At 58.3% G+C, this 56166-nt stretch carries 57 protein-coding genes, 1 tRNA gene and 1 pseudogene (2 of these 59 only partly in view); 37 read left to right on the top strand and 22 right to left on the bottom strand.

The window, feature by feature from the left end; genetic code table 11:
* Positions 1-325 carry the start of a sodium/proline symporter PutP gene (gene putP, locus BHE81_RS21170; RefSeq protein WP_004147889.1) on the bottom strand. Its footprint begins 1184 nt before the window's first position, so 325 of the gene's 1509 nt are visible here — the first part of the coding sequence; its start codon is at positions 323-325; the stop codon falls past the left edge of the window.
* 421 nt (positions 326-746) lie between these two features.
* On the opposite strand from putP, the gene putA reads away from it, so the two are divergent.
* Both putA and BHE81_RS21160 read left to right on the top strand, forming a co-directional pair.
* Positions 747-4709, top strand: coding sequence for a trifunctional transcriptional regulator/proline dehydrogenase/L-glutamate gamma-semialdehyde dehydrogenase (gene putA, locus BHE81_RS21165; RefSeq protein WP_004183621.1), 3963 nt, complete (start codon positions 747-749; stop codon positions 4707-4709).
* A 185-nt stretch (positions 4710-4894) separates the two neighbouring features.
* Positions 4895-5290 (top strand): lysozyme inhibitor LprI family protein, encoded by a 396-nt coding sequence (locus BHE81_RS21160; RefSeq protein WP_002898886.1) that lies wholly within the window; start codon positions 4895-4897, stop codon positions 5288-5290.
* On the opposite strand, the gene rutR is transcribed toward BHE81_RS21160, so the two are convergent.
* Positions 5287-5925, bottom strand: coding sequence for an HTH-type transcriptional regulator RutR (gene rutR / locus BHE81_RS21155; protein ID WP_002898883.1), 639 nt, complete (start codon positions 5923-5925; stop codon positions 5287-5289). The genes BHE81_RS21160 and rutR overlap by 4 nt on opposite strands.
* 284 nt (positions 5926-6209) lie before the next feature.
* Between rutR and rutA the strand changes: the two genes are divergently transcribed.
* Genes rutA through rutG form a run of 7 tightly spaced genes read left to right on the top strand, consistent with a single transcriptional unit; the run spans position 6210 to position 11632 of the window.
* Positions 6210-7301, top strand: coding sequence for a pyrimidine utilization protein A (rutA, locus tag BHE81_RS21150; RefSeq protein WP_004179293.1), 1092 nt, complete (start codon positions 6210-6212; stop codon positions 7299-7301).
* Positions 7301-8011 (top strand): pyrimidine utilization protein B, encoded by a 711-nt coding sequence (gene rutB / locus BHE81_RS21145; protein WP_023302076.1) that lies wholly within the window; start codon positions 7301-7303, stop codon positions 8009-8011. Before rutA ends, rutB begins: the two co-directional genes overlap by 1 nt.
* Complete coding sequence (gene rutC, locus BHE81_RS21140) at positions 8004-8396, top strand: pyrimidine utilization protein C (protein ID WP_002898877.1); 393 nt, start codon at positions 8004-8006, stop codon at positions 8394-8396. The genes rutB and rutC overlap by 8 nt, the downstream gene beginning before the upstream one ends.
* A complete protein-coding gene (gene rutD, locus BHE81_RS21135; protein WP_004893054.1) occupies positions 8393-9196 on the top strand; it encodes a pyrimidine utilization protein D in 804 nt (267 codons plus the stop codon). Before rutC ends, rutD begins: the two co-directional genes overlap by 4 nt.
* Complete coding sequence (locus tag BHE81_RS21130) at positions 9193-9783, top strand: malonic semialdehyde reductase (protein ID WP_004179287.1); 591 nt, start codon at positions 9193-9195, stop codon at positions 9781-9783. Before rutD ends, BHE81_RS21130 begins: the two co-directional genes overlap by 4 nt.
* Positions 9784-9793: 10 nt before the next feature.
* On the top strand, positions 9794-10288 hold the full coding sequence (gene rutF / locus BHE81_RS21125; protein WP_002898812.1) for an NADH-dependent FMN reductase RutF: 495 nt from the start codon (positions 9794-9796) through the stop codon (positions 10286-10288).
* A gap of 21 nt (positions 10289-10309) precedes the next feature.
* Positions 10310-11632 (top strand): pyrimidine utilization transport protein G, encoded by a 1323-nt coding sequence (gene rutG / locus BHE81_RS21120; RefSeq protein WP_023302077.1) that lies wholly within the window; start codon positions 10310-10312, stop codon positions 11630-11632.
* Positions 11633-12037: 405 nt separating this feature from the next.
* Here the strand turns inward: rutG and BHE81_RS21115 are convergent, their stop codons facing one another.
* Positions 12038-12976, bottom strand: coding sequence for a DMT family transporter (locus BHE81_RS21115; RefSeq protein ID WP_004199515.1), 939 nt, complete (start codon positions 12974-12976; stop codon positions 12038-12040).
* Positions 12977-13138: 162 nt separating this feature from the next.
* Positions 13139-13312: a general stress protein gene (locus tag BHE81_RS21110; RefSeq protein WP_002898708.1), complete on the bottom strand. Its 174-nt coding sequence runs from the start codon at positions 13310-13312 to the stop codon at positions 13139-13141.
* Positions 13313-13399: 87 nt separating this feature from the next.
* Here BHE81_RS21110 and BHE81_RS28325 point away from each other — a divergent pair, with 87 nt between their 5' ends.
* From BHE81_RS28325 to BHE81_RS21100, 3 genes are all read left to right on the top strand, one after another.
* Positions 13400-13531 (top strand): hypothetical protein, encoded by a 132-nt coding sequence (locus BHE81_RS28325; RefSeq protein WP_032409988.1) that lies wholly within the window; start codon positions 13400-13402, stop codon positions 13529-13531.
* Positions 13532-13747: 216 nt separating this feature from the next.
* Positions 13748-14344, top strand: coding sequence for an NAD(P)H:quinone oxidoreductase (wrbA, locus tag BHE81_RS21105; protein ID WP_002898704.1), 597 nt, complete (start codon positions 13748-13750; stop codon positions 14342-14344).
* Positions 14345-14364: 20 nt separating this feature from the next.
* Positions 14365-14592, top strand: coding sequence for a YccJ family protein (locus BHE81_RS21100; protein WP_002898701.1), 228 nt, complete (start codon positions 14365-14367; stop codon positions 14590-14592).
* Positions 14593-14660: 68 nt separating this feature from the next.
* Here BHE81_RS21100 and agp read toward each other — a convergent pair whose 3' ends face one another.
* Positions 14661-15908: a bifunctional glucose-1-phosphatase/inositol phosphatase gene (agp, locus tag BHE81_RS21095; protein ID WP_004183618.1), complete on the bottom strand. Its 1248-nt coding sequence runs from the start codon at positions 15906-15908 to the stop codon at positions 14661-14663.
* A gap of 152 nt (positions 15909-16060) precedes the next feature.
* Here agp and BHE81_RS21090 point away from each other — a divergent pair, with 152 nt between their 5' ends.
* Both BHE81_RS21090 and BHE81_RS21085 read left to right on the top strand, forming a co-directional pair.
* On the top strand, positions 16061-16510 hold the full coding sequence (locus tag BHE81_RS21090; RefSeq protein WP_004141456.1) for a winged helix-turn-helix transcriptional regulator: 450 nt from the start codon (positions 16061-16063) through the stop codon (positions 16508-16510).
* Between the two features lie 115 nt (positions 16511-16625).
* A complete protein-coding gene (locus BHE81_RS21085) occupies positions 16626-17414 on the top strand; it encodes an SDR family NAD(P)-dependent oxidoreductase (RefSeq protein ID WP_004214503.1) in 789 nt (262 codons plus the stop codon).
* 20 nt (positions 17415-17434) lie between these two features.
* On the opposite strand, the gene BHE81_RS21080 is transcribed toward BHE81_RS21085, so the two are convergent.
* Entirely contained in the window at positions 17435-17656 is a 222-nt protein-coding gene (locus BHE81_RS21080) for a hypothetical protein (protein WP_002898602.1), read from the bottom strand.
* Between the two features lie 256 nt (positions 17657-17912).
* Between BHE81_RS21080 and BHE81_RS21075 the strand changes: the two genes are divergently transcribed.
* Positions 17913-18035, top strand: a complete 123-nt coding sequence (locus tag BHE81_RS21075; protein ID WP_002898600.1) for a small membrane protein — start codon at positions 17913-17915, stop codon at positions 18033-18035.
* A 118-nt stretch (positions 18036-18153) separates the two neighbouring features.
* Here the strand turns inward: BHE81_RS21075 and BHE81_RS21070 are convergent, their stop codons facing one another.
* A complete protein-coding gene (locus BHE81_RS21070; protein WP_004141463.1) occupies positions 18154-19545 on the bottom strand; it encodes an APC family permease in 1392 nt (463 codons plus the stop codon).
* 353 nt (positions 19546-19898) lie between these two features.
* A complete protein-coding gene (locus BHE81_RS21060) occupies positions 19899-21320 on the bottom strand; it encodes a glutamine synthetase family protein (RefSeq protein ID WP_002898595.1) in 1422 nt (473 codons plus the stop codon).
* A gap of 225 nt (positions 21321-21545) precedes the next feature.
* On the opposite strand from BHE81_RS21060, the gene puuD reads away from it, so the two are divergent.
* The 4 genes from puuD (at position 21546) to BHE81_RS21040 (ending at position 25972) form a co-directional block, all read left to right on the top strand.
* Positions 21546-22298, top strand: coding sequence for a gamma-glutamyl-gamma-aminobutyrate hydrolase (gene puuD / locus BHE81_RS21055; protein WP_020802183.1), 753 nt, complete (start codon positions 21546-21548; stop codon positions 22296-22298).
* A 25-nt stretch (positions 22299-22323) separates the two neighbouring features.
* The gene (gene puuR / locus BHE81_RS21050) at positions 22324-22881 is read left to right on the top strand and encodes an HTH-type transcriptional regulator PuuR (protein WP_002898590.1); all 558 of its coding nucleotides are present in this window, start codon (positions 22324-22326) and stop codon (positions 22879-22881) included.
* 320 nt (positions 22882-23201) lie between these two features.
* Positions 23202-24689, top strand: coding sequence for an aldehyde dehydrogenase PuuC (gene puuC / locus BHE81_RS21045; protein WP_023302080.1), 1488 nt, complete (start codon positions 23202-23204; stop codon positions 24687-24689).
* Between the two features lie 2 nt (positions 24690-24691).
* Complete coding sequence (locus BHE81_RS21040; RefSeq protein WP_002898585.1) at positions 24692-25972, top strand: NAD(P)/FAD-dependent oxidoreductase; 1281 nt, start codon at positions 24692-24694, stop codon at positions 25970-25972.
* Here BHE81_RS21040 and BHE81_RS21035 read toward each other — a convergent pair.
* Positions 25969-26931 carry a LysR substrate-binding domain-containing protein gene (locus tag BHE81_RS21035; RefSeq protein ID WP_014907871.1) on the bottom strand — a complete coding sequence of 321 codons (963 nt, stop codon included), beginning with the start codon at positions 26929-26931 and terminating at the stop codon, positions 25969-25971. The two genes, BHE81_RS21040 and BHE81_RS21035, sit on opposite strands and share 4 nt — an antisense overlap.
* Positions 26932-27013: 82 nt before the next feature.
* Between BHE81_RS21035 and BHE81_RS21030 the strand changes: the two genes are divergently transcribed.
* The 5 genes from BHE81_RS21030 to BHE81_RS21010 all read left to right on the top strand — a co-directional run bounded on the left by BHE81_RS21030 (position 27014) and on the right by BHE81_RS21010 (position 33812).
* Positions 27014-28099 (top strand): tartrate dehydrogenase, encoded by a 1086-nt coding sequence (locus tag BHE81_RS21030; RefSeq protein ID WP_012068535.1) that lies wholly within the window; start codon positions 27014-27016, stop codon positions 28097-28099.
* Between the two features lie 454 nt (positions 28100-28553).
* Positions 28554-30161 (top strand): BCCT family transporter, encoded by a 1608-nt coding sequence (locus BHE81_RS21025; protein WP_004183615.1) that lies wholly within the window; start codon positions 28554-28556, stop codon positions 30159-30161.
* 36 nt (positions 30162-30197) lie between these two features.
* Positions 30198-31322 carry a carnitine monooxygenase, oxygenase subunit YeaW gene (gene yeaW / locus BHE81_RS21020; RefSeq protein ID WP_002898571.1) on the top strand — a complete coding sequence of 375 codons (1125 nt, stop codon included), beginning with the start codon at positions 30198-30200 and terminating at the stop codon, positions 31320-31322.
* 18 nt (positions 31323-31340) lie between these two features.
* Positions 31341-32789, top strand: coding sequence for an NAD-dependent succinate-semialdehyde dehydrogenase (locus BHE81_RS21015; protein WP_021462870.1), 1449 nt, complete (start codon positions 31341-31343; stop codon positions 32787-32789).
* 57 nt (positions 32790-32846) lie between these two features.
* On the top strand, positions 32847-33812 hold the full coding sequence (locus BHE81_RS21010) for a PDR/VanB family oxidoreductase (RefSeq protein ID WP_023302082.1): 966 nt from the start codon (positions 32847-32849) through the stop codon (positions 33810-33812).
* Positions 33813-33981: 169 nt separating this feature from the next.
* Here the strand turns inward: BHE81_RS21010 and BHE81_RS21005 are convergent, their stop codons facing one another.
* Positions 33982-34170 (bottom strand): hypothetical protein, encoded by a 189-nt coding sequence (locus tag BHE81_RS21005; RefSeq protein ID WP_004176624.1) that lies wholly within the window; start codon positions 34168-34170, stop codon positions 33982-33984.
* 64 nt (positions 34171-34234) lie between these two features.
* On the opposite strand from BHE81_RS21005, the pseudogene BHE81_RS28840 reads away from it, so the two are divergent.
* Positions 34235-34453, top strand: a pseudogene (locus tag BHE81_RS28840) (hypothetical protein); the annotation flags it as partial.
* A 117-nt stretch (positions 34454-34570) separates the two neighbouring features.
* The gene (locus tag BHE81_RS21000; protein WP_072145355.1) at positions 34571-35380 is read left to right on the top strand and encodes a cyclic diguanylate phosphodiesterase; all 810 of its coding nucleotides are present in this window, start codon (positions 34571-34573) and stop codon (positions 35378-35380) included.
* A gap of 149 nt (positions 35381-35529) precedes the next feature.
* On the opposite strand, the gene BHE81_RS20995 is transcribed toward BHE81_RS21000, so the two are convergent.
* Positions 35530-35617: transfer RNA gene (locus BHE81_RS20995), tRNA-Ser, on the bottom strand.
* A gap of 119 nt (positions 35618-35736) precedes the next feature.
* On the bottom strand, positions 35737-37389 hold the full coding sequence (locus tag BHE81_RS20990) for an ABC transporter substrate-binding protein (RefSeq protein ID WP_023286208.1): 1653 nt from the start codon (positions 37387-37389) through the stop codon (positions 35737-35739).
* Positions 37390-37658: 269 nt separating this feature from the next.
* On the opposite strand from BHE81_RS20990, the gene yccA reads away from it, so the two are divergent.
* Both yccA and tusE read left to right on the top strand, forming a co-directional pair.
* Complete coding sequence (gene yccA / locus BHE81_RS20985; RefSeq protein WP_002898458.1) at positions 37659-38318, top strand: FtsH protease modulator YccA; 660 nt, start codon at positions 37659-37661, stop codon at positions 38316-38318.
* Positions 38319-38406: 88 nt separating this feature from the next.
* A complete protein-coding gene (gene tusE, locus BHE81_RS20980) occupies positions 38407-38736 on the top strand; it encodes a sulfurtransferase TusE (protein WP_002898457.1) in 330 nt (109 codons plus the stop codon).
* Here tusE and yccX read toward each other — a convergent pair.
* The 3 genes from yccX to BHE81_RS20965 are packed head-to-tail and all read right to left on the bottom strand — an operon-like array spanning position 38733 to position 40423.
* On the bottom strand, positions 38733-39014 hold the full coding sequence (gene yccX, locus BHE81_RS20975; protein WP_004150835.1) for an acylphosphatase: 282 nt from the start codon (positions 39012-39014) through the stop codon (positions 38733-38735). The genes tusE and yccX overlap by 4 nt on opposite strands.
* 48 nt (positions 39015-39062) lie before the next feature.
* Positions 39063-39851, bottom strand: a complete 789-nt coding sequence (locus BHE81_RS20970; protein WP_020802184.1) for an AraC family transcriptional regulator — start codon at positions 39849-39851, stop codon at positions 39063-39065.
* Between the two features lie 17 nt (positions 39852-39868).
* Positions 39869-40423: a YbhB/YbcL family Raf kinase inhibitor-like protein gene (locus tag BHE81_RS20965; protein WP_023302114.1), complete on the bottom strand. Its 555-nt coding sequence runs from the start codon at positions 40421-40423 to the stop codon at positions 39869-39871.
* A gap of 190 nt (positions 40424-40613) precedes the next feature.
* Here BHE81_RS20965 and rlmI point away from each other — a divergent pair, with 190 nt between their 5' ends.
* Together rlmI and hspQ are read left to right on the top strand one after the other, a co-directional pair.
* Positions 40614-41816 carry a 23S rRNA (cytosine(1962)-C(5))-methyltransferase RlmI gene (gene rlmI, locus BHE81_RS20960; protein WP_004141630.1) on the top strand — a complete coding sequence of 401 codons (1203 nt, stop codon included), beginning with the start codon at positions 40614-40616 and terminating at the stop codon, positions 41814-41816.
* 59 nt (positions 41817-41875) lie between these two features.
* Positions 41876-42193 (top strand): heat shock protein HspQ, encoded by a 318-nt coding sequence (gene hspQ / locus BHE81_RS20955; RefSeq protein WP_002898441.1) that lies wholly within the window; start codon positions 41876-41878, stop codon positions 42191-42193.
* A 30-nt stretch (positions 42194-42223) separates the two neighbouring features.
* On the opposite strand, the gene BHE81_RS20950 is transcribed toward hspQ, so the two are convergent.
* On the bottom strand, positions 42224-42637 hold the full coding sequence (locus tag BHE81_RS20950; protein WP_004144085.1) for a CoA-binding protein: 414 nt from the start codon (positions 42635-42637) through the stop codon (positions 42224-42226).
* 154 nt (positions 42638-42791) lie between these two features.
* Between BHE81_RS20950 and mgsA the strand changes: the two genes are divergently transcribed.
* Positions 42792-43250 carry a methylglyoxal synthase gene (mgsA, locus tag BHE81_RS20945; RefSeq protein ID WP_004224034.1) on the top strand — a complete coding sequence of 153 codons (459 nt, stop codon included), beginning with the start codon at positions 42792-42794 and terminating at the stop codon, positions 43248-43250.
* Positions 43251-43261: 11 nt separating this feature from the next.
* Here the strand turns inward: mgsA and helD are convergent, their stop codons facing one another.
* Positions 43262-45316, bottom strand: coding sequence for a DNA helicase IV (gene helD, locus BHE81_RS20940; RefSeq protein WP_023342915.1), 2055 nt, complete (start codon positions 45314-45316; stop codon positions 43262-43264).
* Positions 45317-45440: 124 nt separating this feature from the next.
* Between helD and BHE81_RS20935 the strand changes: the two genes are divergently transcribed.
* Positions 45441-45887, top strand: a complete 447-nt coding sequence (locus tag BHE81_RS20935; RefSeq protein ID WP_021312905.1) for a YccF domain-containing protein — start codon at positions 45441-45443, stop codon at positions 45885-45887.
* A gap of 17 nt (positions 45888-45904) precedes the next feature.
* Positions 45905-48040, top strand: a complete 2136-nt coding sequence (gene yccS / locus BHE81_RS20930; RefSeq protein WP_002898422.1) for a YccS family putative transporter — start codon at positions 45905-45907, stop codon at positions 48038-48040.
* Between the two features lie 13 nt (positions 48041-48053).
* Here yccS and BHE81_RS20925 read toward each other — a convergent pair whose 3' ends face one another.
* Positions 48054-48650 (bottom strand): TfoX/Sxy family DNA transformation protein, encoded by a 597-nt coding sequence (locus tag BHE81_RS20925; RefSeq protein ID WP_004179217.1) that lies wholly within the window; start codon positions 48648-48650, stop codon positions 48054-48056.
* A 348-nt stretch (positions 48651-48998) separates the two neighbouring features.
* Here BHE81_RS20925 and sulA point away from each other — a divergent pair, with 348 nt between their 5' ends.
* Both sulA and ompA read left to right on the top strand, forming a co-directional pair.
* Positions 48999-49508, top strand: coding sequence for an SOS-induced cell division inhibitor SulA (gene sulA, locus BHE81_RS20915; protein WP_110246628.1), 510 nt, complete (start codon positions 48999-49001; stop codon positions 49506-49508).
* A gap of 352 nt (positions 49509-49860) precedes the next feature.
* On the top strand, positions 49861-50931 hold the full coding sequence (gene ompA, locus BHE81_RS20910) for a porin OmpA (RefSeq protein ID WP_002898408.1): 1071 nt from the start codon (positions 49861-49863) through the stop codon (positions 50929-50931).
* 130 nt (positions 50932-51061) lie between these two features.
* Here ompA and matP read toward each other — a convergent pair whose 3' ends face one another.
* Positions 51062-51514 carry a macrodomain Ter protein MatP gene (gene matP, locus BHE81_RS20905; protein ID WP_002898404.1) on the bottom strand — a complete coding sequence of 151 codons (453 nt, stop codon included), beginning with the start codon at positions 51512-51514 and terminating at the stop codon, positions 51062-51064.
* Positions 51515-51699: 185 nt separating this feature from the next.
* Here matP and BHE81_RS20900 point away from each other — a divergent pair, with 185 nt between their 5' ends.
* Positions 51700-53457: an AAA family ATPase gene (locus BHE81_RS20900; RefSeq protein ID WP_004147851.1), complete on the top strand. Its 1758-nt coding sequence runs from the start codon at positions 51700-51702 to the stop codon at positions 53455-53457.
* A 69-nt stretch (positions 53458-53526) separates the two neighbouring features.
* Positions 53527-54045, top strand: coding sequence for a bifunctional 3-hydroxydecanoyl-ACP dehydratase/trans-2-decenoyl-ACP isomerase (gene fabA / locus BHE81_RS20895; RefSeq protein ID WP_002898398.1), 519 nt, complete (start codon positions 53527-53529; stop codon positions 54043-54045).
* 68 nt (positions 54046-54113) lie between these two features.
* Here the strand turns inward: fabA and rmf are convergent, their stop codons facing one another.
* The 3 genes from rmf to pqiB form a co-directional block, all read right to left on the bottom strand.
* A complete protein-coding gene (rmf, locus tag BHE81_RS20890) occupies positions 54114-54281 on the bottom strand; it encodes a ribosome modulation factor (RefSeq protein WP_002898396.1) in 168 nt (55 codons plus the stop codon).
* A 253-nt stretch (positions 54282-54534) separates the two neighbouring features.
* On the bottom strand, positions 54535-55098 hold the full coding sequence (pqiC, locus tag BHE81_RS20885; RefSeq protein WP_002898392.1) for a membrane integrity-associated transporter subunit PqiC: 564 nt from the start codon (positions 55096-55098) through the stop codon (positions 54535-54537).
* Positions 55098-56166 carry the 3' portion of an intermembrane transport protein PqiB gene (pqiB, locus tag BHE81_RS20880; protein ID WP_002898390.1) on the bottom strand. Its footprint extends 569 nt past the window's final position, so 1069 of the gene's 1638 nt are visible here — the last part of the coding sequence; the start codon falls outside the window, past its right edge; the stop codon is at positions 55098-55100. The genes pqiC and pqiB overlap by 1 nt, the downstream gene beginning before the upstream one ends.

Genomic DNA, 56166 nt, shown 5'->3' with positions numbered 1-56166 from the left:
TCAGGGCGTTATTATTCACCTCGGTATGCACGCGCAGGCGACCGGCCACCAGCTTCCAGTTAATCCACGCCCCCAGCGTTAAGCCAATGGCGATCCAGCTTTCGGAAATCCCGGAGAGAAAAATCGCCCCTGGCAGGCCCATCAGCAGCCAGCCGCTCATATCCGACGCCCCTGCGGAAAGCGCGGTCACAAATGGCCCCAGACTCCTTCCCCCGAGAATATAATCATCGAAGTTTTTGGTCGAACGCCAGGCAATAAACCCTATCAATACCATACCAAAAATATAAACAATAAATGTCACCAGCATCGGTGTGCTAATAGCCATGCAAAGTCTCCAGAATTTTTATCGACAGCGTCCAACTTCGTCGTTTTTTTCCACTACCGGAACGGGGTAATGGCGCATTGTTTAATTGGGCGACCGTATCCTGACGGAAGCTTCGGTTTTTCACAAACGATTTAACACAGCATTTACACGAAAAACCGACGGCGCAAAACGTCAATTTGTTAGAGGTTGCACTCTCTCACGTTTTTAAAGGTTGCACCAAACAAAAGTGTTAACTCACGCATACAAATACCCTATGAGCCCGGGGTTAAATTTCTGCTATTTTAGGGGTTATTTTTAACAAATTAGCCATTTCACGGCTTCCGTCACAAGCCACAATTAACAAGGTTGCACAAAGTTGCAACATAGTGGATATTTCCATGCAACCGCATAAGCCTAACGATAAATGACAGGAGTTTTGAGCATGGGCACCACCACCATGGGTGTTAAGCTTGACGACGCAACCCGCGAGCGCATTAAATCCGCCGCGAGCCGTATTGACCGCACGCCGCACTGGCTGATTAAGCAGGCCATCTTTAATTATCTGGAAAAACTGGAGAACGACGAGACGCTGCCTGAGCTGCCGGCCCTGCTCTCCGGGGCCGCCAACGAAAGCGATGACGCCAGCGAACCAACGGAAGAGCCCTATCAGCCGTTCCTCGAATTCGCCGAGCAGATCCTGCCGCAGTCGGTGAGCCGCGCGGCGATCACCGCCGCCTGGCGACGTCCGGAAACCGACGCGGTACCGATGCTGCTGGAGCAGGCCCGTCTGCCGCAGCCGCTGGGCGAACAGGCGCACAAGCTGGCGTATCAGCTGGCGGAAAAACTGCGCAACCAGAAAACCGCCAGCGGCCGCGCCGGCATGGTGCAGAGCCTGCTGCAGGAGTTCTCCCTCTCTTCACAGGAAGGGGTGGCGCTGATGTGCCTGGCGGAAGCCCTGCTGCGTATTCCGGATAAAGCCACCCGCGATGCGCTGATCCGCGACAAAATCAGCAACGGCAACTGGCAGTCGCACATCGGCCGCAGCCCGTCGCTGTTCGTCAACGCCGCCACCTGGGGGCTGCTGTTCACCGGAAAACTGGTGTCGACCCATAACGAGACCAGCCTCTCCCGCTCCCTGAACCGCATCATCGGCAAGAGCGGCGAACCGCTGATCCGCAAAGGCGTGGATATGGCGATGCGCCTGATGGGCGAGCAGTTCGTCACCGGGGAAACCATCGCCGAAGCGCTGGCCAACGCCCGCAAGCTGGAAGAAAAAGGGTTCCGCTACTCCTACGATATGCTCGGCGAAGCCGCCCTGACCGCCGCTGACGCCCAGGCCTATATGGTTTCTTATCAGCAGGCGATCCATGCCATCGGCAAAGCCTCCAACGGCCGCGGCATTTATGAAGGTCCGGGTATCTCCATTAAGCTCTCCGCGCTGCACCCGCGCTACAGCCGCGCGCAGTATGACCGGGTGATGGAAGAGCTTTACCCGCGGCTGAAATCGCTGACCCTGCTGGCGCGCCAGTATGACATCGGCATCAATATTGACGCCGAAGAGGCTGACCGTCTGGAGATCTCCCTCGACCTGCTGGAAAAACTGTGCTTCGAGCCGGAACTGGCCGGCTGGAACGGGATTGGCTTCGTGATTCAGGCCTACCAGAAGCGCTGTCCGTTTGTCATTGATTACCTGATTGACCTCGCCACCCGCAGCCGCCGTCGCCTGATGATCCGTCTGGTGAAAGGCGCCTACTGGGATAGCGAAATTAAACGCGCGCAGATGGAAGGTCTCGAAGGCTATCCGGTATACACCCGCAAGGTTTACACCGACGTCTCCTACCTCGCCTGCGCGAAGAAGCTGCTGGCGGTGCCGAACCTGATTTACCCGCAGTTCGCCACCCATAACGCCCATACTCTGGCGGCTATCTACCAGCTGGCGGGCCAGAACTACTACCCGGGCCAGTATGAGTTCCAGTGCCTGCACGGCATGGGCGAACCGCTGTACGAGCAGGTGGTGGGCAAGGTCGCCGACGGCAAACTGAACCGTCCGTGCCGGATCTACGCCCCGGTGGGCACCCACGAGACGCTGCTGGCGTATCTGGTGCGTCGTCTGCTGGAGAACGGCGCCAATACCTCTTTCGTCAACCGTATCGCGGACAATACCCTGCCGCTGGACGAGCTGGTGGCCGACCCGGTCAGCGCGGTAGAAAAACTGGCGCAGCAGGAAGGCCAGGCCGGCCTGCCGCATCCGAAAATCCCGCTGCCGCGCGATCTCTACGGCAGCGGCCGGAGCAATTCCGCCGGTCTCGATCTGGCGAACGAGCACCGTCTGGCCTCCCTCTCCTCTTCCCTGCTCAACAGCGCGCTGCATAAATGGCAGGCATTGCCGATGCTGGAGCAGCCGGTGGCCGAAGGCGAAATGCAGCCGGTGGTTAACCCGGCAGAGCCGAAAGATATCGTCGGCTACGTCCGCGAAGCCAGCGACGCTGAAGTGCAGCAGGCGCTGACCAGCGCTATCAACAATGCGCCGATCTGGTTCGCCACTCCGCCGCAGGAGCGCGCCGCCATTCTTGAGCGCGCCGCGGTGCTGATGGAAAGCCAAATGCCGACCCTGATGGGGATCCTGGTGCGCGAGGCGGGTAAAACCTTCAGCAACGCCATCGCTGAAGTGCGCGAAGCCGTTGACTTCCTGCACTATTACGCCGGCCAGGTGCGCGACGATTTCGATAATGAAACTCACCGCCCGCTGGGTCCGGTGGTCTGTATCAGCCCGTGGAACTTCCCGCTGGCGATCTTCACCGGCCAGATTGCCGCCGCGCTGGCGGCCGGCAACAGCGTGCTGGCGAAACCTGCCGAGCAGACGCCGCTTATCGCCGCCCAGGGCGTGGCGATTCTACTGGAAGCCGGCGTGCCGCCGGGCGTTATTCAACTGCTGCCGGGCCGCGGGGAGACCGTGGGCGCCGCGCTAACCTCCGATGAGCGCGTACGCGGCGTGATGTTCACCGGCTCCACCGAAGTGGCCACCCTGCTGCAGCGCAATATCGCCAGCCGCCTCGATCCCCAGGGCCGCCCGACGCCGCTGATCGCCGAAACCGGCGGGATGAACGCGATGATCGTCGATTCGTCGGCGCTCACCGAGCAGGTAGTGATCGACGTGCTGGCTTCCGCGTTCGACAGCGCTGGCCAGCGCTGCTCCGCCCTGCGCGTGCTATGCCTGCAGGAAGAGGTCGCCGATCACACCTTAACCATGCTGCGCGGCGCCATGAGCGAGTGCCGGATGGGCAATCCGGGGCGCCTGACCACCGATATCGGTCCGGTTATCGATGCGGAAGCGAAAGAGAATATCGAACGCCATATTCAGGCGATGCGCGCCAAAGGCCGCACCGTCTACCAGGCGGTGCGCGAGAATAGCGAAGACGCCCGCGAATGGCGTCACGGGACCTTCGTGCCGCCGACGCTTATCGAGCTCGACAGCTTCGACGAGCTGAAAAAAGAGGTCTTCGGCCCGGTACTGCACGTGGTGCGCTATAACCGTAACGAGCTGGACAAACTGGTCGAGCAGATTAACGCCTCTGGCTACGGCCTGACCCTCGGCGTGCATACCCGTATCGACGAAACCATCGCCCAGGTCACCGGCAGCGCCAAGGTGGGCAACCTGTACGTCAACCGCAATATGGTTGGCGCGGTGGTCGGCGTTCAGCCGTTCGGCGGCGAAGGGTTGTCCGGTACCGGTCCGAAAGCCGGCGGTCCGCTGTATCTGTACCGTCTGCTCTCCAGCCGTCCGCAGGACGCGGTTGGCGTGACCTTCGCCCGCCAGGATGCGGAGCGTCCGCTGGACGCCCAGCTGAAAACGCTGCTGGAAAAACCGCTGCAGGCGCTGCAGCAGTGGGCCGCGGGCCGTCCTGAGCTGCAGGCGCTGTGCCAGCAGTACAGCGAGCAGGCGCAAAGCGGCACTCAACGCCTGCTGCCGGGGCCAACCGGCGAGCGCAACACCCTGACGCTGATGCCGCGCGAGCGCGTGCTGTGCGTAGCGGATAACGAACAGGATGCGCTGATCCAGCTGGCGGCTGTGCTGGCGGTGGGTTGTGAAGTACTGTGGCCGGACAGCGCCCTGCAGCGCGATCTGGCGAAGAAACTGCCGCGGGAGGTCAGCGAGCGCATTCGCTTTGCCAAAGCGGAGCAGTTGCCTGGCCAGGCCTTCGACGCGGTTATCTACCACGGCGATTCCGACCAGCTGCGCGAGCTGTGCGAGCAGGTGGCGGCGCGCGACGGGGCGATTGTCTCCGTGCAGGGCTTCGCCCGCGGCGAAACCAATCTGCTGCTGGAGCGGCTGTATATCGAGCGTTCGCTGAGCGTTAACACCGCGGCGGCAGGCGGTAACGCCAGCCTGATGACCATCGGCTAAAACGGGCTCCCCGGTGGCGCTACGCTTACCGGGGCTACCTACCACCGCCAAAGGGTAGCCCGGATAAGGCGCTGTTCGCCGCCATCCGGGCAATCAGTCTGCGCTGCGATCAGCTAATGACAGCCGACGTCAGCTGTGTTTAATTAAGGCTCCCGGACGGGAGCCTTTTTTATGGGAGCAGAACAATGAAACGCACGTTATTTGCCGTGATGGCCCTGCTGGCCAGCGGCGCGGCGCTGGCGGACGAGTGCAGCAGCGCCAACACCCAAACCGAAATGAATCAGTGCGCGGCTGCGCAGTATCAGGCGGCCGATAAAAAACTGAACGACACCTGGCAGCAGGCCCTGCAGCGGGCGGTGGGTAAACAACAAACATTACTGAAGCAGGCGCAGCAGGCATGGATCGCCTTACGCGACGCCGACTGCGCCTTTCTCGCGTCCGGCGCCGAAGGCGGCAGCATGCAGCCAATGCTGGTCAGCCAGTGCATGACCGATAAGAGCGTGGAGCGGGAGTCTTTCCTCGCCTCGCTGCTACAGTGCGAGGATGGCGATCAAAGCTGCCCGCTGCCGCCCGCCAATTAACGGACGCGAATGCCTTCGATAATCATCCGCTGGACATTATCGACCGTTTGTTCAAAAAAGGCCGCATCCTGCAGCGTGGCGCCGGTGACCGCCTCCACCTGGGTGGCGAAGTCGGCGTAATGCTGGGTGGTAGCCCAGATCATAAAGATTAAATGCTGTGGATCGACCGGCGCCAGCTTGCCGCGGTCGATCCAGCCGGAGACTATCGCCGATTTTTCGTCGACCAGCGCTTTCAGATCCCCGGTCAGTTCGCCCATCAGCAGCGGCGCCCCCTGCAGCATCTCGAGGCAGAAGAGCTTCGAGGCCTGGGGGTGATCGCGGGACACCTCCAGCTTCAGGCGAATATATTCGCGGATCGCCACCAGCGGGCTGATATCCTCACGAAAGGCCTTCAGCGGCGCCAGCCAGATGGCGAGGATCTGCTGCAGGACAGCCACATACAGCGCCTCTTTCGAAGGGTAGTAATAGAGCAGATTGGTTTTCGATACCCCGGCGCGCTCAGCCACCTGCTCCAGCCGCGTACCGTGAATACCAAATTGCGAAAATGCCTCCAGCGCGGCGGCCAGGATGGCCTCCTTTTTGGCGCTGACCGCTTGTGAACGTTTGCCGCTTTTCTTCACCGCGCCCTGTGCCATACATCCTCTCCTTCAGTTGACGCCACCAGCATAGCAAAAGCCCTGCGCCGACACGACCCCATGCACCCTGATTGCGCATGACTGCCGTTTTTTCGTGCACTGATTTTGACCATCCAGTCCACTTTTTTATCGTCCTTTTTAGCAACTCAAAAGTAACACATTAATAACATTAGCATTTATAAAACTGGCATCGCCTTTGCTTTACCTTCTCTGCGAGGTGGTCCAGGGAGAGGCAGGATGCCGCACCATCGCAACCCATCTTCCATGACTGCAGAGAGGTAGGTATGAAAATTGGTGTTTTCGTTCCCATTGGCAACAACGGCTGGCTGATCTCCACCCATGCCCCGCAGTATATGCCGACCTTTGAACTGAATAAGGCCATCGTGCAGAAGGCCGAGCACTACCATTTCGACTTCGCGCTCTCCATGATCAAACTGCGCGGCTTCGGCGGGAAAACTGAATTCTGGGATCACAACCTGGAGTCCTTCACCCTGATGGCCGGCCTGGCCGCGGTGACCTCGAAGATCCAGATCTACGCCACCGCCGCCACCCTGACGCTGCCGCCGGCGATTGTCGCCCGGATGGCCTCCACTATCGACTCCATCTCCGGCGGCCGGTTTGGCGTCAATCTGGTGACCGGCTGGCAAAAACCGGAATATGACCAGATGGGCATGTGGCCGGGAGATGACTATTTCGCCAGCCGCTATGACTATCTCACCGAATACGTCCAGGTGCTCCGTGACCTGTGGGGCACCGGGCGCAGCGATTTCAAAGGTGACTACTTCACCATGAACGACTGCCGGGTCAGCCCGCGCCCGTCGCAGCCGATGAAGGTGATCTGCGCCGGGCAGAGCGATGCCGGGATGGCCTTCTCCGCCCAGCATGCGGACTACAACTTTTGCTTTGGCAAAGGGGTCAACACGCCAACGGCCTTTGCCCCGACCGCCGCACGCATGATGCAGGCGGCGGAAAAAACCGGCCGCGACGTGGGGTCCTATGTGCTGTTCATGGTGATCGCCGACGAAACCGACGAGGCGGCGCGCGCCAAATGGGAACATTACAAAGCGGGCGCCGATGAAGAAGCGCTGGCGTGGCTCACCGAGCAGAGTCAGAAAGATACCCGCTCCGGCAGTGATACCAACGTGCGCCAGATGGCCGACCCCACCTCGGCGGTCAACATTAACATGGGCACCCTGGTCGGATCGTATGCCAGCGTCGCCCGTATGCTTGATGAAGTAGCGAGCGTGCCCGGCACCGACGGCGTGCTGCTGACTTTTGATGATTTTCTTGCCGGCATTGACGCCTTTGGCGAACGCATTCAGCCGCTGATGCGCTGCCGGAACCACATTGCTTCTGTTACCCGTGAGGTGGCCTGATGATTACCCTTCCCGCTCGCCCGGAATCCCTGACCTTCGCGCCGCAGCAGAGCGCGCTGATTGTGGTCGATATGCAGAACGCCTACGCCAGCCAGGGCGGTTATCTGGATCTCGCCGGCTTTGACGTCTCCGCTACCCGGCCGGTTATCGACAATATTAATACCGCCGTCGCCGCCGCTCGCGCCGCGGGTATGTTGATTATCTGGTTCCAGAATGGCTGGGATGATCAGTATGTTGAAGCCGGCGGCCCGGGCTCGCCGAACTATCACAAATCCAACGCGCTGAAAACGATGCGTCAGCGTCCGGAGCTGCAGGGCAAGCTGCTGGCGAAAGGCGGCTGGGATTATCAGCTGGTGGACGAGCTGACGCCGCAGGAAGGCGATATCGTGTTGCCGAAACCGCGCTACAGCGGCTTCTTTAACACCCCGCTCGACAGCATTTTGCGCAGCCGCGGCATACGCCACCTGGTGTTCACCGGGATCGCCACCAACGTCTGCGTCGAATCGACGCTGCGCGATGGCTTCTTTCTCGAATACTTCGGCATCGTGCTGGAGGATGCCACCCATCAGGCCGGCCCGGCCTTCGCCCAGCAGGCGGCGCTGTTCAATATTGAAACCTTTTTCGGCTGGGTCAGCGACGTCGAGAGCTTCTGCCACGCGCTGTCCCCCGCCACCCCGCTGACTTTAGCCAAGGAGAAACGTTATGCCTAAACAGGTGATTATTCCGCCAGGCACCACCGCGCCGATTGCCCCCTTTGTTCCGGGGACGCTCGCCGATGGCGTGGTCTACGTCTCGGGCACCCTGCCGTTTGATAAGCAAAACAATGTGGTGCACATCGGCGACCCAAAGGCGCAAACCCGCCACGTGCTGGAGACCATCAGGAGCGTTATCGAAACGGCGGGCGGGAGTATGGCGGATGTGACTTTCAACAGCATCTTTATCACCGACTGGACAAATTACGCCGCGATTAACGAGGTCTATGCCGAGTTCTTCCCCGGCGATAAACCGGCGCGCTTCTGCATTCAGTGCGGACTGGTGAAGCCCGATGCGCTGGTGGAAATCGCCAGCGTCGCCCATATCGGTACCCCGACATGATGAGGCTCAATATTGCTCCTGCTCCGTGGCCCGGCGCGCCGGTGGTGGTCCTCAGCGCCGGTCTGGGCGGGGGCGGCGGCTACTGGCTGGCGCAGCGCGCGGCGCTGGAGGAACAGTATCAGCTGGTGAGTTATGACCATAACGGGACCGGGGAGAACGCCGGTCCGCTGCCCGCCGGCTACAGCCTGGCGACGATGGCCGGGGAGCTGTTCAGCGCTCTGCAGGCGGCGGGGATCGCCCGCTTCGCGCTGGTGGGCCACGCCCTGGGGGCGCTGATTGGCCTGCAGCTGGCGCTCGATCGCCCCGAGGCGGTGAGCGCCCTGGCGCTGGTCAACGGCTGGCTGTCGCTGTCGCCGCATACCCGCCGCTGCTTCCAGGTGCGCGAGCGTCTGCTGCATGCCGGCGGCGCGCAGGCGTGGGTCGAAGCGCAGCCGCTATTTCTCTACCCGGCGGAATGGATGGCCGCGCGCCTGCCGCGCCTCGAAGCGGAAGATGCGCTTGCCATCAGCCATTTTCAGGGCAAAGAGAATCTGCTGAAGCGGCTGCAGGCCCTGAAGCAGGCTGATTTTTCACGCCGTGCGTCGGCCATCGCCTGCCCGACGCTGATTATCAGCGCCGCTGACGACCTGCTGGTCCCCGCCTCCTGCTCCCGCGTGCTGCAGACGGCGATCCCCGGCAGCCAGCTCGTGGAAATGCCGTGGGGCGGCCATGCCTGTAACGTCACCGACGCCGATACCTTTAATACCATTTTACGCGACGGGCTGTCCGCTATGCTGCCGGTCGCCAGGGAGACCCGATGAACGACGCGATAAACCACACGGCCTGCGAGACGCTGTTTACCCAGGCCCGGACCCACAACGGCTGGCTGGATAAGCCGGTGAGCGATGCGCAGCTGCAGGCCGTCTGGGACCTGATGAAAATGGGGCCGACTTCCGCCAACTGTTCGCCAGCGCGCATCGTGTTCGTGCGCAGCGCGGAAGGCAAAGAGAAACTTCGCCCGACGCTCTCCAGCGGCAATCTGCAGAAAACCATGCAGGCGCCGGTGACCGCCATCGTGGCGTGGGATAGCGCCTTCTACGACCGGCTGCCGACCCTGTTTCCCCACGGTGACGCCCGCAGCTGGTTTACCTCCAGCCCGCAGCTGGCGGAAGAGACCGCGTTTCGCAACAGCTCCCTGCAGGCGGCGTATCTGATTTTTGCCTGCCGGGCGCTGGACCTCGACACCGGGCCAATGTCCGGTTTTGACCGGGAAAAAGTCGACGCGGCATTTTTTGCCGACAACGGCTGGAAAAGCAACCTGCTGGTGAACATCGGCTATGGCGACCCCGGCAAGCTGTACGGCCGCCTGCCGCGTCTGTCCTTTGATGAAGCCTGCCTGCTGGCATAAGGAGTTTACGATGGAGTTAACGGACAAAGCGAGTTTCCGTGACGCCATGGCCCACGTCGGCGCCGCGGTTAACATTATTACCACCGATGGCCCGGCGGGCCGGGCGGGGTTCACCGCCAGCGCGGTCTGCAGCGTTACCGACACGCCGCCGACCCTGCTGGTCTGCCTGAACCGCTCGGCTTCGGTGTGGCCGGTGTTCAGCGAACACCACACGCTATGCGTCAATACCCTGGCGGCCGGACAGGAGACCCTGTCGACGCTGTTTGGCGGTAAAACGGCAATGGACGAGCGTTTTGCCGCCGCCGACTGGCAGACCGGCGCCACCGGCTGTCCGCGGCTGGAGGCGGCTCTGGTCAGCTTTGACTGCCGCATCGACCAGCGCGTCAGCGTCGGGACGCACGACATTCTGTTTTGTCACGTCGTGGCCATTACCCGTCACCCGGAGCCCCGGGGACTGATGTGGTTTGACCGCGGCTATCACACGCTTATGCGACCCGCTTGTTAACCTTTAACCCGGGATATCATCATGGCACTCTTCGATTTTCCTCGCTGGAAGCTGACCTCTCCTGCCGCCGAATCCGGCGTTGTCGCCCCCGATGAACGCTTGTCGGCCGGGCAAACGCTGGTGATGGGCGTGCAGCACGCCGTTGCGATGTTCGGCGCGACGGTGCTGATGCCGTTGTTGATGGGGCTCGACCCGAACCTGTCTATTCTGATGTCGGGCGTCGGCACCCTGCTGTTCTTTGTCGTCACCGGCGGACGGGTGCCGAGCTATCTCGGCTCCAGCGCCGCTTTTGTCGGGGTGGTGATCGCCATTACCGGCTTTAACGGCCAGGGGCTGAACCCTCATCTGAGCGTCGCCCTTGGCGGGATCATCGCCTGCGGGCTGGTCTACACCCTGATTGGTCTGGTGGTGATGAAGATCGGCACCCGCTGGATCGAGCGCCTGATGCCGCCGGTGGTGACCGGCGCGGTGGTGATGGCTATCGGCCTGAACCTGGCGCCGATTGCCGTGCGCAGCGTCTCCGCCAGCGCCTTCGACAGCTGGATGGCAGTGTTAACTGTGCTCTGCATCGGCATAGTGGCGGTATTTACCCGCGGGATGCTGCAGCGACTGCTGATCCTGGTCGGCCTGATCGTCGCCTGCGCGCTGTACGCCCTGCTGGCTAACGGCCTGGGCCTTGGCAAACCGCTGGACTTCTCCCCCCTCGCCCAGGCGACGTGGTTCGGGCTGCCGCACTTTACCACCCCATCCTTTAACGGCCAGGCGATGATGTTGATTGCGCCGGTCGCGGTGATCCTGGTGGCCGAGAACCTCGGGCACCTGAAGGCCGTCGCCGGGATGACCGGGCGCAATATGGACCCGTACATGGGGCGCGCCTTCGTCGGCGACGGGCTGGCGACCATGCTCTCCGGTTCGGTGGGCGGCAGCGGGGTCACCACCTATGCGGAGAACATCGGCGTCATGGCGGTGACCAAGGTCTACTCAACGCTGGTGTTTGTCGCCGCGGCGCTGATTGCCATGCTGTTGGGTTTCTCGCCGAAGTTCGGCGCATTAATCCACACCATTCCCGCGCCGGTAATCGGCGGCGCCTCGATCGTGGTCTTTGGCTTAATTGCCGTCGCCGGGGCGCGGATCTGGGTGCAAAACCGGGTGGATCTGAGTCAAAACAGCAATTTGATCATGGTGTCGGTGACCCTGGTGCTGGGCGCCGGCGATTTCGCGCTGTCGCTGGGCGGCTTTACGCTGGGCGGGATTGGCACGGCCACCTTCGGGGCGATCCTGCTGCACGCGCTGCTTCATCGCGGGACGCGCGAGGCGAAGGAGGCCAGGGTAACGCCGGTGTAAGCCACATTAGCGCGGCGTTGGCGCAGGGAGCGGTGTGGGCCTGGGTGGTGTGATCCTGTAGGCCGGATAAGGCATTTATGCCGCCATCCGGCACCACCACGGGCACGGAACCTGACCGCCCGGCGGCGCTGCGCTTGCCGGGCCTGGAGACTGCCACGGCCTTCCGGGAATGTTTCAGCGATTTTGAGGCCGTCAGCACCGGCAGTTTCAGCAACAATGGTGAATAAATTAACGACAGGTCGTACGAACGCAGGCCGGGTAAGGCGCAGCCGCCACCCGGCATAAAAGCGACGCCGTGCCTGATGCCATCGCCCGGCGGCGCTGCGCTGGCACGGGCCTGGAGACAATCAGAGCCGGACGAGTACCAGCCAGGATAAGCGCCGCTGTCGGGTCAGAAGGAAAATATTATGGCTCGCGGCGATCGGCCAGGTCAGCGAGCGGCTGCGCATCGTCGTTTGTGGAAACCTGCGGCGGCGACTTGCGCTTCCACTTCAGCTCGCTCACCAGCACTCCCGCGAGGATCAAAACGCAGCCGAGCAGGGCCAGCAGCGGCAGACGCTCACCGGCCAGCCGGCCAAAAATACCGGCCCATACCGGTTCACCGGTATAAATAAGGGTGGCCCGCGTCGGCGAGACGCTGCGCTGCGCCCAGTTCATGGTCACCTGAATGATCGCGCTGAAAATCCCCAGCCCCAGCGCGACGCCGAGCAGGGCCGGCGTCAACGACGGCACCGATTCACCTGCCGGCTTCATGGCGGCGAAAGCCACCAGCGACGCGGTCGCCAGCTGCACCACCGTCACCCGGCGGACATCGACTTTTCCGGCCCAGGCGCTGATAAGGATAATCTCCGCCGCGATCGCCACCGCGCTTGCCAGAGTGATCATCTCCCCCACGCCAAGCGCCAGCAGATTATTTTCCGGCCCGGCCAGCAGAATTAAACCAATAAAGGCCAGCACAATCCCCACGCAGGACATCACCCCCGGCATACGTCCCAGGCACAGCCACTGCAGCAGCGGCACCAGCGGCACATACATCGCGGTGATAAAGGCAGATTTACTGCTGGAGATGGTCTGTAGTCCCCAGGTCTGCAGGCCATACCCCAGCGCAATCGCCACGCCAATCGCTACCCCGGCCTTCACCTCCAGCCACGTCAGACCGCGCAGAGTGCGCAGCGAAAGCAGGCCCACCGCCAGCGCGGCGGTCGCGAAACGCAAACCGACAAAAAACAGCGGCCCGCTGAGGCTCACCGCGTACTGTACGGCAAGGAACGTCCCTCCCCAGAACATGGTGATCATGATAAGGAGCGCTTCCTGGCGGCTAACGGAGAATTTTAACGAAGACATAAGACAGCCATGACGATTAACGGGCGACCAGTGTGCAATCCGCCCGGCGGGAGCGCAACCACCGACAGATAAAAAAACCGCCGGCAGATGCCGGCGGCGAGGGCGATGCGGTTGGGTCGGGGAGATTAACACCGCATCAAAGAGAACAGTGCGAGTCGCGCGTTAACTTTCACGACTACCATGACTGTTTTTACCCCCTTTTTTGCCAGCCTCTGAGGCGCGCTGAGGGTCATTTTTAAAATTCCCCCCGCTATGCTGGCCACCTTTACGTCCTGCTTCTGATGCTCTTTCACGGTCTTCAGCAAAGTTGCCGGAACCGCCACGATGGTTTGCCATTACTGACCTCCATTAGGTTAGACATCATAGTGCATTACGCGGGAGCGGCGACGCCGCTGTCCTGCCGCGTATCTATAAGGTTAGTGAATGACTGCGGCTGACGGCGGCGAATGTAATATCCAGAAACAAAGCCAGGCGAAAAAAGCTTCCTCGCGCCGCGAACAGCTTCTAACCGACTCTGCTGGCGAAGAAAAAATAGTCAGCAAAAATGTATCCTGATGCTACATCCTCGCCGCAGCGGCCAAAATAGCAGGCGCAACGCTTCCTCCTTCACTTCCTTTCAGGCCGCGCGGTGCAAGGAAAAGTAAATAACGCTTTGTCATTTTGTTATAAATCAAACAAATGCCCGTTGGATTTGCACTCTCCGGCGGAGGCTTTATCTTTAAAGGTACCAGCTATTTTGCTGGCTTATAATGCAACCGAGGAGTGATGGAAATGGCTAAAATTCTGGTGCTTTATTATTCCATGTATGGACACATTGAAACCATGGCTCACGCCGTCGCCGATGGGGCGAACCGGGTGGACGGCGTTGAGGTGGTTGTGAAGCGCGTGCCGGAAACCATGCAGGCTGAAGCATTCGCCAAAGCAGGCGGGAAAACGCAAAACGCGCCCGTCGCCACGCCGCAGGAGCTGGCAGAGTATGACGCCATCATCTTTGGTACCCCGACGCGCTTCGGCAACATGTCCGGTCAGATGCGTACTTTCCTCGATCAAACCGGCGGTCTGTGGGCGTCCGGCGCTCTGTATGGCAAAATCGCCAGCGTATTTAGCTCAACCGGTACCGGCGGCGGCCAGGAACAAACCATTACCTCGACCTGGACGACGCTGGCCCACCACGGCATGATCATCGTCCCGATCGGCTATGGCGCCCAGGAGCTATTCGATATCTCCCAGGTACGCGGCGGTACCCCTTATGGCGCAACCACCATCGCCGGCGGCGACGGCTCGCGGCAGCCGAGCGAGGAAGAGTTAGCCATCGCCCGCTATCAGGGTGAACATGTCGCCAAACTGGCCGTTAAACTGCACGGCTAATCTTCTGCAGGAGGAGCACTATGCCAACTCAAGAAGCAAAAGCACATCGCGTCGGCGAATGGGCAAGTTTACGTAACACCTCACCGGAAATTGCCGAGGCGATTTTCGAAGTCGCCCACTACGATGAGAAACTGGCGGAGCAAATCTGGGAGGAAGGCAGCGACGAAGTGCTGGCGCTGGCCTTTGCCAAAACCGATAAAGACAGCCTGTTCTGGGGCGAACAGACGATTGAGCGTAAAAACGTCTAGGAGGTTTATCCCCACCTGGGCTCATCCTAACCTGCTAAAAAAACCCGGAGTGCTCCGGGTTTTTTTCGTTATTTCGCCGCCTCGTTGATCACCTTTTTAAAGGTCTCCAGCGGGCAGAATCCCTGGTCATCAACCGGACAGCCGTTAAGCGCCAGAGTGACCCGCTGCGGCGGGGCCTGCAGGGTTAACGCGTCGGCGTTACGCAGTTGCTCGGTACTTTGATAGACATACTCAATCTTCATCAGATCGCGATTGCCGGCGCTGTCATGCCAGCGCTGAAACAGCAGTTTGCCGCCGATAGGAGTGCGCTCATACTGGCCGGGCAGTTGATAGGGCTTAAAGTCCAGGGCGGTGAGCAGCGAAGCGATATTCGAGTCGTGTCCCACCAGCAGCGTGACTTTCGCCTTGCTGGCTCCCTCGCCCACCAGCGCGTTATCGATATATTTAACCAGCGGTTTGGCGACGTTTTGCGCCACCGCCACCGAGGTAAACAGACTATCCTGATAGCCATTTTTCAGCTTCGACAGCACTTGCCACTGCTTATCGCTGGCGATCTCCCCCCACGCCACCTGATCTTTCGGGAAGCCTTCATAATATTGCAGGGTGAAGGCGTCTACCAGCGAGTTGCCAACCTTCAACGGTCCGGACACTCCCGGCTCCTGCTGATAACCGGCGCTAAAGGTATCTTTACCCTCGCTCAGGGAACAGACCTTCTTCTCTTTGCAGGAGGGTGAGTTGCGGTAATCGATCATCGTCTCCAGCAGCTTGTAGCTCTCGGTCAACTGCATTCCCTGGCGCTCTTTTTCCATCGCCTGCAGCGCTTTCTCGCGAAACGCCGGGGAGTCGTCGGTAATAACCGGGTTGAAGGTCGGGTCCATGGTGCCCATCTGAGGCTGGTGATGCACCGGGATGCCGCAGCCCGGGAACGCGCCGGTGATAAAGAACTGCGCGGTGGCGACGGTGCGCTGCAGGCTGTTAGCGTAGGCATAAACCGCGTTTTCCGGCGGGCACTCGCCGCTGGTCACCAGCTTCTGCTGCGCCAGCCATTCGCGCATATAGTGGCCCATATACACCTCCAGCACACCGCCTTTGGTGGTCAGCTGGCCGCCCGGCACATCCCACTGCGGCCAGGCCTTGGCGGTGGACTGCTCCAGCACGCTGCCGTTATTGGCCAACGGCGCACGCAGGTTGTGACGACTCATGATCAGCACCTGCTGCAGCTGATACCCCTCCGGGGCGGCCGTGTCCTGCGCCTGAGCGCCAGCGGATAACATCACCGCGCCGGCAACGGCGGCGGCAAGTAGACGTTTTTTCATCCCTTCATCCTTAGTCATTTATTATCATCGCGTTAATTGTGCCGGATTTATGACATTTTTCCTGGTAATCGCTCGCAAACTTAGACCGTAGCCGAAAATTTCCCCTGCCAGGCAAAGAGTTTTATAATGAAACAATTAACCTGGAGGCTTTCGTGAAACGTACCCGTCTGGAAAACAGCTGTTGCCCTATCGCCCGCTCCCTCGACGTTATCGGCGACTGGTGGTCGCTGCTGATCGTCCGCGATGCTCTGCGCGGGGTGCGCCGTTTTAGCGAATTCCAGAAAAACCTCGGTATCGCCAAAAACATGCTCGCCGGGCGGCTGAAAATGCTGGTGGATGAAGGCATCCTGCGCCTGCAGCCGGCCTCCGACGGCAGCGCCTGGCAGGAGTATGTCCTGACCGATAAGGGCCGTGCCCTGCAAACGGTGCTGGTCGCCCTCTCCCAGTGGGCAGACGACTATCTGTTCGATCCTGACGAACCGGCGACCCGGCTCATTGACCGCCAGCAGCGCCAGCCCCTGCGTAAGCTGGTCCTGCAGGCGGCAGATGGCCGTGAGCTGGCCCCGGCGGACATCACCATCGCTATCCCGCTGAACGACTAAACGCTGCCCGCGACAGGCAAAAATGAAAAAGTCCTGGCAAAATGGTTGCATTATTAAACCTAATATCTCATGCTGAATTTGGTTTAATAATGCAACCTTTTACGAGGCATTTCTCATGACCCAACCATCGCACACAGCTTTTATCACCGGCGCGTCCTCAGGTATCGGCGCGATCTATGCCGAACGACTCGCCGCCCGCGGCTACAACCTGATCCTCGCCGCCCGTCGTGAAGACCGTCTGCAGGCGCTCGCCGACCAGCTGCAGGCGCGCTACGCCATCCAGGCAAGCATCCTCAAAGCCGATCTTAGCGAAGAGCACGGGATTGCCGCCGTAGAGCAGCGTCTGCAGCAGGATCCCGCCATCGACCTGTTCATTAACAACGCCGGCACCGCGAAATTGGCGGGTTTTCTCGCCAGTACGCCACGCGAGCACCAGGCGATTCATACGCTCAACACCACCGCGCTGCTGCGTCTGAGCTATGCCGCGCTGGCCGCTTTCACCCCACGACGCCGGGGGACGCTGATCAATATTGCCTCTATCCTCGCGCTGCATACGCTGCCGGGCAGCGCAGTCTACAGCGCCAGCAAAGCCTGGGTGTTGAGCTTCACCCGCGGCCTGCAGGAGGAGTTTGCCGACAGCGGCGTGCGTATTCAGGCGGTATTGCCGGCGGCGACCGCTACCGATCTGTGGCCGACCTCCGGCGTGGCGCTGGACGCTCTGCCCAGCGGCACGGTAATGACCACCGAGGATCTGGTTGACGCCGCTCTCAGGGGGCTGGAGATGGGGGAACAGGTCACCTTACCACCGGTTCATGACCTGGGACTGTGGGAGACTTTTGAGCAGTCCAGAGTGGCGCTGTTTACCAGCGCGCGAACCGGACAGCCTGCGCCGCGGTATCGATAAGCGGCACCGTGCGGCAGGCGCTACTCCGGTAGCGGAACCGCCGTCAGGGTACAGATCGCCTCGTGCTCGCCGCCGCGGCGATCGGTAATCACCACCTTATCGCCCGCCTTTTTGCCTTCACACGGCTTGAGGACCTGCTCCACGATCCGCTCGCGGCTCGCCTGACGTTCACTTTCAGCCTGACTGGCGAAGGCAGACAGCGCCAACGCTACGCCCAGCAGGCTGAGGGTTTTCTTATACATGACTGACTCTCAGATCGTTCTTATTCGCGGTCAGCGTAACTCGCTGTAGGCCGCACTTCTGTAAAATCACTTAACGGAGTGTTATGCCATTTCAGGTGAAACCCAGGCGGTCACATCCCTGCGGGAAATATTTTATCACAACCCCGCCGCCGGATATTCTCGCGATGAGGCGTCATCTTTCAGACATATCCCGATGTTATCTTCACACAGAGCCCTGTATCTTTTTCCCTTTCCAAACAGAATATTAGGTTGGTCTATGTCGGGTCTTATTCTCTTTATCGTCGCGGTGGCGCTGCTGGGCGTCGCCATCTACAGCCTGGTGTCGTACCTCAAAGAGCGGCGCGCCAGTCAGTTACCTGTCCATAAAAAGAAGAAATAATACCTTCCGTTCCCCACCGTTTTCTGCTGATTTCTTTACCGTCCTGTACTGTCCCTTACCGAAGCCAAAACGAAGGCAGGCCTGCGGGCCTGCCTTCGTTCAGTTTATGCCTCAGAACCTATGACTCCCAGGCCTGCTCCGCTTTAGCGGCATCAAACTGCGGCGGCGGTTTGCGGAAGCGTCGGGTCAGATAAGTCAGGTACAGCAGACCAAGCGCCGCCCACACCAGGCCGAGCGTCAGGGAGGTGGCCTCGAGATTGATCCACAATACCCCGACCGTCAACGCCCCGACCATCGGCAGCAGCAGATAATGCAGTCGATCCTTCCAGGTTTTGTTGTACCCCTTGCGCCGCCAGAAGTGGTTGAACACCGACAGGTTAACGAAGGTGAAGGCCACCAGCGCGCCGAAATTAATCAACGCGGTGGCGGTCACCAGGTCGAAGAACAGCGCCGACAGCGCAACGATGCCCACCATAATCACGTTCAGCGCCGGGGTACGCCATTTCGGATGCACATAGCCAAAAATGCGCTCCGGGAAGACGTTGTCGCGGCCCATCACGTACAGCAGACGGGAGACGCTGGCATGGGAGGCCAGGCCGGACGCCAGGGTGTTAACAAAGGTGGTGCACAGGAAAATCGACTGGAACAGCTTGCCGCCCACGTACAGCGCAATCTCCGGCAGCGCGGCATCGGGGTCTTTAAAGCGATGAATATCCGGGAAGAACAGCTGCATAAAGAACGACGCGACGATAAAGATAATGCCGCCGTACATCGCGGTGAGAAAAATTGCCTTCGGGATCACTCGCGCGGCGTCAGGGGTCTCTTCCGACAGGGTGGTCACCGCGTCGAAGCCGAGAAACGAGAAGCAGACAATGGTCGCGCCGGTAATAATCGGGATCAGATGCGCATTCTGGCTGATAAACGGCTGCAGCGACCAGACGGTACCCACCCCCTCGCCTTTATGCAGCCCCTGCACCACCAGAATGACAAACACCACCATGATCGAAATCTGCACCAGCACGAACAGGGTATTGAAGTTGGCCACCAGGTTAACGCTTTTCAGGTTCGCGGCGGTCAGAATAGCGACAAAGGTCACTACCCACACCCACGGCGGCACTTCGGGGAACAAGGCCGAGAGATAGATCTTCGCCAGCAGGACGTTGATCATCGGCAGAAACAGATAATCCAGCAGCGACGACCAGCCAACCATAAAGCCGACGTGCGGACTGATGGATTTTTGCGCGTAGGTATAGGCGGAACCGGCTTCCGGAAACTGACGCACCAGTTTGCCGTAGCTGATGGCGGTGAACAGCACGCCAGCCAGCGCCAGCAGATAAGACGCCGGAACGTGGCCATTGCTGATGCCGGAGACGATGCCGAAGGTATCAAACACCGTCATTGGCGTCAGATAGGCCAGCCCCATCATCACCACTTGCCAGAGTTTGAGGGATTTACGCAGACGCGGTCTGCCCGCCTGAGCGGCGTTATGCGCCGGAGGATTAATAGCCATCGACCATACCCCCCTTGCTGTTAACAGTTTGCGGGCCCAACGTCCGCGTGACAAACCTGCTTAGCAAAGGGGTAAGGCATAGATAAAAGGGTAAGACGGACCGGTAAGCGGTAGCTGGCTGGCATCCAATGCGGCCTGAGCGGCCTCCCTCTCCCTGCGGATATTTGAACATCTGCATCATCTCATTTCCTCGTCACACACTGTGTCGTTAACTGAAGCCCCGTTGCCGCCTGCGCTCCTTAACGCGACATCCGGGAAATGGCTGGGCTCCCAGCAAAAACGTCGGCCAGGCTCCGCTCAGGCCGTATGATGCTACTGATTACCAAACTTATGGGCCCCTCGCGGGGCGACCATCAGGCGTTTTTCAACATCCACTCAATTTCGGTTTCTGTGATAAGACGCTCAAACTGCAGTAATTCATCATGCTTACAGGCATGGAAAACATGGCAGAAACGCTCGCCGAGGCGCTCACGCAAGTGATCGTTCTGCATAAACTCCCACAGCGCATCGCTCTGGCGGATCGGGAATGGCAGGCCCTCTTGTTCCAGACCGTTACCTTCCACCTCTTCCTGTAAAGGCAGCTGGGGGTTATCCAGCCCGTGCAGAATGCCGGCAAAAATCGCCGCCATCACCAGATACGGGTTGGCGTCCGCCCCCGCGACGCGATACTCCACGCGGTGGTTCTGCCGCTCGCCGCACGGAATACGCAGCGCGACGGTGCGGTTGTTATGCCCCCACGAAGCCTGCGTCGGGACGTACATCCCCGGCTGGAAGCGGCGATACGAGTTCACGTTCGGCGCCAGCAGCGCCATCGAAGCCGGCATCAGATCGATCATCCCGGCCAGCGCGCGTTTGAGCAGCGCAGAGTCTTCCCCATCGCCGTCCACCAGCACGTTTTCCCCTTTATTGTTCAGCATGCTGATGTGGATATGCATCCCACTGCCGGCATGCTCTTCATAAGGCTTCGCCATAAAAGTGGCGTGCATCTTATGCTTCTCCGCCATCAAACGCACGAGACGTTTTAACGCCAGCGCATCATCGCAGGCGTCCAGCACGTTATCGGTATGGTGAAGGTTGATTTCAAACTGGCCCGGCGAGGCTTCCGCCACCGCGCCATCGGCGGGGATCAGCTGCAGTTTGGCCAGCTCGTCGATGTCGTTGAGCACGTCGGCGAAGTGGTTAAGGTTATCGACCGAGTAGACCTGGCTTTGGGTGTTGCGATCGTCGGTGCCCGGCGCACACGGCGGCTGCAGGTAGCCTTCGGCATCGCGTTTGCGGTCCAGTAAATAGAACTCCAGCTCTACCGCTACCACGGGGAACAGCCCGCGCTGGCGCAACTGCTGCCAGAGGCGGTTGAGTACGTTCCGCGGCTCAACGTCAAAGGGAGCGCCATCTTCATCAACCATGGTTAGCTGTACCTGGGCTATCGATTGTGGGTCAGCCGCCGAAGGGGTTAAGGTGCCGGGTACCGGGATGCAGCTGCGATCCGGCTCGCCCATCTCCTGGCCCAGACCGGCCTCTTCCACCACATTGCCGAGAATATCCATCGCAAACACCGAGGCCGGGAAATAACAGCCTTTCTCCAGTTTGCTCAGGCCGGCAACCGGGATGCGCTTGCCGCGGAAGCAGCCGTTCAGGTCAGTGAGGAGGACATCGACATACTGGGTATCAGGGTAGGTTTCGAGGTAGCGCTTCACTTCTTTCGCGAACGCGCTAACCCGTCTCTCTTCCGTTTGCTGAACAAAATTCTCAACTTCTACGATATTGGTTTCCATGATTCACCGCCGTTGGTTGGGTTTCGGTCCTGCACTCAGACCGTTAAATATAATGTCCACCCCATCGACTGTGTATGCAAATAAATTGTTTGTCAAATGTTAAATTAAGTTTGCAAAGGGCTATTTCCACTGCTAGATTGAGAAAATATTGAACGATATGGCCGTTAAACCCGCTATAGCGGTCATAATTTAGTCCACTTTGTGAGGGCGATCATGGAAAATATAATGTACAAGCCAGTTATTGGCGTCGTGATGTGTAGAAACAGGCTTAAGGGTCACCAGACCCAGACCTTGCAAGAAAAGTACCTGAATGCAATTGTTAACGCCGGCGGACTGCCGATTGCCCTGCCGCATGCGCTGGCGGAGCCGGAGCTACTGAACGCGGTCGTTGATAAACTGGACGGGATCTACCTGCCAGGCAGCCCCAGCAATGTGCAGCCGCACCTTTATGGTGAAAACGGCGATGAGCCTGACGCCGACCCCGGGCGTGATCTTCTGAGCATGGCGCTGATTAACGCCGCGCTCGAAAGGCGCATCCCCATTTTCGCCATCTGTCGTGGACTGCAGGAACTGGTTGTCGCCACCGGCGGGACTCTGTATCGTCGTCTGTTCGAGCAGCCTGAGCTCCTTGAACATCGCGAAGATCCTGAACTGCCCGTCGAGCAGCAGTATGCGCCGTCCCATCAGGTTGAGGTTCAGGAAGGAGGATTGCTGTCGCAATTGATACCGGGCTGCAACACGTTTTGGGTAAACTCGCTACATGGGCAAGGGGCAAAAACCCTCAGTCCGCAGCTGCGCGTGGAGGCGCGAGCGCCGGATGGACTGGTGGAAGCGGTCAGCGTGAACGATCATCCTTTCGCGCTGGGCGTACAGTGGCATCCAGAATGGAACAGTAGCGAATACGCCCTGTCGCGTATGTTGTTTGATGGTTTTATCACCGCCTGTCAGGGCCATCATGCTGAAAAGCGGCGGCGCTGACCACTACCGTTAAGGAAATGCAAATATGAGCGATGACGGACTGGCGCCAGGGAAACGTCTGTCAGAGATCCGCCAACAGCTGGGTCTCTCACAGCGTCGTGCCGCCGAACTGTCTGGGTTAACACATAGTGCCATCAGCACCATAGAGCAGGATAAAGTCAGTCCTGCCATCAGTACGCTGCAAAAGCTGCTGAAAGTCTATGGGCTGTCGCTCTCGGAATTCTTTTCTGAACCCGAAAAGCCGGACGAACCCCAGGTGGTCATTAATCAGGATGACCTGATTGAGATGGGAAGTCAGGGCGTTTCCATGAAGCTGGTTCATAACGGAAATCCGAACCGTACGCTGGCGATGATTTTTGAAACTTACCAGCCTGGAACCACGACCGGGGAGAGGATTAAGCATCAGGGTGAGGAGATAGGCACCATACTGGAAGGTGAGATCGTGCTGACCATTAACGGTCAGTCGTACCACCTGGTGGCTGGACAGAGCTATGCCATTAATACCGGCATTCCGCACAGCTTCAGCAACACCTCGGCAGGCATCTGCCGCATCATCAGTGCCCACACCCCCACCACATTCTGATTATTTCGCCTGAACGAGGTTCAGGCTTACTTCAGGCCTGTCGCGACGGAAAATCTATTTTCGTCGCGGCGAAGAACTCGTAGTAATAACGTCTGCGCCGTACGGAATATTATTTCCTGTTGGCCCTGAAATAATTAACGCCAGTGAATGGCGACTCGCTCCTGAATAATTCGGGTTGCAAACAACCTGTCAAAACTCAGGAGAATAAAACGGTATTCAACTCCGGGGATACGCTATGCCCTGCGCCCGGCGCAGTGCCCCCGTGCAGCCTGAAAACGCCGCACTGATTATTTTGCCGATAATGTTTTTAAGGAGTCATGATGAATTTTCAGCACCTGGCTTACTGGCAGGAAAAAGCGAAAAACCTGGCCATTGAAACACGCTTATTTATTAACGGCGAATATTGCGCCGCGGCCGATAATACCACCTTTGAAACGATCGACCCTGCCGCGCAGCAGACATTAGCCCAGGTCGCCCGCGGTAAAAAAGCCGACGTCGAACGGGCGGTGAAGGCCGCGCGCCAGGCTTTTGATAACGGCGACTGGTCGCAGGCCTCTCCGACCCGGCGTAAAGCGGTTCTCACTCGCTTTGCTGATCTGATGGAGGCCCATCGTGAAGAGCTGGCGCTGCTGGAAACGCTGGATACCGGCAAGCCGATTCGCCACAGCCTGCGCGACGATATTCCCGGCGCCGCCCGCGCCATTCGCTGGTATGCCGAAGCGCTGGATAAAGTCTATGGCGAAGTGGCCCCCACCGGCAGCAACGAGCTGGCGATGATCGTTCGCGAACCAATTGGCGTGATCGCCGCGGTGGTGCCGTGGAACTTCCCGCTGCTGCTGGCCTGCTGGAAACTCGGCCCGGCGCTGGCGGCGGGCAATAGCGTAATCCTCAAACCCTCGGAAAAATCGCCGCTTACCGCCCTGCGTCTGGCCGGGCTGGCGAAAGAGGCCGGCCTGCCGGACGGCGTGTTGAACGTGGTCAGCGGCTTTGGCCACGAGGCCGGGCAGGCGCTGGCCCTGCATCCTGATGTTGAAGTCATCACCTTCACCGGTTCCACCCGCACCGGCAAGCAGCTGCTGAAAGACGCCGGCGACAGCAATATGAAGCGCGTGTGGCTGGAAGCGGGCGGCAAGAGCGCCAACATTGTCTTCGCCGATTGCCCGGATCTGCAACAAGCGGTTCGCGCCACCGCCGGCGGCATCTTCTACAACCAGGGACAGGTGTGCATCGCCGGGACCCGTCTGCTGCTCGAGGAGAGCATCGCTGACGAGTTCCTGGCACGGCTGAAAGCTGAGGCGCAACACTGGCAGCCGGGCAACCCGCTCGATCCGGACACCACCATGGGCATGCTGATTGACAATACCCATGCCGACAACGTGCATAGCTTTATTCGCGGCGGCGAAAGCCAAAGCACCCTGTTCCTCGACGGACGGAAAAACCCGTGGCCTGCCGCCGTTGGCCCGACCATTTTCGTTGACGTCGACCCGGCATCAACCCTCAGCCGGGAAGAGATCTTCGGCCCGGTGCTGGTGGTGACCCGCTTCAAAAGCGAAGAAGAGGCGCTAAAGCTCGCCAATGACAGCGACTACGGCTTGGGCGCCGCGGTGTGGACCCGCGATCTCTCCCGCGCCCACCGCATGAGCCGCCGCCTGAAGGCCGGCTCGGTCTTCGTCAACAACTATAACGATGGTGATATGACCGTTCCGTTCGGCGGCTACAAGCAGAGCGGCAACGGGCGCGATAAATCGCTGCACGCGCTGGAAAAATTCACCGAACTGAAAACCATCTGGATTGCCCTGGAGTCTTGATCATGACTGAACATACCACTAGCTACTATGCCGCCAGCGCCAACAAGTATGAACCGTTCCCGACGCTGGAGGGATCCATCAACTGTGACGTCTGCGTCGTCGGCGGCGGCTACACCGGCCTCTCGTCTGCCCTGCATCTGGCCGAAATGGGCTACGACGTGGTGGTGCTGGAAGGGGCGCGCATCGGCTTCGGCGCCAGCGGCCGCAACGGCGGGCAGCTGGTCAACTCCTATAGCCGCGATATCGACGTCATTGAAAAGAACTACGGCCCGGATGCGGCAAAAATGCTCGGCAGCATGATGTTCGAAGGCGGCGATATCATCCGCGAACGCATCCAGCGGTATCAGATCCAGTGCGATTACCGCCCGGGCGGCCTGTTCGTGGCGATGAACCATAAACAGCTGGAAACCCTGGAAGAGCAGAAAGCCAACTGGGAGCGCTACGGCAACACCCAGCTGGAGCTGCTGGACAGAGAGGCCATTCGTCGCGAAGTGGACAGCGACCGCTACGTCGGCGCCCTGCTCGACCACAGCGGCGGCCATATTCACCCGCTGAACCTCGCCATCGGCGAAGCGGATGCCATTCGCCTGAACGGCGGCCGGGTGTATGAGCAGTCGCCGGTCACCCGCATCCAGCACACCAGCCCGGCGGTGGTCAGCACCGCGCGCGGCCAGGTCACCGCGCGCTACGTGATCGTCGCCGGCAACGCCTATCTCGGCGATAAACTGGAGCCGGAGCTGGCGAAACGCAGCATGCCGTGCGGCACCCAGGTGGTCACTACCGCTCCGCTGTCGGAAGAGGTCGCCCGCTCGCTGATCCCGAAAAACTACTGTGTGGAAGACTGTAACTACCTGCTGGACTACTACCGTCTGACCGGCGACAACCGTCTGCTGTACGGCGGCGGCGTGGTCTACGGCGCGCGCGATCCGGACGACGTGGAGCGGCTGATTATGCCGAAACTGCTGAAAACCTTCCCGCAGCTGCAGGGGGTGAAGATTGACTACCGCTGGACCGGCAACTTCCTGCTAACCCTGTCGCGGATGCCGCAGTTCGGGCGTCTCGATAACAATATTTACTACATGCAGGGCTACAGCGGCCACGGCGTGACCTGTACCCACCTTGCCGGACGCTTGATTTCAGAGCTGCTGCGCGGCGACGCCGAGCGTTTCGACGCCTTCGCCAAACTGCCGCACTACCCGTTCCCGGGCGGCCGCAGCCTGCGCATTCCTTTTACCGCCATGGGCGCCGCCTACTACAGCCTGCGCGACCGCCTTGGGGTTTAATCGCCTCTGCCGACGGCGCTGGCCGTCGGCTCATGCTGCGGATAGTGCTGCTGAAAGTAGTGGCGCAGAAACTCCACGGTGGTGCGAATTTTAGCCGACGTCGCCAGCCGGGAGACGTAAACCGCCCAGACGTTGGCCGGCTGCCAGTAGTCCGGCAGCACCTGCACCAGATGTCCGCTGGCGATATTCTCCCGGACGTCCCACCACGAACGGAGCGCAATCCCCTGCCCGTCCAGACACCACTGATGCACAATTTCACCATGGTTGGAAGAGAGCGGCCCGGTTACCTTGATGGCGTGCTGGCCCTCTTTGCTATGCAATTGCCAGACGCCGAACGGGTGATCGCGCTCTTTAATCACCAGACAGGGTAACGCGGCCAGATCGCTCAGCTGTTTCGGCGGCGCATGGCGGGCAAGGAACTGCGGCGAGGCGCAGAGTACGCGGTGATTGGCCGCCAGCTGGCGGGCAATCAGATTCGGTGCGATATCGTCGCCGACGCGAATATCGAGATCCACCCCTTCATTGACTAAATCCACCAGCCGGTCCTGGACATCGAAACGCAGCTCCAGCTGCGGGTACTGGAGAGCCAGCGCCGACAGCGCCGGGGCGACAACCCGACGGCCAAAGCCGAAGCTACTGATAATACGCAGCGTTCCCTGCGGCACCTGGCGCACGTCGGAAAGCTCATCCATCATCTCATCGACATCCTGCAAAATGCGCTGCGCCCATTCATAGATCCGCTCCCCCTCTTCGGTAATGGTGACCCGACGGGTGGTCCGGTGCAGCAACATCACATTCAGGGTTTGCTCCAGCAGCGAAACCCGCTTGCTGACGAACGCCGGCGATACGCCAAGCTCCTCGGCGGCGGCGGCGAACCCGGCCCGGCGAGCGACCAGCATAAAGACGCGTAAATCATTTAGCAGCGGCAGATTATTCATGATCTGTGTTTTATGTTTCACCAGTTAGCGTGATTAATTATGAACCAGTCAATTATAGGATAGGCAGGTGGTCAAACATCATCGTTAAAAAGTGAGAACCGGAATGAAAAAAACCTGTCGTATTGCCGCCATCCCGGGTGACGGAATTGGCAAAGAAGTTCTGCCTGAAGGGATTCGCGTGCTGCAAGCCGCCGCACAGCGTTGGGATCTGTCGCTGAGCTTCGAGCAGATGGAGTGGGCAAGCTGCGAATATTACGCCCATTATGGCAAGATGATGCCGGACGACTGGCGCGAGCAGCTGCAGGGCTTCGATGCTATCTACTTCGGCGCCGTCGGCTGGCCGGATACCGTTCCCGACCACATTTCGCTGTGGGGGTCGCTGCTGAAGTTCCGCCGCGAGTTCGATCAATACGTCAACCTGCGCCCGGTGCGCCTGTTCCCCGGCGTCCCCTGCCCGCTGGCGGGTAAAAAGGCCGGCGATATTGATTTTTACGTGGTGCGCGAAAATACCGAAGGCGAATATTCCGCCCTTGGCGGCCGCGCCAATGAAGGCACCGAGCATGAAGTGGTGATTCAGGAGTCGGTCTTTACCCGCCGCGGCGTGGACCGGATCCTGCGCTACGCCTTCGAACTGGCGAAAAGCCGCCCACGCAAAACGCTGACCTCCGCAACCAAATCCAACGGTCTGGCGATCAGCATGCCCTACTGGGATGAGCGGGTGGAAGAGATGGCCAAAAACTATCCCGAAATTCGCTGGGACAAGCAGCATATCGATATCCTGTGCGCCCGCTTCGTGCTGCAGCCGGAGCGTTTTGACGTGGTGGTCGGCTCCAACCTGTTCGGCGATATTCTCTCCGATCTCGGCCCGGCCTGTACCGGCACTATCGGCATTGCGCCGTCGGCCAATCTCAATCCGGAGCGCAATTTCCCGTCGCTGTTCGAACCGGTTCACGGGTCGGCGCCGGATATTTACGGTAAAAATATCGCCAACCCGATCGCCACCGTTTGGGCCGGGGCGATGATGCTCGATTTCCTCGGCAACGGCGATGAGCGCTACCACGCCGCTCACGATGGCATTCTGGCGGCGATTGAGCAGACGATCGCCTGCGGACCGAAAACTCCGGACATGAAAGGCAGTGCCTCAACGCAGCAGGTTAGCGAGGCTATCTGCAAGGCCATTTTGGCGTAATTACTCCGCCACTCCCCGGTGGCGCTGCGCTTACCGAGGCTACAATGGCACGATAATGTAGTGAGTAGGCCGGGTAAGGCACAGCCGCCACCCGGCAAAAAAACGGCACAGCAAGTAGCCCGGGTAAGGCGCAGCCGCTACCCGGGAAAACCCGCGCGCCTGGTCCGCCAACTCCCCTCTCTTTTCGCTATGCAGAATCCCCCACGATTGACAAGTGAACCGCATCACAGCGGTGAACTTTATTAATTCCTGAAAGGACAGAACCTGCGCCAATTCACCTTTTATTATTTCCGTTTCGTGTTTTATTGCTTCACGAAACGGCCAATTGTTTAATTCATGTAACGAAGAAATAATCCGATTGTTAATAGCATCTTGCTACGAACCCTGACCCTACAGCGTGATAACAACGACAGGCTAAAGCCACCGACGGGCAATCATGCCCAGGAGATCACTCATGTTGAGCAACGTAAAGAAAAAAGATGTGCCGCTGATTGCCATCAGCCTGGCGGCCATTGTTTTCATCGCCGCTACATTAAGTCTCTTCCCCCAGCAAACCGCGCAGGCGGCTGATTCGATTTTTAACGGCGTGACCCGCCTGCTGGGTTCCACGGTACAGGTACTGGTGCTGCTGGCGCTGGGACTGGTGTTGTATCTGGCCACCAGCAAATACGGCAATATCCGGCTCGGCGAAGGTAAAGTCGAATACAGTACCCTCTCATGGCTGTTTATGTTTATCTGCGCCGGTCTCGGCTCCTCCACGCTGTACTGGGGCGTTGCCGAATGGGCTTATTACTACCAGACCCCGGGCCTTAACATTGCCCCGCAATCGCCGAAAGCGCTGGAATACAGCATCCCTTACTCTTTCTTCCACTGGGGCGTAAGCGCCTGGGCAACCTATACCCTCGCCTCGCTGATCATGGCCTATCACTTCCACGTGCGGAAAAATAAAGGCCTCAGCCTCTCCGGGATCGTTTCAGCGATCACCGGCGTTAATCCGCAAGGTTTCTGGGGCCGTCTGGTCGATCTGATGTTCCTGATCGCTACCGTCGGCGCGTTAACCATTTCGCTGGTAGTCACCGCCGCCACCTTCACCCGCGGCCTGTCAGCGCTGACCGGACTGCCGGATAACTTCACCGTGCAGGCATTTGTGATCCTGCTCTCCGGCGGTATTTTCTGCATGAGTTCGTGGATTGGCATCAACAACGGCCTGCAGCGCCTGAGCAAAATGGTCGGCTGGGGGGCGTTTCTGCTGCCGTTGGTGGTATTACTGGTTGGCCCGACCGAATTCATCACCAATAACGTCATTAACGCCGTCGGCCTGACGACCCAAAACTTCCTGCAGATGAGCCTGTTTACCGACCCGCTCGGCGACGGCGCCTTTACCCGCAACTGGACCGTCTTCTACTGGCTGTGGTGGATCTCCTATACCCCAGGCGTGGCGATGTTCGTCACCCGCGTCTCCCGCGGGCGCAAAATCAAAGAGGTGATCTGGGGACTGCTCCTCGGTAGCACCGCCGGCTGCTGGTTTTTCTTCGGGGTGATGGAAAGCTATGCCATGCATCAGTTCGTCAACGGCGTGATTAACGTACCACAGGTGATGCAGACTCTCGGCGGCGAAACCGCCGTCCAGCAGGTCCTGATGTCGCTGCCGGCAGGTAAGCTGTTCCTCGCCGCCTATCTGTTCGTGATGATTGTTTTCCTCGCCTCGCACATGGATGCGGTGGCCTACACCATGGCGGCGACCAGTACCCGCAACCTGCGCGAAGGCGAGGATCCGGATCGCGGCATGCGCCTGTTCTGGTGCGTGGTGATCACCCTCATCCCGCTGTCGATTCTGTTTACCGGCGCTTCGCTTGAGACCATGAAAACCACCGTGGTGCTGACCGCCCTACCGTTCCTGGCCATTTTACTGATTAAAACCGGCGGCTTCGTGCGCTGGTTAAAACAGGACTACGCCCACGTTCCGGTCCATCAGATAGAAACCCATACCCCCGAGCCCATTATTAAAGCCGAGACGCTGCCGGTTGGCGCGGTACTCAAAGGCGACGGCCAGTCGCTGTAACACCTCTTACTGACAATAATCACAAGGAGACCCTACATGAGCAATTTGAGCCCTGACTTCACCCTGCCGATTAACTTTTGCGCTAATCCGCAGGATGCCTGGACCATTCCGGCCCGTTTTTATACCGACAGCCAGGCGTTTGAGCACGAGAAAGAGCGCATCTTCGCCAATAGCTGGATTTGCGTCGCCCACGGCAGCGAGGTCGCCCGGCCGAACGATTACATTACCCGGGAGATCATCGGCGAAAATATCGTTATCGTCCGCGGCCGCGACAACATTCTGCGCGCCTTCTATAACGTCTGCCCACACCGCGGCCACCAGCTACTGAGCGGCGAAGGCAAAGCCAAAAACGTGATTACCTGCCCCTATCACGCCTGGGCCTTCAAGCTGGACGGCAATCTCGCCCACGCCCGCAACTGCGAAAACGTGGCGAATTTCGATAGCGAAAAGGCAACGCTGGTGCCGGTTCGCCTGGAAGAGTATGCCGGTTTTGTGTTTATCAATATGAATCCGGAAGCGGAGAGTGTGGAAACGCAGCTACCGGGGCTGCAGGACAAAGTGCTGGAAGCCTGTCCGGACGTGCATGATCTGAAACTGGCGGCGCGCTTTACCACCCTCACCCCGGCGAACTGGAAAAATATCGTCGATAACTATCTGGAATGTTACCACTGCGGTCCGGCGCACCCGGGCTTCTCGGATTCCGTCCAGGTTGACCGCTACTGGCACACCATGCACGGCAAATGGACGCTGCAGTATGGCTTCGCCAAACCGTCCGAGCAGTCGTTTAAATTCGAAGAGGGTACCGACGCCGCGTTTCACGGTTTCTGGCTGTGGCCGTGCACCATGTTCAACGTCACGCCGATCAAGGGCATGATGACCGTTATCTATGAGTTCCCGGTGGATGAAGAGACCACTCTGCAGAATTACGACATCTATTTCACCAACGAAGAGCTGACTGACGATCAGAAAGCGCTGATTGAGTGGTATCGCGACGTGTTCCGCCCGGAAGATTTACGCCTGGTGGAAAGCGTGCAGAAGGGGCTGAAGTCCCGCGGCTATCGCGGCCAGGGGCGCATTATGGCGGATAACAGCGGCAGCGGTATCTCCGAGCACGGGATCGCGCATTTCCACAATCTGGTCGCCCAGGTGTTCCAGCCGTAATCGTTGAAGGAGCTTGCTATGTCTGTGTTTCACTCAGATCTGTTTCGCCAGCAGGCGCTGATTGCCGGAAGCTGGCGCGACGCCGCCGACGGTACGACGCTTGCCGTCAGCAATCCTTCCACCGGCGCGACGCTCGGCCAGATCCCCAATATGGGGCGTGCGGAAGCGCAACAGGCAGTGGATGCCGCCGCGGCCGCGCTGCCGAACTGGCGCGCATTAACCGCCGCTCAGCGCGCCGCGCTATTGAAAAACTGGCACCGCCTGATCCTCGAAAACAAAACCGCGCTGGCGCAGATAATGACCGCCGAGCAGGGCAAGCCGCTGGCGGAAGCGGAAGGCGAAATCGCCTATGCCGCCTCGTTTATCGAGTGGTTTGCCGAACAAGGGAAACGCGCCAACGGCGAGATAATCCCCTCCCCCGGCGCCGATAAACGCCTGATGGTGATCCGCCAGGGGGTAGGCGTCTGCGCGGCGATCACCCCGTGGAACTTCCCGGCGGCGATGATCACCCGGAAGGCCGGCCCGGCGCTGGCCGCGGGTTGTACGATGGTGATTAAGCCGGCTAACGAAACGCCGTTTACCGCGCTGGCGATGGCGGAGCTGGCGAATCAGGCCGGGATCCCGCAGGGCGTCATTAACGTCGTTACCGGCCAGTCGCGAGAGATTGGCGCGGTGTTCACCGGCGATGAGCGGGTGCGTAAGCTCTCCTTTACCGGTTCGACCGAAGTTGGCCGCGTGCTGATGCGCCAGTGCGCGGAATCCATCAAAAAGCTCTCTTTAGAGCTCGGCGGTAACGCGCCGTTTATCGTCTTTGACGACGCCGATATCGATAAAGCGGTCGAGGGCGCGCTGATCGCCAAGTTCCGCAACGCCGGGCAAACCTGCGTCTGCGTCAACCGCTTCTATATTCATCGCGCCGTCTACGACCAATTCTGCGATAAGTTCGTCGCCCGTGTCGCCGCCCTGAAAGTGGGCGATGGCAGCGAGTCCGATGTACAGATTGGCCCGCTGATCAACGCCGACGCCGGGCGCAAAGTGCAGTCCCTGCTCGACGACGCCCTGAGCCGCGGCGCCACGCTGTTAACCGGCGGTAAAGCGCATCCGCTGGGCGGTAATTTCTTCACCCCTACGGTGATCGGCGACGTACAGCCGGGGTCACTGCTGCTGCAGGAAGAGATTTTCGGCCCGGTGGCGGCGCTGGTGAAATTTGACGATGAGCAGCAGGTCATCGAGCAGGCGAATAACACCATCTACGGCCTCGCCTCCTATTTTTACAGCAACGATGCCGCCCGTATCTGGCGCGTCTCCGAGCAGCTGGAATACGGCATGGTCGGCATCAATACCGGACTGATTTCCAACGAAGTCGCACCGTTTGGCGGGGTAAAGCAGTCCGGTCTTGGCCGCGAAGGGTCGGAACACGGAATCGAAGATTACCTGGAGATGAAGTATCTCTGCCAGGGGTTGTAAATGTGCTCTCCCGGCGATGGCGCTAGCCACGCCGGGATTTTTTGATGGAGTTCAGCGATGTCTGATTATCAAATGTTTGAGGCGGTCGTTCGCGATGTTGAACAGATCACCCCTCTTGTGAAGCGTTTTACGCTGGTGTCGCCGACCGGCGCCCCGCTGCCGGCATTCAGCGGCGGCAGCCATATTATCGTCCAGATGCAGGATGGCGAGCAGCGCTACAGTAACGCCTATTCGCTAATGAGCTCGCCGCTGGATACCACCAGCTGGCAGATTGCGGTGCGTCTTGAGTCGCCTTCCAAAGGCGGCTCGCGTTTTATGCACCAGCGGGTGCGCCCGGGCGATACCCTGACGGTGTCCACGCCCAACAATCTGTTCGCCATCGAACCACAGGCGCGAAAACATCTGCTGATCGCCGGCGGCATCGGCATTACGCCATTCTTATCGCATATTCCGGAACTGGAACAGCGGCAGGCCGACTGGCAGCTGCATTACTGTTTTCACGACGCCGACAATAATGCTTTCGTCGATGCGCTCAGCGCTGCGCCATGGCGCGATCGGGTCAATGTTCATGTATCAGCGCTCGGCAGCCGTCTCGACCTACCGCGCCTGTTCGCCGACCTCGAGCCAGGAACCCACGTGTATACCTGCGGCCCAGCGGCGCTTAACGAGGCAGTGAAAGCCGCCGCCGAACGCCATCAGGTGCCCGCCAGCCAGCTGCACTTTGAGCAGTTTATCCTTGAGGATAAAAGCGGAGAGGCATTTACCCTGGTGCTGGCGCGTTCCGGACGCGAATTTACCGTGCCGCAGGAGATGACCATTCTGCAGGTGATCGAGAATAACAAAGCGGCGAAAGTGGAATGTCTGTGCCGCGAAGGGGTGTGCGGCACCTGCGAAACGATGATTCTGGAGGGGGAAGCCGACCACCGCGATCAGTATTACAGCGATGAAGAGAAAGCCAGCCAGCAGAGTATGCTGATCTGCTGCTCACGCGCTAAAGGCGGCCGGTTAGTGCTGGATTTGTAAAGCGCACGCCGGCAAAACGGCGGTGAGATGGACTGACCCCGCGGAATTGTTCCAACGTACTACCACTCCATGGCGACGAGGTCAGTGGCGCGGATACTATCGGCTTCATCCTCCGCCTGATTAGCTTTCTGTGCGGCACCGGAGATAGCCGGCGCCGCCTGCTCAGGGATTAGCCGCTAAATACCCGCGCCTTGCCGCTGACCGTCAGTCGCACCATCGCGCCGGGCTGCCACGCCGGCTGGCTGACGGTGCGATCGCCAAGAAACAACGCCGTCTCTTCATCCACCGGCTGCGAGTGATTGCCTTTTCCCTGGCGCTGATGGTATTTCTTGCGGGCGTGTTCGTCATTAACTGGCAACCGGGTCCTGACACTTAGCCCTGAGTCTTTGCCTGATGACCCTCTGTTACTGCTCCCGGCCAGAATGATGGTCAATAAGCGGCCGGTGCTGATCTATCAGACGCGCTTAGCGCCGATCAGGGTGATTGTCACGATCAGCGACATCCATCTGCGCGATGCGCTATATAGCGATACCGATGACAACGGGCTGGCACTCTGGGTGCAGAACCAAATGATTGCCAGATATGGCGATGTTAAGCCGCTGGCTGCGGACCCACACCAGGGGGTATTTACCTCGCCCGCCTATTCGTTTCGTATTGCCTATCCCGAGTCGCTTTTGTTTAGTCTCGCCCGCCTGGTGAATAATGGCTCCGGCCTGCTGATCTTTATTTTCTCGGTTTCGCTGCTGTTTTATTTCCTGATGCGTAAATATCTTAATGTTTACACCTCTGAAGAGGAAAAGTTGCGCTACGCCATCACCCAGGGTTATATCGTTCCCTACTATCAGCCGCTGGTGAACGGGAAAACCGGGGAGATATACGGCGTGGAAATTCTCGCCCGCTGGCAAAATAGCACGACGCCAGCGCGCTCGCCCGCGGAATTTATTCCGCTGGCCGAACGTACCGGCTTAATTATTCCCCTAACCCGCAGCCTGATGGCGCAGGTCAACGCGCAGATGAGACCACTCTTTAGTAAACTACCGGATGGGTTTCATATTGGCCTGAATATCAGCGTGTCACATATTAACGCGCCGACGTTTATCGATGACTGCCTGCACTATCAGCGCGGCTTTGAGGGTAAAGCGGTGAAGCTGATGCTGGAGATCACGGAGCAGGAGCCGCTGTTGCTCAACGGGGCGGTTGTGGACAAGCTCAATACGTTACACTCCCGCGGGTTTTCCGTCGCGCTGGACGACTTTGGCACCGGCTATTCCGGGCTTTCCTGTCTCCACGAGCTGGTTTTCGACTATATCAAAATCGATCAGAGCTTTGTCGCCCGCGTGACCGGTGAGGCGCCGTCAAGCAAACTGCTGGACTGCGTGATAGAGATGGCCCGGACGTTGTCACTGCGCATTATTGCCGAGGGCGTCGAAACCCAGGCCCAACTGGAATATCTTAATCGCCAGAATATTCATCTGCTGCAGGGCTATTATTTCTGGAAGCCGATGCCCTACGTCGCGCTGGTGATGCTCCTGCTGAGCAAACCGAAGGCGCGGATTGTCGAAGAATAAGCGGGCGTTGTGAAAATTCCTGCCATGCGACGGGCTATGTATCCGTCAGCGCTGTGGGAATGAAAACGTCGTCGGTCGCTGTCCGGGTCATGCACGACCGACCGGACAAAGCAAGAAGGGGTTACCTTTCGGTAACCCCTTCTTTTATATGGCGGAAGCGCAGAGATTCGAACTCTGGAACCCTTTCGGGTCGCCGGTTTTCAAGACCGGTGCCTTCAACCGCTCGGCCACACTTCCGGTGTGAGGCGCACTATAAACACCTCGGCGGATGCTGTAAAGCATCATTTTGATCAACTGCCTTAAAAACAAACAATTTTGTGTTATTCGTCTGAATTTCAGGCGGTTTGCACAGAAAATCAACGCCCATCGCCGCTGGCGGATGGGTGTTTTTTAATGTACATGTCTTTGGTGTAGTAATACCCCAGCTTATCCGGCGTGAAGCCCCCTACCCAAGGTTTCACCAGATGGGTACGTACATAGTGATAGACCGGAATGGCGGGAACATCCTGCGCCAGCAGATCTTCCGCCTGCTGATAGTATTTGCCCCGGGTCGCCACGTCGGAGGCTTGCGCCGCGTTGCGCAGCGCCGCGTCGTAAGCCGGGTTGCTGTACTGACTGGTGTTCTCGCTATCCCCGGTACGGAAAGTATTGAGGAAGGTGGCGGCATCGTCGTAGTCGGCAATCCACGCGTAGCGGACGGCGTCGAAGTTATGCGTATGCATGGTATCCAGCATCGTCTTCCACTCCTGGTTCTGTAGCTTCGCCTCGACGCCGAGGTTTTTCTTCCACATAGAGCTGGCGGCAATGGCGATACGCTGGTGCGACTCAGAGGTGTTATAGAGCAGGGTAAAGACCAGCGGATGGCTTTCATCATACCCCGCCTGCGCCAGCAGTTTTTTCGCCTCGGCAATCCGTTTCTCACGCGGCCAGCTGGCGTAGTCCGGGTTATGCAGCGTCACGCCGCCGATATCCGGCTGACCGATCAGCCAGGCCGGGCGCTGGCCCTGGCCAAGCACTTTTCCGGCAATGATATCTTTATCAAGCGCCATATTCAGCGCGCGACGCACACGGGCGTCGTTAAACGGCGGCCGGGTAGTATTGAATTCGTAGTAATAGGTCGCCAGCTGCGGCGAAACGTCCAGCTGGTCGCCCATGGTTTTCTGCAACTGCGCAAACTGATTGATCGGCACCGTATAGACAATATCAATCTCCCCTGCTTTGTAGCGGTTGACATCGGCGGCCTCCGAAGAGATTGGCAGGTAAGTCACTTTATTAATAACGGTATGCGCATTATCCCAGTACTTTGCATTACGTTCAGCCACCAGCCGCTCATTCACCACCCATTGGGACAGCTTATACGGGCCGCTGGTGACGATATGCTCTGGTCGGGTCCATTTATCGGCATACCGCTCCACCAGCACTTTGTCGATCGGTACCAGCGAAGGGTGCGCCAGCATCGCCAGGAAGGCGGCATTCGGCTGGGTCAGAGTGACCTGCAGCGTGGTGTCGTTCAGCGCTTTCACCCCCAACGTCTCGGGTCCCTTTTGCCCGAGGGCAATCTCGCGGGCGTTGGCGATATGCATATTGCCAGGGTAGCTCGCGTAGGGGGAGGCTGTTGCCGGCGAGACCAGTCGTTGCCAGCTCCAGACGATATCCTGCGCTGTAATGGCCGTGCCGTCGGACCAGGTCAGACCGGGGCGTAAATGAAAGGTCCATAACAGGTTGTCTTTGTTTTCCCAGCGTTCCGCCAGTCGCGGCTGGATCGCTCCCGCTGGCGACACGTTAACCAGCCCTTCAAAGAGATCGCTAATGATATTGAATTCAACATCGCTCTCGACTTTATGCGGATCGAGTGACGCCGGTTCACTGCCGTTATTTCTGACCAGCTCCTGCTTTTCCGCCAGCTGGGTGCCCGGCGGCACCTGCGCCGCCAGCGCCCCGCCGCTCATAGCCAGCATACTGACAGCCAGGAGTGTTCGGGTGATGTGATTTTTTTTGTGTAATGTCATTTCCCTTTGCCTTTGACGTACGGGGTAATCCCCCTCTTCCACACTTAGTCGCAGAACTGCAATAAGGCAATATTTTTCAGTGACCTATAAGATTTCGATCGGCTCAGCGACGCGAAAAGCGAAAATATATCGCTTTTCCCTATCTATATAGAATTTTATGCCAGGCAAAAGCGGTAAAAACTAAGTAAAGATGGGTAAAAGCATTAGGGCTTCACGCTTGTTTTTCTTATTCTTTATCCCTAATTACATCTGTCATAAGAGAGTGACTCATGGATCGCATAATTACATCATCGCGTGACCGTTCCTCGCTGCTCAGCACGCACAAGGTTCTGCGTAACACCTACTTCCTGCTCAGCCTGACGCTGGCGTTTTCCGCTATCACCGCCACCGCCAGCACAGTGCTGATGCTCCCTTCGCCGGGTCTCATTTTGACCCTCGTGGGGATGTACGGTCTGATGTTCCTGACCTACAAAACGGCGAATAAACCCACCGGGATTATTTCCGCCTTCGCCTTCACCGGGTTCCTCGGCTATATCCTTGGGCCGATGCTGAACGCGTATCTTTCTGCCGGCATGGGCGATTTAATCGGCCTGGCGCTGGGCGGCACGGCGCTGGTCTTCTTCTGCTGCTCGGCCTATGTGCTGACGACGCGTAAAGACATGTCATTCCTTGGCGGGATGCTGATGGCCGGCGTGGTGGTCGTCCTGATTGGTATGGTCGCTAACCTGTTCCTGCAGCTGCCGGCGCTGCACCTGGCGATTAGCGCGGTGTTCATCCTGATCTCTTCGGGCGCCATCCTGTTCGAGACCAGCAACATTATCCGCGGAGGTGAAACCAACTATATCCGCGCGACGGTCAGTCTGTATGTCTCGCTGTACAACATCTTTGTCAGCCTGCTGAGCATCCTGGGCTTCGCCAGCCGGGACTAACCGCTCCCCTGCTTAACAGAGGCCTCGCTTATGCGGGGCCTTTTTTTTTGCTACACTGCGGCCAGTTTCAGGCGGTATGTGAAAAATCATGTTTATTTTTGAAGGCAACGAAATTGAAACGGATAGCGAAGGCTATCTGAAAGATACCACCCAGTGGAGCGAGGCGATGGCGGAAGTCATTGCCGCGCAGGAAGGGATAACGCTCGCCGTTGAACACTGGGAAGTAGTGCGCTTTGTGCGCGAGTTTTACCTTGAATTTAACACCTCTCCGGCGATCCGTATGCTGGTCAAGGCGATGGCCAACAAGTTTGGCGAAGAGAAAGGCAACAGCCGCTATCTCTATCGCCTGTTCCCGAAAGGACCCGCCAAACAGGCGACCAAAATCGCCGGCTTGCCGAAGCCGGTGAAGTGCATCTAATAGAGGATCGCGAATTTGTCCCAGCTGCGGGTGGGTTGATGGGGCTCGGTTAACACTCGGTCAACCCGCGCGCTGCGCGGCCCCCCGGCTTTCAGCCAGGCGATGAGTTTTTCCACCTGCTCCGCCTCGCCGCAGGCAAGCACTTCCACCCCGCCGTCATCCAGATTACGGGCATAACCGGTCACCCCCAGCTGCAGCGCTTCCCGCTGCGTGGAATAGCGAAATCCCACGCCCTGAACCGAACCGTAAACCCATGCCATTGTGCAGATACTGGCCATAATCATCTCCTTTTCGCTCACGCTATACGCTGAGGATAGCAAATTCGCTCAGCGTACATGCTTCGGCAGTAAACCATAATGCTGACGGAAGCGCGCGGTAAAGCGCGATCCCGACTGATATCCGCTGTTCTGCGCAATTTCGCCTATTGGCCGCGAGGTGGTCTGCAGCTGCCCCAGGGCGTGGGCCATCCGCACCTCCTCGACGATCTGGCGAAAACTCTGCGATTCCTGCTGCAGCCGACGGCGCAGCGTGGACTCGCCGAGAAAGAGCATTTTCGCCACCCGCGACACGCTCCATGCCTGCGCCGGCGACAGCATAATCAGCTGCCGCACCTGCGCCGACAGATCCTGCTGCCGCTCGACGAGCAGCGGGCCCGCATAGCCAGCCTCATACAGGGCCAGCAGCAGCCCCATGGTCTGGTGCTGCTGCAGCGCGACGGACAATCCCTCCCGCACCGCCTGCAGAACGCTTTGCCACATAAACGCCAGCTCTGTCGTCACCGGTGCGCAGAGCGAGGTCAGGCGTCCTGGCGGTGATTCGCTGAGATAACGAGTCTTAAACCTCGTCAGCAGCTCGGGCGTCAGCGATAGCAGATCGGAGCAAAAGAGGCCATTCTCCGGCTGGTTAATCACCTCCAGTTCCACATCAGCTGGCAAAACAATCAGCTGTTGCGGAGTCGCCAGCACCCGGCTCTCCCCTTGCACAATCACTTTGCTGCCGCGTTTCACCCGACAGAGCGCCGGGGAGAACAGCCGCACGCGATGCAGTCTGCATAGCCGTCGGGTGGTGATCTCCGCCGCGGTTAAGGCGTTATGCTGAAAGCGGATACTCTCCATCAGACCAACCTTTTATTTTAACGCCCGGCCATCGCCGTCAACTGTGCGCTGGCGAGAGCATGGCTGTGTAACAGATAGCCGACCAGCGCCCCGCTGGCCCCGGCATCCACCGGCAGCGTGGGGACATCCAGCGCCCATACCGTAAAGCGATAGCGGTGCGGTTTATCTCCCGCCGGCGGACAGGCGCCGCCGAAGCCGGCATAGCCAAAATCGTTGCGGCCCTGGATCGCTCCGCCCGGCAGTGTAGCGCTGTTTTTATCTCCCGCGCCAGCGGGCAGCGAAAAGACGCTGCTGGCGATATTGACCACCGTCCAGTGCCACCAGCCGCTGCCGGTAGGCGCATCGGGATCCCGGACGGTGACCGCGAAGCTGCGCGTACCCGCCGGGGCGTTTTTCCATGCCAGCTGCGGAGAGACATTGCCTCCGGTACAGCCGAAACCGGCAAACCAGTGCTGCTGGGCCAGCGGCTGCCCGTCACGCATATCATTGCTGCTTACGCTAAACGGCGCGGCCATCGCGCCGCTGCTCACAGCCGCTAACATCGCCACAGCCATGCGGATACCTGTTTTCATCGTCTGCTCCTCGTTGGGGTGAGAAAACAGGGTATGAGAGTCCGCACCAGCTGAATGTGCCGAAGCGCCTGCATTTTGTGCCGAAACGCTCACCTGTGCCAGCCGGGCGAAAGATGCTTGCGTGCGCCAGGTGTGCTAATCTACGCGCCATTTTTCGGTGCCGACATTCCCGTTGCTTAAAGGTAGCCCCATGACAGATTCCCTATTCCCCCGCTTAGTGTTAGCCAAAGGACGCGAGAAATCCCTGCTGCGTCGCCATCCGTGGATATTCTCCGGCGGCGTCGCCCGCATGGAAGGTAAAGCCCGCAGCGGTGAAACCATCGATATCGTTGACCATCAGGGAAAATGGCTGGCCCGCGGCGCTTACTCGCCGTCGTCGCAGATCCGCGCCCGCGTGTGGACCTTCGACCGCAATGAAGCCATCGATAGCGCCTTCTTTGAACGCCGTCTGCAGCAGGCGCAAACCTGGCGTGCCTGGCTGGCCGAGCGCGATGGCCTCGACAGCTACCGCCTGATCGCCGGCGAGTCCGATGGCCTGCCGGGCGTCACTATCGACCGCTTTGGCAACTTTTTCGTGCTGCAGCTGCTCAGCGCAGGCGCCGAATACCAGCGCGCCGCCATCATCAGCGCCCTGCAGAACCTGTTCCCGGACTGCGCCATTTACGATCGCAGCGATGTCGCCGTGCGTAAAAAAGAGGGACTGGAGCTGGCCCAGGGGCCGGTGGTGGGCGAACTGCCCCCGGCGCTGCTGCCGATCACCGAGCACGGCATGAAGCTGTTAGTCGATATCCAGGGCGGGCACAAGACCGGCTACTACCTCGACCAGCGCGACAGCCGCCTGGCCACCCGCCGCTATGTCGCGGATAAACGGGTGCTGAACTGCTTCTCCTACACCGGCGGCTTTGCGGTGTCGGCGCTGATGGGCGGCTGCCGCCAGGTCACCAGCGTGGATACCTCTCAGGAGGCGCTCGACGTTGCCCGCCAGAACGTGGAGATCAACGGACTGGATCTGTCCAAAGCGGAGTTTGTGCGCGACGACGTGTTCAAACTGCTGCGTAAATACCGCGATCAGGGAGAGAAATTCGACGTGATCGTGATGGATCCGCCGAAGTTCGTGGAAAATAAAAGCCAGCTGATGGGCGCCTGCCGCGGCTATAAAGATATCAATATGCTGGCGATCCAGCTGCTGAACCCCGGCGGCGTGCTGCTGACATTCTCCTGCTCCGGGCTGATGACCACCGATTTATTTCAGAAAATCATCGCCGATGCCGCAATTGATGCCGGGCGTGATGTACAATTTATAGAACAGTTCCGTCAGGCTGCCGACCACCCGGTGATCGCAACCTACCCGGAAGGGCTGTATCTGAAGGGGTTTGCCTGTCGCGTCATGTAACTTGAAAAACGAAACATGAGCCTCATATAGGGAGTATTCATGTTTCCCAGGAGGTGCCTATGATAGCCAGCAAATTCGGTATCGGCCAACAGGTCCGCCATACGCTCTTGGGCTACCTGGGCGTCATCGTCGATGTCGATCCCGAGTATTCGCTCGCGGAGCCGGAAGAGGATGAAATTGCCGCCAATGACGAACTGCGCGCGGCGCCCTGGTACCATGTGGTGATGGAAGATGATGATGGCCAGCCGATTCACACCTATCTGGCAGAAGCGCAACTGAGCAGCGAAACCCGCGACGAACACCCGGAACAGCCGTCCCTTGACGAACTGGCCAAAACGATTCGTCAGCAGCTGCAGGCTCCGCGCCTTCGCAACTAAAATAAAACCCCGCTAACGCGGGGTTTTATTTTATTTCGCCAACCCTAGTCGCGGTAGTTCAATGGCCGGGCAGCGATCCATCACTACGCTCAATCCGGCTTCCCTGGCCAGCACCGCAGCCTGCTCATTGATCACCCCCAGCTGCAGCCATAGCGTTTTCGCGCCGATGGCTATCGCCTCCTGCGCTACGCCCCACGCCGCTTCTGAATTACGGAAGACATCAACCATGTCGACCTTTTCCGGAACGTCGGCGAGCGTCGCATACCCCTGTTGTCCCAGCAGCGTCTTGCCCGCCACCTTCGGCGAAACCGGGATAACGTGATACCCCTGATCCAGCAGATACTTCATGACCCGGTAGCTCGGACGGTCAGGCTTGTCGCTGGCTCCGACCAGCGCAATCGTCCGTGTCGAGGTCAGGATGCCAGCAATATCATTCTCTTTCATGGTTTCCTCCTGCTATTTCACCTAAGTGTATGCTAATCCGCAGCAGGGGGCCATCCAGCCTAACCCACAGATTCAGCAAAATTTTCATCCCCGATGCTTGCAGCGACAGCCACATTCAGTAATCTGTTTGCAGGTCAAAATGTGGAATGAAAATATGGAACTGACAACACGTACCCTGCCTGCGCAAAAACATATCGCGCTGGTGGCTCACGATCACTGCAAAGATATGCTGATGAAATGGGTTGCTCGCCATCAGGCGCTGCTGGCGCAACATATTTTGTATGCTACCGGCACTACCGGTAATCTCGTCTCCCGGGCTACCGGCCTGGAGGTTAATGCCATGCTGAGCGGTCCGATGGGCGGCGACCAGCAGGTGGGTGCCCTCATTTCAGAAGGCAAAATCGACGTGCTGATCTTCTTCTGGGATCCGCTGAACGCCGTTCCCCACGACCCGGATGTCAAAGCGTTGCTGCGCCTGGCCACCGTCTGGAACATTCCGGTCGCCACTAACGTCTCCACCGCTGACTTTATTATCCAGTCGCCGCACTTCGGTCAACCGCTCGATATTCTGATCCCGGATTATCCACGCTATCTTGCCGATCGCCTGAAATAATCGAGCCGCGATTACGGCTTCCTGGCCACGGGCACACCCAGCGCCTGCAGGATCTCGACAAACGGCGAAGGTTGCGCCTTGTTAAATAACAGCCATACCCGGTGACGAGCGCGGGTGAGCGCCACGTACAACAGTCTACGCTCCTCCGCATCCGGAAAATCTTCCGGCTGCGGCAGGAGCGCCTGCTCCATAATCGACTCGCGCGCCGGGGCCGGAAACGCATCCTCCCCATCCTGTAGTCCCAACACAATGACAAAGTCAGCCTGCTGACCTTTGCTGGCATGAATGGTCATAAAATCAAGCTGCAGGTGCGGCCAGCGCGTCGCCGCTTTGTTGAGCGCCTCAGGCTTCAGATGGTGATAACGGGCAAGCAGCAGGATGCGCTGCTCGGGCTTAACGTAACCACTCAGCTTATCCAGAAGATCGTCCAGCTTGTCGTCGGCTAACAGCGTGACGGCCTTTTTATCACCTGCCATAAGGCTGTTCAGCGGTTTGCTTAACTGATGCGGATTTTGCTGGATAAAGCCATTGGCTATTTCGCCGATACGCCCGTTAAAGCGATAGGTGGTATCCAGCGCACAGCAATCCCCTTCGCCAAAGTAGTGGTTGAATGCGGTGGTCAGAGAAAGCTGCGCCCCGCTGAACCGATAGATCGCCTGCCAGTCATCCCCGACGGCAAAGAGCGTGGTTTGGCTATTCTGCCGGCGTAACGCGGCCAACAGCGAGGCTCGCTGCGGCGAAATATCTTGAAATTCATCCACCAGAATGTGTTTCCATGGGCTGACGAAGCGGCCTTTATCGAGAATATTGACCGCCTGATGGATCAGGCCGGAAAAATCGACCGCATTCTCGGCCTTGAGCGCCGCTTTCCAGTCTTTCATCAGAGGCGACATCAGCTTCACCCGTTTACTGAACAGGTCGCGTACCGCTTCCGGCGCCCCGGCAATCATCTCCGCCTGGGAGCCGCCGTGCATGCGCATCAGGCTCACCCAGCGGTCAAGCCGGCTGGCCATCCGCCGCTGCACCTTTTTGTCCTGCCAGAAGTCCCCCTCCGGCAGTTGCCAGCCCATCTCTTCTTCCAGCCACAGGCGCCAACCTTTCGCCTGCGCTTTTTTCTCCTGGCACTGCTTTTGCCAGCTTTTCAGCAGCAATGCGTGGCGGGCCGCAGTATCGCTTTCCAGCTTACTGATAGTGGGCACTTTTTTGCTGCCCTGCTGAATAATATGCAACGCCAGCGAATGGAAAGTACGCGCGGTAATATCATCTGATGCCAGACGCTCGCGGATCCGCTCATCCATTTCCTGCGCCGCCTGGCGGCCGAATGCCAGCAGCAAAATTTGATCTGCCGCGGCTTCTCCCCGCGCCAGCAGCCAGCCCGCTCGCGCCACCAGCACCGAGGTTTTACCGCTGCCCGCTCCCGCCAGCACCAGCAGGGAGCGCTCGCCGTTCACTACCGCACGCGCTTGTGACGCATTGAGCGGGGACGACTCAACGCTATCAAAAAATTCGCGATATTGCTCCAGCATCGCCTCGGTAAAGGCCTGGTTATGGGCCAGACGCGTCGCTTCAATATCGCCTAACCAGCGCTGACACTCCCGCCACAGCTCCCGGCAGTTATCAAAGGCATCAAGCCGACTGGTGGGCATCGGCAAACCAGTCAACGCATGGCGTATATTATCCTGAACATCCGCCACCTGCTGACGGGTTAGCCACTTGCCTTCTGCGCGAGTGTGCTCGATCGTCGCCAGCTGCTGCTTCAGCACGCCGGCGGCGATATTGCTCATCTCCGTGCTCCACTGCTGCCAGAGTGTGTGTAAATGATGATAAAAGCGCTGCGTTTCACTCCACTCGGTACCGTGCAAACGCACGACTTTCCCGTCCGGTAGCACAAACTCCAGTTCGCCCCAGACCAGACCGCGCTTACAATGCACTGACAATAACTGATTGAAAGGGATAAGATACTCATGACGATCGCCGGAAACTTTTACCCCGGCGTTCAGTAGCTGCACCCGATCATAAGGGTGCTGAGCCATGCGTTTGCCCAATGTTGTCGCTTTAAGTTCCATATAATGTCGATTTTCAATCAGGGTGGATTGTTTTTCAGTTTAACCGCCCCGGACCAGGTGCTCCAGCGCAAAAAAACGTTACAATCATCAGGTCTTATTATCCACCGGGCAAAACCGAGGCTTTATGCGTACCATTCTGAATATTTTGAACTTTATCCTTGGCGGTTTCGCCACCACTCTAGGCTGGCTACTCGCCACCCTGGTCAGCATCATTCTGATTGTCACGCTGCCGCTGACTCGTTCCTGCTGGGAAATCACTCGCCTTTCGTTATTTCCCTACGGTAACGAGGCGATTCATGTTGACGAGCTCGAGCCGGGGCGCAAAAACGGTCTACTGTACGCCGGCGGTACCGTTCTGAACATTCTGTGGTTCATTTTTTTCGGCTGGTGGCTCTGCCTGATGCACATTTTCAGCGGTATAGCTCAGTGCCTGACTATCATAGGCATCCCGGTGGGGATCGCGAATTTCAAAATCGCCGCCATCGCCCTCTGGCCGGTGGGTCGCCGGGTCGTTTCTGTGGAAACCGCGCGTGCTGCGCGTGAAGCCAATGCGCGTCGTCGCTTTCAGTAACCGAACGGAACACGGACATGATTAGCCCCCTGCTACGCCGCTACACCTGGAACAGCGCCTGGCTTTATAACGTACGAATTTTTATCGCGCTCTGCGGCACAACGCTGTTTCCCTGGTGGATCGGCGAAGTCAAACTGACCATCCCCCTCACCCTCGGCGTCGTGGCTGCGGCTCTGACCGACCTTGACGACCGTCTGGCCGGCCGTCTGCGTAATCTTGCCATTACTCTGGTTTGCTTTTTTATCGCCTCCGCCTCCGTGGAGCTGCTGTTTCCGTGGCCGCCGCTGTTTGCCCTTGGTTTGACCGTGTCTACCATCGGCTTTATTTTGCTTGGCGGCCTCGGTCAGCGCTATGCGACCATTGCCTTCGGCGCCCTGCTTATCGCCATCTACACCATGCTCGGCGTCACGCTGTACGATCATTGGTATCTGCAGCCGTTGTTCCTGCTGGCGGGGGCAGTGTGGTACAACCTGCTGACGCTGTCCGGGCACCTGATCTTTCCGATTCGTCCATTGCAGGACAACCTGGCGCGTAGCTATGAGCAGCTGGCCCGCTATCTTGAGCTCAAATCCCGGCTGTTTGATCCTGACCTTGAGGATGAGAGCCAGGCGCCGCTGTACGATCTGGCGCTCGCTAATGGCCAGCTGGTAGCTACGCTTAACCAAACCAAGGTCTCGCTGCTAACCCGACTGCGAGGCGATCGGGGCCAGCGCGGCACCCGCCGCACCCTGCAGTACTACTTTGTGGCCCAGGATATTCATGAACGCGCCAGCTCATCGCATATTCAGTATCAAACCCTACGCGATCAATTTCGCTATAGCGATGTGATGTTCCGTTTCCAGCGTATGCTTTCGATGCAGGCGCAGGCCTGCCAGAAACTGTCGCGGGCGATTCTGTTACGCGAACCCTATCAGCATGATGCCCATTTTGAACGGGCGTTCATGCATCTCGATGCGGCACTTGAGCGCGTGCGCGCCGGCGGCGCATCCGACGAGCAGCTCAACGCCCTCGGGTATTTACTGAATAACCTGCGCGCTATCGATGCTCAGCTGGCCACCATTGAATCGGTGCAAACCACCGCGCCTGCCGGGAGTAATACCGAGACGCTGCTGGCCGACGACAGACTTGGCGGTCTGAGCGATATCTGGCTGCGCCTGCAGCGCAATATGTCGCCAGAGTCGGCCCTTTTCCGCCACGCAGTACGTATGTCGTTGGTGCTCTGCGCCGGCTATGCCTTTATCCAGTTTACCGGGCTCCAGCATGGCTACTGGATCCTGCTAACCAGCCTGTTCGTCTGTCAGCCGAACTATAACGCCACCCGCCATCGCCTGGCGCTAAGGATTATCGGCACGCTGGTTGGGGTGGCGATCGGCCTGCCGGTCCTGCTGCTGGTTCCCTCTGTTGAAGGGCAACTGCTGTTGATCGTCCTGACCGGCGTGCTGTTTTTTGCCTTCCGTAACGTGCAGTACGCCCATGCCACGATGTTTATTACGCTGCTGGTGCTGCTGTGCTTTAACCTGCTTGGCGAGGGCTTTGAAGTCGCGCTGCCGCGTATCATTGATACGCTGATCGGCTGCGCCATCGCCTGGGCAGCGGTCAGCTTCATCTGGCCGGACTGGAAATTCCGCAACCTGCCGCGGGTGCTGGACCGGGCAATGAACGCGAACTGCCGCTATCTGGACGCGATTCTGGAGCAGTATCATCAGGGCCGCGACAACCGGCTGGCCTACCGTGTCGCGCGTCGTGACGCCTACAACCGTGATGCTGAGCTGGCCTCCGTCGTCTCGAACTTATCGACTGAACCACGCGCGGATGCCACCCAGCGAGAAACCGCCTTTCGTCTGCTATGCCTCAACCACACGTTCACCAGCTACATCTCCGCTCTTGGCGCGCATCGGGAAAAACTGTCCACGCCGGAAATCCTCGCCCTGCTGGATGATGCAGTCTGTTATGTGGATGACGCCTTGCACCATACCCCCGCGGATGAACAGCGGGTGCAACAGGCTTTGAACAGCCTGCAAAGCCGGATCCATCATCTGGAACCGCGCGCGGACAGTAAGGAACCCTTGGTCTTACAGCAGATTGGCCTGCTGCTGGCGCTGCTGCCTGAAATCTGCCGCCTGCAGCAACGGGTCCACGCCCAAACCGAATAACAAGGCTTTTCCGCTACCGGGTAGCCGCCCATTCGAGAAGCTCCTGACGCCGTGGCGTCGGGAGCGCGGCGGCATGTACCCCGGCAATCGCCCCCTCCAGCGCCAGCAATACGCTCAGCGATAAAGAAGCATTATTTACGCGTAGCCTCAGCCATGCCTCCTGCGCACCAACTTCCCGCAACGTCCTAACGTCCGGTATGCCCGCGTGAATCAGCTGCAATTCCATATGAAAGCTGATATTGGGTAAATCCTTCAGGCGGCCCGACGCCCGTCGGCAGTTCTTTTCGCGCTGCGCACTCTGCCACGACAGTAGCGATAGCCGAAAAAGCTGCTGCTCATCGCGCCATAAAGTGTCGTCAATTTGATAATACTTCAGCGGCACTATGCGGCCGTGTCGGCGCAGCGTTAACAGAGGATTACGATGTTCCACCCGATAAGCAGCGCTCTGCTCGCAGGCCTTCAGATAAATGTTTCCCTCGGCCACCATCGCAAACACCGTATCATCAATAGCCAGGCTGTAGCCGCCAAAGAGCGGACGAGTATGCAGTTGACCCAGCGGTGAGACGCAGGCCTGAAATTGCGGGAGCCGCGGACAAACTAGTTTTCTCATGATCATTCCTTTGTTAATCATGTAATTAAACTTAAGTTGTTAACGGATCCGCTAAGAGAAAACATAAGGGACTTCCCGGGCAGCAGCAAGATGATTTTCGCCGACTTTTTCACCAGAATGCGGTTTTGCGAGACGCTTTCAGAAAATCGCAAGCGTTGCAGCAATCGACAGGGAGAAATGAAACCATTAGCGCGCGTTAAGGATTGGATAATGCAGGGGCTTCTTTTGACAGATAAGGAACCACGAGAAGCGATTAAATTCCCGGCAGCAAAATGGCAAATTGCGGTTGATCTTTTCCCCTGGCGAAGATACTGTATATGCATACAGTAACTAAAGGCGGGATAGACTATGTTTACTTCAACTCACGCAAACCGTTCAGCACAGGCTTCTGCTCCGGCAGGCCACTACGCTCATCGTTCTGGCGAACAGAACACCAATGGGCTGATCAGTGAAATTGTCTATCGTGAAGATCAACCCATGATGACGCAGTTATTGCTGCTACCTTTATTACAGCAGCTGGGTCAACAGTCGCGCTGGCAGCTGTGGCTCACGCCGCAACAAAAGCTCAGCCGCGAATGGGTTCAGTCCGCCGGTCTGCCGCTGTCCAAGGTCATGCAAATTAGCCAGCTCTCTCCCAGCCATACCATAGACTCAATGATCCGTGCCCTGCGCACGGGTAATTATAGTGTGGTTATCTGCTGGCTGGCGGAGGAGTTAACCGCTGACGAACACGAACGTCTCGTTAACGCTGCCCAGGTAGGGTCCGCGATGGGATTCATCATGCGCCCGGTGCGAAATCAGGGCACGCTCGGCAGACAACTCAGCGGGCTAAAAATTCACTCAAATTTGTATCATTGAGTGAAATTAGGATTATTCCTGGAATTTTTTTTACCGCTGGGAAAGGTACAGCGTTTTTTATGGTCTTTTTCGCGGAATGCCTGCCACACGGGGATTTCTGTCTTTTTTTCGTGTACGAAAATCAACCATATTTGTTAAATATTGTGTACACAACCCTTTTTTTTCATATGCCTGACAGAGTTCACACTTGTAAGTTTCGAACTAAGTTGTAGACTTTACATCGCCAGGGGTGATCGGCTTACGCTGCATGTATCAGCATAGTTAACAACAAGTCACGCCCCCGGTGAAGGATTTAACCGTGAGGTCTTTTGTAACTTCATGGCGAATTTTGGATGATAATGAGGCGCAAAAAATGAAAAAGACAGCTATCGCGATTGCAGTGGCACTGGCTGGCTTCGCTACCGTAGCGCAGGCCGCTCCGAAAGATAACACCTGGTATGCAGGTGGTAAACTGGGTTGGTCCCAGTATCACGACACCGGTTTCTACGGTAACGGTTTCCAGAACAACAACGGTCCGACCCGTAACGATCAGCTTGGTGCTGGTGCGTTCGGTGGTTACCAGGTTAACCCGTACCTCGGTTTCGAAATGGGTTATGACTGGCTGGGCCGTATGGCATATAAAGGCAGCGTTGACAACGGTGCTTTCAAAGCTCAGGGCGTTCAGCTGACCGCTAAACTGGGTTACCCGATCACTGACGATCTGGACATCTACACCCGTCTGGGCGGCATGGTTTGGCGCGCTGACTCCAAAGGCAACTACGCTTCTACCGGCGTTTCCCGTAGCGAACACGACACTGGCGTTTCCCCAGTATTTGCTGGCGGCGTAGAGTGGGCTGTTACTCGTGACATCGCTACCCGTCTGGAATACCAGTGGGTTAACAACATCGGCGACGCGGGCACTGTGGGTACCCGTCCTGATAACGGCATGCTGAGCCTGGGCGTTTCCTACCGCTTCGGTCAGGAAGATGCTGCACCGGTTGTTGCTCCGGCTCCGGCTCCGGCTCCGGAAGTGGCTACCAAGCACTTCACCCTGAAGTCTGACGTTCTGTTCAACTTCAACAAAGCTACCCTGAAACCGGAAGGTCAGCAGGCTCTGGATCAGCTGTACACTCAGCTGAGCAACATGGATCCGAAAGACGGTTCCGCTGTTGTTCTGGGCTACACCGACCGCATCGGTTCCGAAGCTTACAACCAGCAGCTGTCTGAGAAACGTGCTCAGTCCGTTGTTGACTACCTGGTTGCTAAAGGCATCCCGGCTGGCAAAATCTCCGCTCGCGGCATGGGTGAATCCAACCCGGTTACTGGCAACACCTGTGACAACGTGAAAGCTCGCGCTGCCCTGATCGATTGCCTGGCTCCGGATCGTCGTGTAGAGATCGAAGTTAAAGGCTACAAAGAAGTTGTAACTCAGCCGGCGGCTTAAGTTATAACCGATAAAAAAACCCGCTTCGGCGGGTTTTTTTATGCCCTCTCGCCCACTTTAGCGGCTGAGAGCTGTGAAGCAGCCCCCGGCCAGGGCAACCACCGGCAGGCGGGTCGACGATCCTACCTGGCTATTCTTTCCCTAACAGTACCTGCAGATCGTGCTTCAGGCTCGACATTTTGCTGGCATATTTCTCTTTGTGCTCGGCATCTTCAATCAGCTGGACGATGGTTTCAGACAAGGTTTTGCCCCGCCGCTGCGCCAGGCCAGCAAGACGCTGCCAAACGACAAACTCAAGGTCGATAGACTTCTTACGCGTATGCTGATGCTCAGCGTTAAAATGGCGTTTCCGTCGCGCGCGGATAGTCTGCTTCATGCGGTTCATCAGCGCCGGATTCATATGCTGCTCAATCCAGGCATGAACCAGCACAGGTTCATTCTCGAGCGTCAGCAAGTCATCTACCGCAGCTTGCGCAGCGCTGGCCTCAATGTAGCGGGTAATCAGCTCACCTTCCCGGTGCTTCTTTACCAGATATTTCCATTTCCAGCCGCTTTCAAGATTTTCCAGTTGTTGATATTTCATTGCGATCTCAATGTGACCGTGTAACTCATTTCAGGATATCAGTTTTTTTCTGATGTGCTGAATATAAATCATTATTCGTGAAGTCTGCGACCGGGTAATCATCAGGGTAACCATAATCCTCCGTGTGCTCGGTCGCGGCATCAGGTATAATTGCGCGCTTTACATCTAACTAAAAAACAGCGACTTTGACCATTACGAAACTGACCCGAACCGACCTTGCGCCTGATCTGGAAGCTTACCAGGCGCTGTTTGCTCAAGCTGAACTTTCCCATCCGGCCCCCTCCCTCTCGGGCGATCTGCAGCCGCGTTTGTTCTATGGGCTTGAGCAGCTGCTGTACACGCCGGCAGTCTCCTCCTTCATGCTGGTGAAAGCCCCTGAAGAGCCGGAATATCTGCAATGGCTGGCGGCTGAAACCCGGACTCTGCACGAGCCTGCCGCACCGCTTTACGGCGTCCGCTATGAGGTAACCGACGCTCAGGTGACGCTCGCACCGGCGCAGGGCGCTGAGGATAATTTCGCCAGCACTGCCCCGGTCGTGATGGCCGATTGGGTAGAAGCGGAACAGCTGTTTGGCTGCGTACGCCAGTTTAACGGTGCAATCACCCTCCAGCCTGGGCTGGTCCATCAGGCCAACGGCGGCGTGCTTGTGCTTTCGCTACGTACACTGCTGGCGCAACCGCTGCTGTGGGTGCGTCTGAAAAATATGGTGACTCGTCAGCGCTTTGACTGGCTTTCTATGGATGAATCGCGTCCGCTGCCGGTCAGCATTCCCTCCATGCCGCTGAGTCTGAAAATCATCCTGGTGGGCGAACGCGAATCGCTGGCCGATTTCCAGGAAATGGAGCCGGAGCTGGCTGCGCAGGCGATCTATAGCGAGTATGAAGACACTCTGCAGTTTGCTGACGCCGACACGCTAAAGGCCTGGTGCCAGTGGGTATGGCAGAATGCGCAGCAGCTGGAGCTGCCGGGCCCGGCAGCCGATGCCTGGCCTCTGCTGATCGATGAGGGAACGCGCTATACCGGCGATCAGGAGACCCTGCCGCTCAGTCCGCTATGGATAACCCGCCAGCTGCGGGAGGCCGCCGCCTTCTGCGAAGGCGAGGAGATTACCGGCGAAGCGATGCAGACCATGCTGGCGCGCCGGGTATGGCGTGAAGGCTACCTGGCGGAGCGTATGCAGGATGAAATCCTGCAGGAACAGATCCTGATTGAAACCGAAGGCGAATGCGTCGGGCAGATCAACGCCCTGTCGGTGATCGAATTCCCCGGTCATCCACGCGCGTTCGGTGAACCTTCACGCATCAGCTGCGTCGTGCACATTGGCGATGGCGAATTTATCGACGTCGAACGTAAAGCCGAGCTGGGCGGTAACATTCATGCGAAAGGCATGATGATCATGCAGGCTTTTCTGATGTCCGAGCTGGAGCTGGAGCAGCAGCTTCCCTTCACTGCTTCGCTGACCTTTGAGCAGTCCTACAGTGAAGTGGATGGCGACAGCGCCTCCATGGCGGAACTCTGCGCCTTAATCAGCGCCCTGGCCAACGTACCGATAAATCAGAGCATCGCGATCACCGGCTCCGTCGACCAGTTTGGTCGCGTGCAGCCGGTCGGCGGCCTGAACGAGAAAATTGAAGGCTTCTTCACTATCTGTCAGCAGCGCGGTTTAACCGGCAAACAGGGAGTGATTATCCCTGCCGCCAACGTTCGTCATCTCAGCCTGAGCCACGAGCTACGTCAGGCCGTTGCCGACAACCAGTTTGCTATCTGGGCCATTGACGATATTACCGAAGCGCTGCCGATGTTGACCCAGCTGATGTGGGACGGTGAAGGACAGACGCTGCGACAAACCATTCAGGAGCGGATAGCGCAGGCGACCCAGCAAGAGACTCGCCATCGTTTTCCGTGGCCGCTACGCTGGTTAGGTGGGACAAGTTCTAACTGATCGGACTTGTTCAGCTTACACGTGTTAGCTATCCTGCGTCCCGAACTTAAAATAAGGCTTACTGAAAACATGGTAGATAAACGCGAATCCTATACAAAAGAAGATCTTCTTGCCTCTGGTCGTGGTGAACTGTTCGGCGCGAAAGGCCCGCAGTTACCGGCACCAAACATGCTGATGATGGACCGCGTCATCAAAATGACCGAAACCGGTGGTAACTACGATAAAGGTTATGTTGAGGCAGAACTCGACATCAATCCTGACCTGTGGTTCTTCGGTTGCCACTTTATCGGCGATCCGGTGATGCCGGGCTGCCTGGGCCTGGATGCTATGTGGCAGCTGGTCGGGTTCTATCTTGGCTGGCTGGGCGGCGAAGGCAAAGGCCGCGCGCTGGGCGTTGGCGAAGTGAAATTTACCGGTCAGGTTCTGCCGACCGCGAAAAAAGTCACCTACCGCATCCACTTCAAGCGCATTGTTAACCGTCGTCTGATTATGGGACTTGCGGATGGTGAAGTGCTGGTTGACGATCGTCTGATCTACACCGCGAACGATCTGAAAGTGGGTCTGTTCCAGGATACTTCCGCTTTCTGATAACATTCAGTAGCGATTAAAAGGCGAAGCCCCCGCTATGCGGAGGCTTCTTTTTTAAAGAGACAGTGTCAGGCCGTTAGTACCCTGTCCTCCATGGCTTCTCGCCAGCCTCCCAGCCACCATGAGCGTTGATTCAGGCTCTGGTATGGACACATTTCTTTCGATCTTCCCGCGATACCCGCCTGATATCCGCGTTGGTGTGCCCGTTCCAGGCGATCTCGTTTTTGTCTCTTCATGCCTCGTTTCCCTCATTCTTTGATCTGGTGGAAAAGAAAACAGTGGTCGCAAATTGTGCAGCCACGGGTTACGAATACCGCGAAAAGAAGGCAACGTCAATGCGCAAAATTCACGCCAGTGTCATATTTGTGACCTATATAAGAGTTCATTTTTTGTTCGCTCGGCGCAGCCGCCGGTAACAAACTGACCTGGCAAAAAAAATGCCGCGCGGCCCAGGTGAACCGCGCGGCAGATCATTATGATGAATTTTACTTATGGCAGACGATTAAGCTCGCTGGCAATGGCAGCCGCCTCCTGGCTCCACGCCTGCGCCAGGGTCTTGACCATCGCGTCATAACCATCCTGTTCCTGCCTGAGGACGATGTTAAACGGGCGCTTAATCAGCTGTCCCTGATGCTTCAGCAGCCACTCACCGCTAACGATAACCCGCCCGTCATAGCGACCATGAAAGCCATTGACCGCAACGTTGAGGGTATCCTGCTCGCTCCCCAACGGCTGGGACGACACTACCCAGCCCGGCAACTGCTGGCTGAGATTCGCCACCAGCGTGGTACGCAGCTGCTGATCCAGCGGACTGGCCCACAGATTATTATTGGCGATCACATACTGCACGTCGGTGGTCTGATAGACCACCCCGTTACCCGCCAGATAATCCGGGATGCTGACCTGCTCTACCCACAGCAGACGTGCCCCCTGACTGGCGGCGCTCTGCGCGCCGCCCTGCACAACCGGTAGCTGATAGTATGTCTTGCTTTCCCCGCCGCTACTGCACGCCGTCAGTACGCATACGGCTGCCGCCAGTAACCATTTTTTCATTATTTCGCTCCCTTCGGCTGTGGATCTTTTTTATCCTTCGCCTCAAATACCAGCGCATTGCTCTTATCATTTAGCGTTTTCAGAACCGGCTGCAGCTCACGCAGCACCTGATCCAGACGCTGCATATCGGCCACCATCTTATTGTAGGCCGCAGAGCCCGGCTGGAAGCCCTGCATGCTACGGTTCAGTTCACGCAGCGTCGTCTGCATATCGGCGGGCAGCTGCTGCATTGACTGGCTGGAGGTGATCTTATTCAGATTATCCAGCGTGGTCTGCACGTGCTGCATCGTCTTCTCGCTCTGCGCCAGGGTGCTGGTCGCCTGCTCCAGCAGCGGATTAATCGGCAGGTTATTAATCTTATCCAGCGCATCCATCAGACGCTGCTGGATCTGTGCCAGTCCACCGCTGATGGTCGGGATAATCGGATAGCCGTTAAACTCCTGTATTTTCCCGCGCGGGGGCGCCTTCGGATAGAAGTCGAGATCGATATACAGCGCGCCGGTCACCAGGTTACCGGTTTTCAGCGAGCCGCGCAGTCCGCGGTTGATCAGATCGTCAATGTGGGCGCGAATATTCGGATCGCCGCCAAGCTGATTAATCAGCCGTTGCGGTTCAACCCGCACTTCCACTGGAATACGATAGTCATCGTTCAAACGCTGCTTCAGCCCCGGAATAAAGAACGGCACTTTGCCGACGGTGCCCAGACGGATACCGCGGAACTCCACCGGCGCGCCCGGCTGCAGGCCGCGAACCGAGTCTTTGAAGAACATGACGTAATCGATATGCTCGGTAAAGACTGAATCCTGGATGCTCTTCTGATCGTCAAACAGATGGTATTCCGTTTTATTCGCCACCGGCTCGCCGAGGTCCAGTCCTTCAGGAATATCGAAGCTCACCCCGCCGCCAAACAGCGTCGACAGCGAGCCCATCTCGACGCGCATCCCCGCCGAGGTCAAATCTACAGCGATCCCGCTGTCCTTCCAGAAACGAACGTTGGTGGTCACCAGGCGATCGTTCGGCGCATTGATGAACAGCTGGTAAGTTATACGACGTTTCTGCGTGTCGAAG

It is taken from the genome of Klebsiella sp. AqSCr (genome assembly GCF_008452795.1).
GTDB lineage: Bacteria > Pseudomonadota > Gammaproteobacteria > Enterobacterales > Enterobacteriaceae > Klebsiella > Klebsiella pneumoniae.
Note: the sequence above shows the minus strand (reverse complement) of the source record. Positions and strands in the feature narration are given on the sequence as shown.

Coding starts and splice junctions, on each gene's coding strand:
- putA (WP_004183621.1), top strand. CDS start 747: ATGGGCACCACCACCATGGGTGTTAAGCTTGACGACGCAACCCGCGAG.
- BHE81_RS21160 (WP_002898886.1), top strand. CDS start 4,895: ATGAAACGCACGTTATTTGCCGTGATGGCCCTGCTGGCCAGCGGCGCG.
- rutR (WP_002898883.1), bottom strand. CDS start 5,925: ATGGCACAGGGCGCGGTGAAGAAAAGCGGCAAACGTTCACAAGCGGTC.
- rutA (WP_004179293.1), top strand. CDS start 6,210: ATGAAAATTGGTGTTTTCGTTCCCATTGGCAACAACGGCTGGCTGATC.
- rutB (WP_023302076.1), top strand. CDS start 7,301: ATGATTACCCTTCCCGCTCGCCCGGAATCCCTGACCTTCGCGCCGCAG.
- rutC (WP_002898877.1), top strand. CDS start 8,004: ATGCCTAAACAGGTGATTATTCCGCCAGGCACCACCGCGCCGATTGCC.
- rutD (WP_004893054.1), top strand. CDS start 8,393: ATGATGAGGCTCAATATTGCTCCTGCTCCGTGGCCCGGCGCGCCGGTG.
- BHE81_RS21130 (WP_004179287.1), top strand. CDS start 9,193: ATGAACGACGCGATAAACCACACGGCCTGCGAGACGCTGTTTACCCAG.
- rutF (WP_002898812.1), top strand. CDS start 9,794: ATGGAGTTAACGGACAAAGCGAGTTTCCGTGACGCCATGGCCCACGTC.
- rutG (WP_023302077.1), top strand. CDS start 10,310: ATGGCACTCTTCGATTTTCCTCGCTGGAAGCTGACCTCTCCTGCCGCC.
- BHE81_RS21115 (WP_004199515.1), bottom strand. CDS start 12,976: ATGTCTTCGTTAAAATTCTCCGTTAGCCGCCAGGAAGCGCTCCTTATC.
- BHE81_RS21110 (WP_002898708.1), bottom strand. CDS start 13,312: ATGGCAAACCATCGTGGCGGTTCCGGCAACTTTGCTGAAGACCGTGAA.
- BHE81_RS28325 (WP_032409988.1), top strand. CDS start 13,400: ATGACTGCGGCTGACGGCGGCGAATGTAATATCCAGAAACAAAGCCAG.
- wrbA (WP_002898704.1), top strand. CDS start 13,748: ATGGCTAAAATTCTGGTGCTTTATTATTCCATGTATGGACACATTGAA.
- BHE81_RS21100 (WP_002898701.1), top strand. CDS start 14,365: ATGCCAACTCAAGAAGCAAAAGCACATCGCGTCGGCGAATGGGCAAGT.
- agp (WP_004183618.1), bottom strand. CDS start 15,908: ATGAAAAAACGTCTACTTGCCGCCGCCGTTGCCGGCGCGGTGATGTTA.
- BHE81_RS21085 (WP_004214503.1), top strand. CDS start 16,626: ATGACCCAACCATCGCACACAGCTTTTATCACCGGCGCGTCCTCAGGT.
- BHE81_RS21080 (WP_002898602.1), bottom strand. CDS start 17,656: ATGTATAAGAAAACCCTCAGCCTGCTGGGCGTAGCGTTGGCGCTGTCT.
- BHE81_RS21075 (WP_002898600.1), top strand. CDS start 17,913: ATGTCGGGTCTTATTCTCTTTATCGTCGCGGTGGCGCTGCTGGGCGTC.
- BHE81_RS21070 (WP_004141463.1), bottom strand. CDS start 19,545: ATGGCTATTAATCCTCCGGCGCATAACGCCGCTCAGGCGGGCAGACCG.
- BHE81_RS21060 (WP_002898595.1), bottom strand. CDS start 21,320: ATGGAAACCAATATCGTAGAAGTTGAGAATTTTGTTCAGCAAACGGAA.
- puuD (WP_020802183.1), top strand. CDS start 21,546: ATGTACAAGCCAGTTATTGGCGTCGTGATGTGTAGAAACAGGCTTAAG.
- puuR (WP_002898590.1), top strand. CDS start 22,324: ATGAGCGATGACGGACTGGCGCCAGGGAAACGTCTGTCAGAGATCCGC.
- puuC (WP_023302080.1), top strand. CDS start 23,202: ATGAATTTTCAGCACCTGGCTTACTGGCAGGAAAAAGCGAAAAACCTG.
- BHE81_RS21040 (WP_002898585.1), top strand. CDS start 24,692: ATGACTGAACATACCACTAGCTACTATGCCGCCAGCGCCAACAAGTAT.
- BHE81_RS21030 (WP_012068535.1), top strand. CDS start 27,014: ATGAAAAAAACCTGTCGTATTGCCGCCATCCCGGGTGACGGAATTGGC.
- BHE81_RS21025 (WP_004183615.1), top strand. CDS start 28,554: ATGTTGAGCAACGTAAAGAAAAAAGATGTGCCGCTGATTGCCATCAGC.
- yeaW (WP_002898571.1), top strand. CDS start 30,198: ATGAGCAATTTGAGCCCTGACTTCACCCTGCCGATTAACTTTTGCGCT.
- BHE81_RS21015 (WP_021462870.1), top strand. CDS start 31,341: ATGTCTGTGTTTCACTCAGATCTGTTTCGCCAGCAGGCGCTGATTGCC.
- BHE81_RS21010 (WP_023302082.1), top strand. CDS start 32,847: ATGTCTGATTATCAAATGTTTGAGGCGGTCGTTCGCGATGTTGAACAG.
- BHE81_RS21000 (WP_072145355.1), top strand. CDS start 34,571: ATGCGTAAATATCTTAATGTTTACACCTCTGAAGAGGAAAAGTTGCGC.
- BHE81_RS20990 (WP_023286208.1), bottom strand. CDS start 37,389: ATGACATTACACAAAAAAAATCACATCACCCGAACACTCCTGGCTGTC.
- yccA (WP_002898458.1), top strand. CDS start 37,659: ATGGATCGCATAATTACATCATCGCGTGACCGTTCCTCGCTGCTCAGC.
- tusE (WP_002898457.1), top strand. CDS start 38,407: ATGTTTATTTTTGAAGGCAACGAAATTGAAACGGATAGCGAAGGCTAT.
- yccX (WP_004150835.1), bottom strand. CDS start 39,014: ATGGCCAGTATCTGCACAATGGCATGGGTTTACGGTTCGGTTCAGGGC.
- BHE81_RS20970 (WP_020802184.1), bottom strand. CDS start 39,851: ATGGAGAGTATCCGCTTTCAGCATAACGCCTTAACCGCGGCGGAGATC.
- BHE81_RS20965 (WP_023302114.1), bottom strand. CDS start 40,423: ATGAAAACAGGTATCCGCATGGCTGTGGCGATGTTAGCGGCTGTGAGC.
- rlmI (WP_004141630.1), top strand. CDS start 40,614: ATGACAGATTCCCTATTCCCCCGCTTAGTGTTAGCCAAAGGACGCGAG.
- hspQ (WP_002898441.1), top strand. CDS start 41,876: ATGATAGCCAGCAAATTCGGTATCGGCCAACAGGTCCGCCATACGCTC.
- BHE81_RS20950 (WP_004144085.1), bottom strand. CDS start 42,637: ATGAAAGAGAATGATATTGCTGGCATCCTGACCTCGACACGGACGATT.
- mgsA (WP_004224034.1), top strand. CDS start 42,792: ATGGAACTGACAACACGTACCCTGCCTGCGCAAAAACATATCGCGCTG.
- helD (WP_023342915.1), bottom strand. CDS start 45,316: ATGGAACTTAAAGCGACAACATTGGGCAAACGCATGGCTCAGCACCCT.
- BHE81_RS20935 (WP_021312905.1), top strand. CDS start 45,441: ATGCGTACCATTCTGAATATTTTGAACTTTATCCTTGGCGGTTTCGCC.
- yccS (WP_002898422.1), top strand. CDS start 45,905: ATGATTAGCCCCCTGCTACGCCGCTACACCTGGAACAGCGCCTGGCTT.
- BHE81_RS20925 (WP_004179217.1), bottom strand. CDS start 48,650: ATGAGAAAACTAGTTTGTCCGCGGCTCCCGCAATTTCAGGCCTGCGTC.
- sulA (WP_110246628.1), top strand. CDS start 48,999: ATGTTTACTTCAACTCACGCAAACCGTTCAGCACAGGCTTCTGCTCCG.
- ompA (WP_002898408.1), top strand. CDS start 49,861: ATGAAAAAGACAGCTATCGCGATTGCAGTGGCACTGGCTGGCTTCGCT.
- matP (WP_002898404.1), bottom strand. CDS start 51,514: ATGAAATATCAACAACTGGAAAATCTTGAAAGCGGCTGGAAATGGAAA.
- fabA (WP_002898398.1), top strand. CDS start 53,527: ATGGTAGATAAACGCGAATCCTATACAAAAGAAGATCTTCTTGCCTCT.
- rmf (WP_002898396.1), bottom strand. CDS start 54,281: ATGAAGAGACAAAAACGAGATCGCCTGGAACGGGCACACCAACGCGGA.
- pqiC (WP_002898392.1), bottom strand. CDS start 55,098: ATGAAAAAATGGTTACTGGCGGCAGCCGTATGCGTACTGACGGCGTGC.